Below are 57,671 nucleotides of genomic sequence, written 5' to 3'. Positions count from 1 at the left end.
GCCCGATACGGGCCTCGTTGAGGTTCAATCAGGTATCAAACTCGCCCGGCAGATTCAGGATGTTCCGCGAGGCGTGGTGGGGACAGTCTTTGATGAAGTGGCCCGTGGCTTAGGCTCTCATGGGGAAGCTGTCGCGGCTCAGTACTGGTTGCACCAATTGAGCCAGAATCAATTGAGCCAGAATACTGGGGCAAATCCGCGAACAGCCGATGAAATCAGGCGCATGGAAGAGTTATCTGCCACGCTCGATCCTGCCTATGCCTGGGAATGGGAGCATCAGGTCGAGCAGATTATCGAACGAATGGAACTACCGCATGATCGGCTCTTTGACAGCCTTTCTTCGGGGATGAAACGCCGGGTACTGCTGGCTAAATCGCTGGTGATCGAACCCGATGTGCTCCTGCTCGATGAACCCACCAACCACCTGGATATTGAAGCGATTCGCTGGCTCGAAGAATTTCTGCTCCGATTCTCAGGAACGTTGATCTTCGTGACACACGACCGCATGTTTCTGCAGCGACTGGCTACGAGGATCATCGAGATTGACCGCGCCCGTCTGTTCGACTGGACATGTGATTATCAGACATTTCTGCAGCGAAAAGAAGCCGCCCTGGCTGCCGAGGAACATGAACAAGCTCTTTTCGACAAGAAATTGGCTCAAGAAGAGGTCTGGATTCGTAAAGGTGTCAAAGCTCGTAACGTCAGGAATCAAGGGCGCGTCAAGGCACTGATGGAGATGCGCAAAGAGCGGGCGGCCCGCCGGGCCAAAGTGGGCAATGTCAAAGTTGAGCTTCACCAGGAGGCTGAGCGATCCGGCACTGTGGTGGCCTTAGCTGAAAAGGTGAATTACGAAGTTGGCGGGCGAACCATACTGAGAGATGTGTCAACACTCATCACCCGTGGCGACAAGATTGGGATTCTCGGGCCCAATGGTTGTGGCAAGACGACACTTTTGCGAATTCTATTGGGTGAACTCACACCTCAATCAGGCAAAATCAAACTGGGTACCCGGTTGGAGATTGCTTATTTCGACCAGTTGAGGGCACAGCTCAATGATGATCTTTCTGTGCAGGAGAATGTGTCGCCCGGGGCGGACATGATTGAGATCAATGGCCGCCGGAGACATGTCATTGGGTACCTGGAGGATTTTCTCTTCTCCCCGGAAAGATCCAGGACGCTGGTGAAGTATCTCTCGGGAGGTGAGCGCAATCGTTTATTGTTAGCCCGATTGTTCTCGAAGCCATCGAACCTGCTGGTTCTCGACGAACCGACCAACGATCTCGATGCCGAAACTCTCGAATTGCTGGAAGACTTGCTGGTCGAGTATCCCGGAACAGTGCTGCTTGTCAGTCATGACCGGCAGTTCATCAACAATGTGGTCACGCAGACTCTCGTCTTTGAGGGCGAGGGTTCCGTCAATGAGTATGTCGGCGGGTATGATGACTGGCTGGCCCAGAAGTCTGTTCGGCAGAACACACCTGTTGTGGCTCAGGCAGCACCTGTCGCCAATCAACCGGCAGCCAAAAAGGGAAAATCTCTGAGCTTTAAGGAAGACAAAGAACTGATTGAGCTTCCTGCCAGGATTGAATCGCTCGAGTTGGAGCAGGCAAATCTCGAAACCCGCATGGGGCAACCTGAGTTCTTCAAGCAGTCTCCTCAGGATGTGGCGACTGTCACGGAGAGGTTAAATCGACTGCATCAAGAACTACAGACCGCTTACGCCCGCTGGGAAGAACTTGAGGCCAAACGCGGCGGGTCAATTTAGGTCGTCAGTTGTGTGGCCATCAGGGATTGATAGCTGCGGATCTTTGCATGCGAGGTCTTTTCGCGGGTGGTTGAGGTTTTCTCCGAGGCGCCGCTGTGGTACCTCTCGCATCACCATGTTGAGAATTGATACTCAACCTGGTGAGACGAGTTGACCTTCGGCGTATGTCTTCACTTCCGACTCAAGGAATCCTTCATCGATGGCAAACCCAGGTGATCGTCCTGTGTCCGAGCAAGCGGCAGATCGTTTGTTACCTGCCAGCCAGATTGCGGGCTGGTTATCGCCCGTCAGACGATTCTTGAAGCTCCAGGCGACAAGTGGCCTGCTCCTGGTAGCCGCTACGGCCTTCGCGCTGATTGCAGCCAATTCTCCCTGGAGTGAGCAATTTCTGCATATCTGGGAAACATCCTGTTTCATTGGCTTTGGTGATTTTGTTCTGAAGAAGGATTTTCTCCATGTCATCAATGATGGCCTGATGACGATCTTCTTTTTCGTTGTCGGTTTAGAGATCAAGCGGGAGATCGTTTCAGGAGAGTTGAGTGATCTTCGCAAGGCAGCACTCCCGATTATTGCAGCGATTGGCGGGATGATCGTCCCTGCCCTCGTCTTTCTGGGAGCTAGTCAGGTTTTTCGCGTTCCGCCAGAAGCAATGAAGGGCTGGACCATTCCGATGGCGACTGATATCGCCTTTGTGGTCGGCATGCTCTCGCTCTTTGGAAATCGAGTCCCCATTGGTCTGAAAATTCTGCTGCTCTCGCTGGCCATTGTGGACGACCTGGGGGCCGTCATATTGATTGCTGTCCTCTTCACCGAAAAACTGGCCCTCGTGGGACTGTTTGTCGCCGCCGTGGGGATCACACTTACTTTCCTGATGAATCGAGTCGGCGTGCGGAATGTCTGGCTGTATGTCGTTGTGGGTGGTGTGACGTGGCTGGCGGTGTTGAAATCGGGCGTCCATCCCACGATTGCCGGTGTGATCCTCGGTCTGATGACCCCGTCAAAAGCCTGGGTGCCGTATGAGACGTTGACTGCTGTTCTGAAGCGACTGACGGATGAATTGAAAAAGTTTCAGTCCGATTCTGATCAGGAATCCCCGAAACCTGGAAAGCCAATTCCCCTGCATAAAACCATGCACGATGATCTGGCAGAAGCCGAATTCGCCACGCGAGAAAGCATTGCACCACTGTATCGACTTGAGCATGCGCTCCACCCGTGGGTGGCATTTCTGATCATGCCCCTGTTTGCCCTGGCGAATGCCGGTGTCCCTTTGGATTTCAGTAAAGCTTTTGAACCGGTTTCTCTTTGTGTGGCTTTGGGGTTAGCTGTTGGAAAACCCGTCGGGATTTTCGGGCTGTCGTTTCTGGCAGTACTGGTTGGTCTGGCCAAACTCCCCGACGGTGTGAACTGGAAGCTGTATCTGGGTGGGGCATGTCTCGCGGGGATTGGCTTTACGATGTCACTATTCCTGGGATCGCTCGCACTTCCAGAAAGTCTTATATCCGCAGGGAAGCTGGGGACGTTGATGGGTTCAACCGTCTCGGCAATTCTCGGTATCGTGCTGATCAGCAAGGCTTTACCAGCGACTGCGGATGAAGGACAGAATTGATCGGCCTACCAGCCTTCGCCCAGCTCTTCCTGAATCTCACACCAGCGTTCTTCAGCCTGAGTCAACTGGCTGGTGATGTCTTCGAGCTGATTGTGGAGCTCTAAGGCCTTTTTGGCGTCAGCTTCGTTTGAGAGTGATTGAGTGAGTGATTTCTTCTGCTCATCGAGTTTGGCAATGTTTCGCTCGCAGGTCTGAAGTTCTTTTCGCAGGGCGCGGTCGTCTTTACCTTTGGGTTTCACGGCTTTCGGGGCGAGGACTGCCGCTGGTGCTTTGGCCATTTTTCCGGCATTGGCCTCACGCTCTCCGTCGTCGATTTCTTTATTGACGGCGTAAACATAAGCGTCGTAATCGCCATTGTAATTGGTGACTCGACCATCTTTGACTTCGATCACACAGGTGGCGACACGCTTCATGAAGTGGCGGTCGTGTGTGGTGAAAATCACGGTCCCTTTGTAGTTCACCAAAGCATCTGCCAAGGCTTCCACGGTCTCCACATCGAGGTGGTTACCCGGTTCGTCAAGCACCATGACGTTGTATTGACTGAGCAGCATGCCCGCGAGACAGAGCCGCGCGCGCTCACCACCCGAAAGCACACTGATTTTCTTTTCGACATGGGCACCACGGAACAGAAACGCGCCGGCAATATCCAGAACTGTTTGCGTACGTGTGAGAGGCGCTGCGGTTTCTTCCAGATACTGAATGACAGTCTTTTCTGGTGGTAAAGTGGAATAGACGTGTTGCGCATAGACACCGACCTGGCAGCCGTGTCCCCAGCGGAGTTCGCCAGCCAGTGGCTTGAGCGAATTGACAATCGTTCGCAAAAAGGTGGTTTTCCCCTGACCATTGTCACCCACAATGGCAGCACGCGAGCCGTGATCGATTTCGAGGGTGATATCCTCGGCAATTTTTCTTTCGGCGTAGCCAATCGCCATTTCTTTGCAGCGGACAGCCGGGCCTTGCCGAGGTTCGATCATGGGTGCGCGAATACAAGCAGTGGCCTCGTCGGCTTCAACATCCTGCAATTCAAGACGTTCGAGCTGTTTGGTTTTTGAACGAGCCTGGGTGGCTGTACTCGCGCGGGCTTTGTTCTTAGCGATAAACTCTTCGAGATGTTTACGCTTGGCAAGGACAGAGGCATTCGAGCGCTCTATGATCTCGCGCTGTTCCCGCTCGTAATCGAGATAGGCATCGATCTTGCCGGGGAACATCGTCAACTTGCCGCGGGCGAGTGCCAGAGTCTGAGTACAGGTGGCACCCAGAAAGGCGCGATCATGGGAAACAATCAGACAGGCTTCGTTGTAACCTCTCAAAAAATGTTCGAGCAGAATCTGCGTACGCAGATCGAGAAAGTTGGTGGGTTCGTCCAGGAGCAGCAGATTGGGTTCGTGCAGTAAAAGTGCCGCCAGTTTGACGCGGGTTTGCCAACCGCCGGAAAGTTTGGAAATTGGGCCGTCGAGGTAGCTCCCTTTGAGTTCGAACTGGCCGGCCACTTCGCCGCACTTCCAATCGGGCTGGCCACTATCTCGCATGAGAAATTCGAGTGCCGACTCGTTGGGGCGAAAATCATCATGCTGGCGCAAGTAGCCGAGCCGGAGATTCGGATGGCGCGAGACGGTGCCACTGTCGAGTTCTTCTTCCCCCAGGAGAACTCGCAGCAAGGTACTTTTGCCAGCGCCGTTGCGGCCGACAAAGCCGACTTTGACATCTTCAGAAATGGTGGCTTCGGCATGGTCGAGCAGAATCTGCGAACCATAACTTTTGCAGGCATCTCGAATCTGCAGCAGTGCCATAACGCCCGGTACCCTTAGTGTAAATGACAAACTCTTTCGTGATCGGTGAATGATCGAAATCAGAGTATAGCGGCTCTCTGGCTTGCCGTGGAGAGTTCGAGGTGAGAGCAGTGAAGTGCCAAGCATCGAGAGTTGTTTTTTAAGTGAAAGTCGAGGGGAAAAGTGAATCTGTTATGAAAATATGTTCACAGGCCAACTGCTTGCCAAGCGCTCAGAGGCTTTGTAGCGTGCAGAAATGTGTTTGCAGGGCCTGCTTGCCGGTAACGACCGGTTCGCAGCACGGTCCTCTGGCCAGGGCCATGTCCAGCAAATCGTTAACCAGCGAGACCTGCTGCATGGAATCTCGAACCTTTTCATGGAAAGTCTTTGCACGATGAAACAACTTCACATGAGCCTGCTGACGTTGGCCCTGGGATGGATGCTGTCTGGAATGGCGATGGCGGCGGACAAGCCCAATATTCTGCTGATCATTTCGGACGATACGGGATATGGCGATCTCGGGCCTTATGGGGGAGGAGAAGGCCGCGGGATGCCAACACCGAATATCGATCGGCTGGCAGCAAATGGTATGACCTTTTTCTCGTTTTATGCTCAGCCCAGTTGCACGCCAGGGCGTGCGGCCATTGTTACAGGTCGCATTCCTAATCGGAGTGGAATGACGACAGTGGCTTTTCAGGGTGAAGGTGGCGGACTTCCTAAAGCCGAGTGGACGCTGGGTTCTGTACTCAAACAGGGTGGCTACAAAACATACTTCACGGGCAAATGGCATCTGGGGGAAGCCGATTACGCTCTGCCGAATGCTCATGGCTATGACGTGATGAAGCATTGCTTTCTTTACCATTGCAATGCCTACACCTATGGTGATCCCACCTGGTTCCCGGATATGGATCCATCGCTGAGGGAACTCTTCGGAAAGATCACCAAAGGTTCGCTTTCAGGGAATGCTGGCGAAAAAGCTCGCGAAGACTGGAAGGTCAATGGCCAGTATGTCAACACGCCGGACAAAGGCGTCGTCGGGATTCCATTTCTGGATCAGTACATTGAGCAGTCGGGCATCAGTTTTCTGGAAGATGCCGCCAAAACTCCCAATCAGCCCTTCTTTGCACATATCAACTTCATGAAGGTGCATCAGCCGAATCTTCCAGCACCGGAGTTTGTGCATAAGTCACCTTCGAAGTCGAAGTATGCCGATTCTGTTGTTGAGCTCGATACGCGCATTGGCCGTGTGGTCGATAAGTTGAAAGAATTAAAGCTCGATCAGAATACGTTGATTTTCTACACGACTGATAACGGCGCCTGGCAGGATGTCTACCCTGATGCCGGGTACACACCATTTCGCGGAACCAAGGGGACTGTTCGCGAGGGTGGGAATCGTGTGCCTGCGATTGCCGTCTGGCCTGGAAAAATTAAGCCTGCAGTACGAAATCACGATATCGTGGGTGGTCTGGACTTGATGGCGACATTTGCCTCAGTTGCCGGGGTACAGCTACCAACGAAAGATCGTGAAGGCCAACCTATGATTTTTGATAGCTATGACCTGACTCCGGTCCTCACTGGGAGTGGTAAATGTCCAAGAAACTCGTGGTTCTACTTCACCGAAACGGAACTGAGCCCCGGCGCTATTCGAATTGGGAACTATAAGGTCGTATTCAACCTGAGGGGAGATGATGGCCAACCAACGGGAGGACTGAGTGTTGATTCAAACCTGGGCTGGAAAGGGCCCGAAAAATATGTTGCCACAGTTCCACAGGTATTTGACCTCTGGCAGGATCCTCAAGAACGCTACGATATTTTTATGAATAACTACACAGAACGTACATGGATTCTGGTGTCGTTCAATGTGGCCATCAAGGATCTGATGAAAACTTATCTCACCTATCCACCTCGAAAAATGCAAAGCGAGGCCTATACAGGCCCCATTACGATTCCTGAATTTGAGCGACTGAAACATGTTCGCGAACTGCTCGAAAAAGAAGGCATTCGAATTCCTTTGCCCACAGGCAACTGATATCCCAAAGTTTGACCTTGACCGAATTCCAGAGAGGCAAAGGCAATGGCCTTTTGCCTTTCTGGTTTTTTTGAACGTCTGGCAATCATGGAGTCTCAGGAGTCGACGTCTTATCGCCGACGACACTGAGATTGAGGTATAGCCATAAGGATCGTGTATGAAGATCTGGATCGATGGGGATGCCAGTCCGCGGGAAGTGAAAGAACTCGTCTTCCGGGCAGCCACTCGACTCCAGCTGGAAACCACTGTGGTGGCGAATTCTGGCATGTGGGTTCCAACTGGAAATCGATTTGTCAAACTGCAGATTGTTCCCGGTGGGCCCGATGTCGCTGATCGATACATTGTCGCTCAATCCAATCGAGGCGATCTGGCAATCACCAGTGATGTGCCGCTGATGTCTGACCTGATTCCTCAAGGCGTGTTCGTCATCGACTTTCATGGCTATCTCTGTACACAGGAAACGATTGGCGAACGCCGGGCTGCGCGCGATTTGAACGATCAACTGCGCGAAGCGGGATTATTGACAGGTGGGCCGGCACCTTATGGTGTGAAAGACAAGCAGCGGTTTGCTCAGGCCCTTGACCAGCTTTTGACTCGGGAATTGAGAAGGCTGGCGACCAATCCACCGGTTTCTCCTCCAGAAATCACCACTGATGACTCGCCCGGTGGGTGAGTTGGTTGTGGAAGAGATCGCCAGCTTTCATCGCGAGGCAAAGATCATTATGTTTTGATCAACGAGATTGAGTCGCTTGAACCTGCTCTCCAGACGAAACATATCCAAATGCTCAAATCCAAACTGATTCATCCTGATATTCTCGCTGTCCTGGGACGGGCTGGGCATCATGCCCGCATCCTGATTGCGGATGGCAACTACCCCGCTTCAACAACCATGGGGCCCAATGGGACGCTGATTTCGTTGAATCTATCGCCAGGGCTGGTGACGGTAAATCAGGTGCTCGAAGCCATACTTTCGGCGATACCGATCGATCATGTGCATACCATGGGAATCCCTGCCGATGACCCGTATGCACAATTGGGTGATCCCCCGGTGTGGAAGGAATTTTCTGCCACGATGGCAGCAGCCGGTCTTTCGATTCCTTTGACACCGATCTCCAAGTGGGACTTCTACGAAGAAGTGAAATCGACCGACCATGTCCTGACGATCCAAACCGGAGATGTGGCACTCTGGGCGAATCTGTTGCTTAAAGTCGGTGTGCGTCAGCCATAAGCTGCGTGAATTGTGCGTGCATAAATTGTTTCGACAAAGATATCCCTGCCAGATTCAGGAACGAAGATGCAGTATCGCGAATTGGGTAAGACAGGACTTAAGCTACCGGTGGTCGGCTTTGGAGCCTCATCGTTAGGGCAGGAGTTTCGTAAAGTGGATGTCTCCGAGGCCATGCAGGCCGTTCGGGTCGCACTCGACGAGGGTATGAACTTCATCGATACGGCGCCGTTTTATGGGCGCGGGATGTCGGAAGTGCTGCTGGGAATTCTCTTCCGGGAGATTCCGCGCGACTCGTACATTCTCCAGACGAAACTGGGGCGATACGATTCGAATCATTTCGATTTTTCAGCGAAGCGTGTGCGTGAAAGTGTGGATGTCAGTCTGCATCGACTGGGGACGGATCACATCGACATCATGATCTGCCATGACATTGAATTTGTCGATGTCCAGCAGGTCATCGACGAGACGATCCCGGCTTTGCGGGAAGTACAAAAGTCGGGCAAAGTGAGGTTTATCGGCGTCAGCGGCTACCCACTGAAGAACTTCACCACCGTGCTCAAGCAGACACCTCTGGATGTGGTGCTGTCGTACAATCATTACACGTTGCAGAACACAAGTTTTGGAGATCTCGTTCCGTTTTTGAAGGAACGCGGAGTGGGGATCGAGAATGCGGCCCCGTTTGCTGCCAGGCTCTTGTGCAATGATCCGTTGCCTGTCTGGCATAAGGCAACACCCAAGGTTCGGGAAGTCGCTGCTCAGGCGGCGGCTTACTGCAAAGAACATGGGAGTGATCTTGCCAAGCTGGCGCTCCAGTTCTCGATTCGAAATGAAGAGATGACGACCTGCATTGCCGGGACCGCGAACCCGGCCCGAGTTTCGGAATGGTGCCGGTGGGCAGAAGAACCTATTGATGAAGAGCTGCTTCAGGAAGTCTTGAAGATTTTGAAGCCCATTCATAACTGGGCACATGTCGAGGGAAAACCTGAAAACAATGAGCCCGCTGGCTCCCGGTTTCAAAATGGTGAATTCGTCGTTTGAGCGTTGTTGGAAAAAGGTAAAGCGTTGTCATTCTGACGATCAAATTTTCATTTTCGCGTCAGTATGGGAAATCTAGCGGAGTGACCAACGCGAAAACTCTCGGAAAATCGCTGATAAAGGTGCAAATTGCGCCGCTGGCACAGATCCTGCTTATCTCAATCATGGGGATCGCAGCGAAGGCCGACGGCGCGAAGTCACTCTGCGTTGGAGGGGCTTCCGGACAGGGCTGTCGGCCTTCGTTGCTTCTTCTCGTTGATCGGTTGGCATGGTGACGAAGTCAGACCGCCTTAAGCGGGATGCTTCGATAAGAAGATCAATCCGTCATTTCATCATTTTTCGTCCGATCCCAGTTCTTTCGTGAAAGTTCTGGATCAAATTCCGGTACATGACTAAGCTGTGATGCAGGAATTGCATTGGTTTTCACTGAGGATTGATTCTTCTCTGAAAATCGGCTTGATTGATCACCTCGTTAAATGTGGAGTTTCCGAATGAAGAAGTTGTTTGCGTCTTTGGCTGTTCTGGCTGCTGTTGCGACAGGTGTTGTGGTTTCAACGGCTGCTGAAATTGAATCCGGACTTTCCGCAGGCCAGCGAGTTCCTGCGTTTTATGTGCATGATGTTACCGGCCCTCAGAAGGGTGAAGACCTCTGCTATCGCTGCCGCTTTGGCAATCAGCCTGTGGTCTCTATTTTCACCAAGGACGTTGATGAAAACGTCGCCAAGCTGACCAAGGCGCTGGATGGTGTGGTCTCTGCCAACCGCGACGCCAAGATGGCTGGCTTCCTGGTGCTGACCAGCGACTCGCCCAGCTCTGCGGAAGCAAAGCTGTCCGAAGTGGCGACCAAGCATTCCATCAAGCAGATTCCATTGACCACATTTGAGGGCGCCGCTGGTCCCAAGAGCTACAAGCTCAATCCACAGGCCGAAGTTACTGTCATGATGTGGGTCGAAGGCAAAGTGAAGGTCAACAAGGGCTTCGCCGCCAAGGATCTCACTGAGGAAACGATTGCTGCCATCTCCAAAGATGCTTCCAAAATTCTTGAGTAGTCCATATCGGGGAAGATTGGCCTGGTAATCGCCAGGTATCTTTTCCTTCATGACTGGCAACTCATTGAGAACCCTTTGCAGATATTTGTCTGCACAGGGTTCTTTGCTTTTTGGTTGTTTGAATTGATCGGACTTTCTTCCCGCTCAAAAGATGGCATAATCCTTTTCTCAACTCAGACTGAAGTGACATCAGGAAAGAGATCATGACGACTTCAACTCGCAGAGAATGGCTCGGTCAGACATCAGACTGTCTCGCAGCAATCGCGGCTGGTGCTGCTTTAGCGGGAACTGCAGCCATCAATACCAGCGCTGCCTCTGCCCAGGAATCAACGAGCCCGGCACTGAAGGGGAACATTCGCCATTCGCTGGTTCACTGGTGCTATAAAGACTATTGGAAGGACATTCACGAGTTTTGTCGTCAGGCGAAAAAACTGGGTGCCCAGAGTGTGGAACTGGTGGATCCTGTGCACTGGCCTGTTCTCAAAGAACACGGATTAAGCTGCGCGATTGCTTCGAGCCATGGTTTTGTCAAAGGGGTCAACGATCCTGCCAATCATGAAGAATGTCTGACAGTTCTGAGAAAGAAAATTGATCAAGCGGCGGACTTTGGCTGCCCCAGTGTGATCACATTCACCGGGATGAGAGCGAACTCGAAGGGAGTCATCATTCCTGATGACGTGGGTATGGCGAATTGCGTTAAGGCTTACAAGCAGATCGCCGGTTATGCCGAAGAGAAACAGGTCACGCTTTGCCTCGAGCATCTGAATAGCCGGGTATCGACCCATCCGATGAAAGGACATCCCGGATATCAGGGGGATCATGTCGATTACTGCGTCGAGATTCTCAAACAGGTCGGTTCGCCGCGAGTGAAGCTGTTATTTGATATTTACCATGTTCAAATCATGGATGGTGATTTGATCTCGAGGATTCATCAGCACAAAGATTGGCTGGGCCATATTCACACGGCCGGTAATCCAGGTCGCGGTGAACTGCATGTGAATCAGGAAGTCAATTACCCTGCCGTCATGCAGGCCTTGCTGGATGTGGGCTACCAGGGCTATGTGGGGCACGAATTCATTCCCACCATGGATCCAGCGATTGGACTAAAAGAAGCCATTCACCTGTGCGATGTCTGATCTTTGATCCACGTTCAGAGAGATTGCCACGCGGAAAGCACAACCAAAAGTGAGTGCCCTCAGGTTCGATTCCCCATGAATCGCGTTTACTCGTCATCGCTGTCGTCGTAGCCACCATGCTTCTGGCGTTTTTTCATGTCGCGGCGTTGTTTCTTGGACAGCCCTTTGAGGGATTTGTGCCCTTCATCAACCCTCATATAATCCTGGTCAGCAGACTCTTCCCCAGAGTCTGCTGAATCAGTTGCTTCATCACTGACATCAGATTCTTCCTCAACCTGTTTTCGAGAGGAACTGGCTGACTGATGGTGACGTGTTGAGCGATCTTTTCCTGAAGAGGACGAATTCGATGCGTTGGCATGATCGGGACGCGTCAATTCTTCGAGACGATCCCAATCTTCTTCATCCATCGCACGCTGGATCTCCGCATCTCGGTCGAGTGGTTCTTCCCCGGATTCGTCAGTCGATTGATCGCCTGATTCGTAGCTCTCTTCGTCATAAGTGGCTTCGCTCAATTCGCTGTCATCAGCCACTTCACTTTGAACGACTGTCCTGGCACGCGTTGTCCGTTTTTTCGTCGCTTTCTTGCGGGTGGTCTTTTTGGGAGCATCTTCAGACGCAGCCGCTTTCTTGCGAACACGGGTTGGCTTTGCTGGAGCCGCAGGGCGTTTCACTCCCCACCAGCGGAAAAGCTTCATTCCGCTGAGAACTCGTGTAATCCGGTTCGCTCGACGCTCTTGAGAAGCTGGAGGATCCGCCGAGAAGTAGACGACCTGCCTGAGATGCAGCCAGGCAGTCACCAACACAGCACCTGCTGTCCACAGCCGAAGAATTGCCAGAGACAGTTCGGCATTGGCATTGACCTGCCCGTTCAGGCTCGCCGAGCGATCCATCGCCAGTCGCATACAGACGCAGATCATCATCAGAGCGGCTGTGACTCGGAGACTCCAGAGAGAGAGCCGGCTGGATCGCATGTCACGATCGAGATTGCGCACCAGGAGTGTGCCTGTGAAGAACGCAGCTGAAGTCCAAAGAACGTTGACGGGGTTCCAGAACTTCCATTGAGTGGTCTGCAGGATCATCTCGGCAATAGCGCTATGAAGATCGAGCAATCTGCACAGTGAAACGGTCAGTGACAAGACGCCGGCCCAATACCAGACCCGGTACCGTCCTTTGAAATCGAGCGAACTGCGAGATCGGCACCAGCCAATCAGGAAAAAGATCTGACCAGCGGCCAGCCATCCTGCAGATTCGAGCACAATCGAAAACACAGCGTCGCTTGAGCTGAATAGTCGCTGTGTGATTGGGGCAAAGAAAACTGGCAACGAGGTGTGGGCTATCAACAGCCAACTGGCAAAAGCGACTGATAAAGTCGCCAGAGAAATCGTCAACCAGACAACCCAGAGACGCACTGGCAGGCCAGGAATCAGCTTAAGCGATCTTCCGGCCATTGTTTTCTGGAGCAGATCGGCCAGTGGAATCGACTCACCATTTTCTGGTGATCTCTCCGTACCGTGATCGTGGCCGACAGCCATTCGCCGGCGGCGTCGATCACCTGCGGAGCGTGCACCGGCAAACGACATGGATCAATCGCGTCGTGAAAGGGCTGAGGCGGCCATAATCTCACACGAAGGTGCTCCATCACACTCTCGGAAGACAGATCCCTATCCCTCAGTAATCATGACATCGGAACGGACGAGCGATGACTTACAACCTTTCCTCACTTCACCGCGAGCCCGCTACAAATTACCCAAAGTGACATGGTCACTTTCGCTGGAATTTTCACGCTTGAACATCGGCCGAAAAGTTTTGCCGAGTATTGTCGGCGGATTGTGCCGGTGGTGTTCCGGGTGGTATGAACTGATTAAGGCTGCAGGGCGGGAAATCCCAGTTGCTTCCCGTAGGCCGAAACAAGTTGTGCCGGAGTGATGCCGTAGGTGAGTTCGAGAGCCTGTTGCCAGGTAAAGCCTTCTTTGACAGCCGTGATTAACCCGCGATATGCATTGGCATCGGTCGTGACGAGAAACTGTGTCATGGTGGCTGCGACGCCGTACTGCCAGCCATCAATCCGGCCATTGGAGCTGAGCAGTCCATCCAGAGTTCCAGTGGCTTTGATTTGAGGGATCGCTCCATTCATGCGATTGGCAATATGATCGCTTTGTGGAACGACGACAGCCGCCACCCAATCGGCAATCCCTTCGTTCATCCAGGGAGGAATGCGGCTCGTTGAGCGAATTCGATGGAGAAAACCGTGTGAGGTTTCATGCACTAAAACGGCAGCAAAGAAGACGGGGTCATCACCACGACCGCAGACTGTTAATACTCGCCCATCACTCCACTGGTGAGACAGCCCAGCGATTCCTTGAGTCTCTGGATTATCCAGATGACGGGCTTCAAATGTCCGAAAGTCGTTTGACGAGGCAAAGACGATCACCGGGCATTTTCCCAGCCAGATGTTTGTCCCTTGTGGCACACTGAAGAGGACACAAAGCTGGTCGTACATTTTGTCGAGATTGGCAATATATGCAGCCACATGGGCTGGGGGCATATCGGTAAAAAACACGAAGTACTGAGTTTCCACCTTATGGAAGCGGCTTTGCGGATTATCAGACTGTGCTTTCTTCATCAGATCGTCATAGAAGGCATTCGCCTTCTCGACCGCTTCACTGGAAGGTTCCTTCCATAAACGATGTCCCGAGCTTTTCAATCGTTCGGCGGCGATGTCATCGCGTCGCTTCAGATCAATCAGCAGGTAACCTTTGCTTTGTGGATCGATCACGACATCGTAAGCGTTGTCTTCCATTCGAAATTGCTGCATGGCCACGGGTGCGATTTTGGGAGGAACACCCTTCGATGGTTTGAACGTAATCTGTTTGAAAGTATCTGGTTTGGTGCCATTCTGAACCTGGGCAATCTCGAGATTCTCGTAGACTTTGCCATTACTCATCTGAAGGGTGACGATCGCCCCGGGTTTGAGTGGATATTCGGTGCGATCCATTTTGACGACGTAATCAAGCTCCAGTTTCATGATAGCTCTGGCAACTGGCTTGGCGGCGGATACCTTTTGGGGAGCCGCCATGACCGCTTGAAGAACACTCAATGAGGCCAAGACCGCCACCACCAGTCCCACCCAGACGGTGACAGTTTGATGGAGCCGAAAATTCTGTAGACCAGCCCGGTTTTGAGAATCAGCGTTAAGCATGCTTGAAATTCCAGAACTTTTTTAAGTGCATTGGCCAGGAGCGGCTTAACTGGTTTTGAACTGCAACATCAAATCTTGAAGAAATCGAACTTGGTGTAACGGCGACGGTTGAACTTGAGTCATCGTATTCAAATTGAAACTGTTGGACAAAATTCTGCTCATGAACGGCGAGCCTCGAAGTGACGCTCGGATACATCGCAAGGATGATCAGGAGATGGTATCCTATCACAAGAGACGACATGCCTGAAAAATGCTTCGTGTGAGGAAAATCCGTCACTCATGGCCAAGGAAATCAAGCCTGCAGAAACGAGTGAAGTCCGTGTCCGCGTGCTGATTGTGGACAACGACGAAGCCCATGCACAAGCCGTGGCTGACAGTCTGACGCGTGTGGGTTACGACTGCACAGTCGCTTCGGCCGGAGCAGAATCCGGAAAAAAGGCACTCGACCTGATTGAGGTTGAGAACTTTGATGTAATCATCACTGAACTGATGATGGACGAAGTGGATGGCCTGGAGATTCTGCGCAGGTCAAAGGCTGAACTGCCGGATGCCGAAGTCATTTTGCTGACCGGACATGCCTCGATCAAATCGGCACTGACAGCGGGACAGCACGGGGCACATACTTATCTCACAAAACCGCTTGATATCAGTGAGTTGAGGCAAGCGGTGGACCGTGCCAGTTCGCGGATTCGACTGCTGAGAAAGACATTTGAACTCAGCCGGCGACTCGATGAAAAGTTTGGCTTTGAAGGGGTGATTGGCAACAGTCCTTCGATGCACCGGCTGATCGAAAAGTTGAGGAGCGTGGCGCCGACTGATAGTACCGTCCTGATTCAGGGAGAAAGCGGGACTGGCAAAGAACTCGTGGCGCGGGCGATCCATCAGAACAGCGAACGCAAGAATAAGCCTTTTGTTCCGCTCAATATCTCGGCACTGCCGGAGAGTATTCTCGAGAGCGAACTGTTTGGTCACGAAGCCGGAGCATTCACCGGTGCGGCGACGAAACGAATCGGGAAATTCGAGTATGCCAACGGTGGCACATTATTTCTGGATGAAGTGGGCGAAATGCCCATGGCCACACAAATCAAATTGCTGCGAGTCCTCGAAGAGCGTCGCATTACCAGGCTGGGTGCGAACGACGAGATTCCGATCAACGTCCGGCTCGTGGCTGCGACCAATGCTGATCTGCAGGACATGATCAAGAAGGGAACATTCCGTAAAGATCTTTACTTCCGGCTTTCAGTCGTCACGATTGTCTTGCCACCACTCAGTGATCGACGAGCAGACATCCCGTTCCTGATTGATCATTTTCTCAAGCAGTTTGCCGAGCGCCAAAAGAGGCCGATTCCCACCGTTACCCGTCAGGTTCAACAGGCATTGATGGCTTACGCATGGCCAGGGAATATTCGTGAGCTGCGCAATGTGGTGGAAGGGATGATGGTGCTCGACATCGATGGCAAACTGGATGTGGATGATCTTCCGGAAGGGATTGGTGCTGGCCATCATGAACACAGCGAAGTTGATCTCATTCAGAATCCCGCCGGGAATGATGGACTCATCGGGCGTTCGTTGAACGATGTCGAAAAGTATTACATTGCCCGGGCGCTGGAATTGACCGGTGGAAAGCGCGACGAGGCGGCCAATCTATTGGGAATTGGCGAACGCACGCTCTATCGCAAGATTCGCGAGTATGAGCTGTAATCTATCGTGAGTCAGTATTCTTCCGACGGCCTGAGGACGGATGTCCTGGGGAGTCTGTTCTGAAAGTTGTTGATCGAGATCGATTTTGTGAGTTGTGAGACCAGAGTGACCAACATCCCGAATTCCAGTTCGACGGCCAGCCAGTTACCCGGCGATTTTTTTTCTGACGATGAAATCCATCAGTTCCGTGAGCGAGGGTACGTCGTTGTCCGGGGATTGGGGACATCAGAGAGTCGTCAGCGGATGATGGAAGTCGTTCGCCGGGGGCTGGATGAACACATTGCTCCCGTCGAATACGAAGCCGAGTTGCAATACCCAGGGTCGCCGGCATCGTTTGAAGCAGAAGGTGGACGGACAATCCGTCGACTGAAGCAGGCCTTGACGCGGGATTATGTCTTTAGTGAATGGTTGGGGCAGCCGAAGCTGGTGCGGCGTTTGCAACAGATTCTGGGGCCGCGTGTGATCTGTCCTTTGGCCCATCACAATTGCATTATGACCAAGCAGCCTGCCTACAGCAGCGAGACAGGTTGGCATCAGGACATTCGTTACTGGAGCTACACCAAGCCCGATCTGGTGAATGTGTGGCTGGCACTGGGCAACGAAACGCGCGCGAATGGCTGCCTGCAGGTGATTCCAGGTTCCCATCGAGAGAAATTGAGCCGCGAACGACTGGATGACGCGTTGTTTTTCCGGACCGATTTACCGGAGAATCAAGAGTGGATTGCCCGTCGGGAATTCGTTGAGCTAGAACCCGGCGATGTACTGTTTTTCCACTGCCTGGCTTTGCATGCGGCTGATCGAAACACCACAAACGATACGAAATACTCGGTCGTGTTCACGTTTCGTGGTGGAGACAATCTGCCGGTTGCAGGAAGCCGGTCAGCCTCCATGCCCGAACTGCTGCTGACCCCTTCGATGACCAGTTAGCGCCTGGGAAGAGACAACGACTCAGGCAGCCGATGAGTCTGTTTGGCTTAACTTTGTCTGGCTAAACCCTGTCTGGCTCAATTCCGTCGAGAGTTGAGTCGAGACCTTAAGTTTGGCGCAACGCTCACCGCGGGCGTTGTAAAGATAAAGATCGTTTTTGTCTGCCGCCCAGACAGCGTTGAGGCGAACACTCCGCGGGCCCTGAAGCATAAACTGTAAGCCGCAGAGTTCTCCCTGGCGAAGAATACGGGATTCGGTCAGTTGAAACTGCTCTGCCAGCAGATTTTCGAAGCGACAGAGTTCCTGATGCACAAAGTCTCGAAGATCGTTGAGTGATCGAACAGACGAGATATCACGCACGTTGCTGCTTTCATCTTCAGGCAGTTAAGAGCACCCCTGCTCTGGTTGACCTGTCCATGACTTCCTGCGCCCACCGTGACGTCACTGGTCATCGGATCGGCATCGCGAAAACGATATGGTGAAGTCTCAGAACAGTGCAATCGATGCAATTGCCACTCTGATGAAAACCGGCAATTCCGTGCGTGTACATGAAAACACCAGCGGAGATCCGCTGGTGTTTTCTGCAGGTTGAACGACTCACTTTGAGATGCAACGGCAATTAGATGCCATTGGCTGGTTGAGTTGCGGAGGCCGGTGCCGGAGTACTGGCCATTTCGATGTCGGGTCTGACAGATTCTGACAGGCGGCCAGTAAATGTGTTGGCTGGCTGCATGCCGATAATGCGGTCTTCGATGGTGAGATCTGGAGCGACCACCAGGCAGGTGGGCAATCCAGTGACACGGAAGGACTGGACGAGTTCGCGATGAGCATCCGCATCCAGTTGCACCGCGATGAAATTTTCATTCACCATCTGCTGCACCTGCGGCTGGTTAAGCGTCTGCTGTTCGAGTGTACGACAGGCGAGGCACCATTTGGCCGAGATGTTGATGAGCATAGGCTTGCCTGTGGCTTTGGACTCATCCCAGGCTTTTCGATAGCTGGCTCTCCAGGAAATGCTCTGAGGTGCTGCCGGCACCTGAGGAGTCACGGGAGGGCTGTTTTGTTCGGCGGCAAGTATTAGCCATGTCTGACAGACAACTGCACTCAAAACTGCGAGTACCACGCACATCCTGCGCTCTGCAAAAACCATTCAGATTCACTCCCTAAGGGCATCCGTACCAATTGCTCGAAAACCGCCGTTGTTATCCTTGTCGGAAAAGTCAGCGGAATCGACAAAAGCTTCCTAAACCACCGGGAAAGGGTAAGTGAAATGAATCAGTGACGCCAATGAAATGGCGGAAATTGCCGGAGATTCCGTGAATTCGGGATGACTGGGAAGCTGAGGGGTGATTTATGTCAATGTGGGAGGAGTGAGGTTTGGGAGGGGCTGGAGGAATCGAGGCTTTGGTCAGGATGGGGATGTCAATGACTTCGCCAGCATCTGCAACCCCTCGTCCATCGAGATCCTAGGAAAAAACCCCAAGTCTCGCTGAATTTTCACTGGGGAATACCAATGGCTGGTCGAAAGCTGGCTGGCGACAAAACGGGTCATGGGTGGTTCGGACGTTTTCCCGAGGAGTCGGTAAGTGGTCTCAAACAGTGCCCCCATCGATTTCGCCAGAACGGCCGGGATTTTTTTTGTGACGGGAGCGATCCCACGGCAAGCGAGGATGGCGTTGAGCAACTTCCATAACTCCCACGGTTCCTGATTGGTCACAAAGTAGGCTTGCCCTCCGCCGATACCTCGATCGAGTGCATTCATCGCCAGCAGGTGTGCGTCGGCAGCGTTATCAACGTAGACGGCATCGACCAGGTATTCACGATTTCCGATCCGGCGTAGCTTCCCCTTCTGGCCGCGATCCAGTACTCGTGGAATCAAATGGGGATCTCCGGGCCCCCAGATCAGATGGGGCCTGAGTGCAATCGTCTGCAAACTCTCATGATTGGCATTCAAGACCCGTCGTTCAGCATCGGCCTTCGTGGCCGGGTAATGAGCCATATACGAAGCTGGATAGGGGTAGGATTCATCCACTCCGACCTGATCTTTCCCATCAAAGATCACACTCGGAGAACTGGTGAATACCAACTGGCGGACATGTGCCTGTTTGCAGGTATCGATGACAGCCTGAGTCCCCTGCACATTCGTGCGAAAGTAATCGAGCCACGATCCCCACACGCCGGCTTTGGCTGCCACATGAAAGACGGTTTCACATCCTTCCATGGCTCGTGAAAGGACAGAAAGGTCGGTAATCGAGCCGCGATGGCACTCGATTCCTGCATTCGCAAGCTCAGGGTAATCGCCACGTTGAATCGTGACGACCTGATGTCCCTCAGCTTGCAAACGACGGGCCAGCACGCCCCCCAGAAATCCACCGGCACCCGTCACAAGAACCCGGCGAGGACGAACCGAACCAATCGCATCTGTCATGTATTTTCAATCGGCCACAAAAGAGAGTCAAACAGGGATGAGGAAGATTATCTCAATGCAATCACATGCTGGCTGAGCCGCTCGTAACCTGTCTCGGTGATGAGGTAGTTGTGCTCAATGCGAATCCCACCCACTCCGGGAACGTAGAGTCCAGGTTCGAGAGTGACCACATCACCAGCCAGCAGAGTATCCGTGCTGTCGCGAACCAGCACTGGTGGTTCGGGGTGTGCCAGACCAATTCCATGGCCGGCATGATGTCCGAAACGATCCTTCATGCCGGCTTCAATGATGGGGGCTTCAACGGCAGCGAATACATCCTTGGCAGGTCGACCCGCTTTGAGTGTTTTTTCGCCCGCCTGCTGTGCGGCCATCACGACATCATAGAGCTTCTGCTGTTCTGGAGTTGGTTCGGTCACGCAGATCGTATTGGTAAAGTCGGATCGATAACCATCCAGACAAACCGAATAATCGAGAATGTACATATCTCCCGATTGGAGAGCATAATTTGTGGGCAAGCCCCCCGACTTGGGTGTTTCTTTAGTGGCTGCTCGGAAGTCGCCGTAGACGAGCCCTGTGCGGCCAACAGCCGAAAGTGCTGCCTGCTGTACTCCCAGGTAGATATCGAGTTCAGTTCGTCCTGTCGCCACAAATTCTCTTGCAAAGGCATGGCCAGCATCACCTGCCGCCATACATTGCTTCAGCAAGGCGATTTCGTCCGCATCTTTTTGGCGACGCAGCGATCGGATCGTCGTTCCGAGATCGACAGGGAACTTATCGGGAAGGCCGTCTCCGGCTTCTCGCTTTATCGAGTGAGATTCGTGATCTAACCCCAAGACCTCGAAGGCACCCAGCGGCAGCCATTCGGCTTCGACAGCACCTACGCGACCATACAAACGATCTGCGATCTGCCTAGCCGCTTCCAGAAGCGCATGATCGCGGTTGATGACGGAATGCTGGTGGTCATACCACTTGATCATCACTTCATCATCGACCACCGGCTCCATGGCTCTCGAACGGAGGGTAAAGTTGTCGCCCAGGAGAGTGGCCTTGCCCGATCGTTCCAGCAGGAGCCAGGCACGTTCACCCGCTGAAAAACTCAACGGGTTCACAAGAAAGTTCGAGAGGTATTGAACATGCCTCGGGTCAGCGATCAGAAGCCATTCAAACCGCGAAGGGATTGTATTCCAAAGCCGTTGTCTTCGCCCGAGAACGCCATCTTTGGTCAGCATATTCATTTCCTGCAGGGGATATCCCAGTCAAAAACCGACCGGGGTTTTATTCTGAGATTTTGGAAAGCATCTTCAAACGTGGCTGGGCAAGTGCTAGTGAATTCCCTGACTGGCCAGCCAGCGTTCGGCATCGAGTGCCGACATACAACCCGTGCCGGCTGAGGTGATCGCCTGGCGATAGTAGCTGTCGGCGACATCACCAGCGGCAAACACACCTTCGACGGAAGTTTCTGTGCGGAACGGCGTCTTATAGACAACGTAACCTTTGTCGTCCGTTTCAATCTGCCCTGCAAGAAAATCGGTATTTGGTGTATGGCCGATGGCGCAGAACATCCCCGCTGCCTCGAGTGTTCGCTCGGAATCATCTTTGAGACTCTTCAGCCGCACACCAGTGACACCGTGCTGGTCATCCCCCAGAACCTCGGTGACGGCAGAGCTCCATTCGACCTGAATTTTAGGATTGTCCAGCACACGGGCCGCCATGATTTTGCTGGCGCGGAATTCATCGCGACGATGAACGAGATGAACCTTGGAAGCAAACTTGGAGAGGTAAGTTGCTTCTTCCATGGCACTGTCACCACCACCGACGACCACCAGTGGCTTATTGCGGAAGCGAGGTAACGCTCCATCGCAAACCGCACAGGCCGAGACACCATAGTTTTTAAATCGATCTTCGCTGGGCAGACCCAGATAATTGGCACGGGCTCCCGTCGCAATGATCAGCGAATGAGCTTCAACAACGGTGTCGTCAGAAGTTTTCAGCACAAAAGGCCGCTGGGAAAGATCGGCGGAAACGATATCTGCAGTGATAATCCTGGTTCCAAAGTTCACTGCCTGGGCACGCATCAGTTCCATCAGTTCCGGCCCGGTCACTCCATGGCCTGAGTGTGGTGCCATGTACTGCCGACGTTCTTTGGGAAGTGCCGTCTCCAGAAATTGTGTGAGATTGGCTGCCGGAAAGCCGGCGTAGTTTTCAACTTCGGTTGTGAGAGCGAGTTGACCCAGTGGCAGAGTCCCACGAATGCGGTTCTCTTCGGAGATGGCGCCTTCAAAAACCAGGGGTTCGAGACTAGCGCGAGCCGCATAAATTGCTGCTGACCATCCTGCCGGGCCGGAACCGATGATGACAACTCGTTCTGTCACAGCGCTACTCCACAGATCTCTTCGTCGAACTTCGTGTCAAAAGACCATCTCTAATAAGGGAACAATACAGGTGGCTGACTGTTCCATCAATCCACGGGAGTGAAATGCCCGGGAGTGATCTCGGAGCTGAGTTGGCTGGAGAACTTTTGCGGTAGGATCGGGATTCGCAGCAGGTCCAGCACTGATAGCCGTCAACTGAGAAGGGCGTCGTGCAAGCATGCTGCCCTCAGTCTTCCCGTTTCGGAATCATGCAAGCAGTTCAGTCTGGAAGGTATCAGTGTTGAGCGATGATGGCTTTGGTGAGTTGGCGTGGGCGAGCATTGGGCTGACATGAGGAGAGAAGTGAGAAATCGTGCGGGGTAGAAAGCAGAAAGGGTGACCCACTCTGAGAGAGCAGGTCACCCTTTCATAAGTAACGACAAGTGCGGGCCAACGCCTGTCGCGACTCATGCTACGCTACAATGGCACGTTCTATGCCAATTCTGAGTTTCTCAGATTGGACCGAGTTCTAGCGCTTTCGAATGCAGGAATTGTGAGATCACCCACCAGTTAACCAGTCGGTGATCGATTATCGCACAGGTGGTTGTTGCAAAATGATGCAGCAAAAATAAACACTTGGCGTTGGTCGATGTGCTAGAATATCACATGAAAAGTGTTCTTAAGAACACTTTTCTTTCGGTTTATCACATATTTTGATCGTCTGTGCATTGGTGGGTGTGGTCACTTCCTCATGTGCGGCACATTGTCGTTCATGTGATGACTTGAGGTGATGCACCACGTGTTTTGGGATTGCCGAGCCGCTGATCGCGGCGTGTCTGGCGACATTTTCAGAGTTTAAGTCTGAACTTCAGTCTGCCAAAGTTGTCTCGCTGGGGATGGTTGGCCATCATCGACGGCAGCTCTCTATGCTCTGTTCACCCATGAGATTCAAATTTTCATCATGTCGCACCATGCCCCACTCCTTCCTCACGGTCAGGCTGAAGGATCATTCACTGGCCCCAGGATGACAGTTCCCCGTTTCCAGGGAGCCAAAGCTCGCGGCGAAAAACTGGCCATGGCGACAGCCTACGACTTCCTCATGGCCAGAGCTTTTGATGAATCGGGCGTCGATTCGGTGCTGGTGGGAGATTCTTTAGGAATGGTGGTGCAAGGTCGCAGTTCAACATTGCCTGTCACGATCGACCAGATGATCTATCATGGTGAAATCGTGGCTCGGGCCTGTCAGCGGGCGTTGGTGATCGTCGATCTGCCATTCATGAGTTATCAGGTGAATGGCGATCAGGCAGTGGCGAATGCCGGTCGCATCCTCAAAGAAACCGGGGCGGCGGCGGTCAAACTGGAAGGTGGTGCCTTGCAGGCCGAAACGATTCGCCGGATTGCTGATTCCGATATCCCCGTGATGGCCCATGTGGGGTTAAGACCACAGGCAATGCACAAATTGGGCGGATTGGGCCGGATTCAACGCAATGCCGACGTGATTCTGGCTGATGCGAAAGCCGCCGAGGAGGCTGGTGCTTTTGGCATTGTCCTCGAACTGATTCCTTCGGAGATTGCCGAACTGGTGACCAAATCTTTGCGAATTCCGACCATTGGCATTGGTGCTGGCCCACATTGTGATGGACAGGTTCTCGTGGGGCCCGATTTACTGGGGATCACGCCAGGTTTCTCACCCAGGTTTCTGAAGCGGTTTGCTGAGATCGACTCGCAGATTCGCAGTGCTGCCCGCGCATATGTGCAGGAAGTCCATGCTGGCCAGTTTCCCGGGCCGGAGCATACGCATTCGTAATTATTCTGCCTGAGTCGAGATTTCCTGCTTGACGGGTTGGCGGCTAAGTCGCTCAGTTGCGACACAGAACATGTCCCAAAGTGCCACCAGGGCGACCTTCCAGTTGATTTTTGACTGGCCGTGCTGACGGTCTTCAAAGAGGATGGGGACTTCGACCACGCGAGCACCAGCGCGAACCAGCCGGAAGAGGATCTCTTCCTGGAAGGCGTAGCCTCGGGAACGGACTTGATCAAGAGGCACTTGCCGCAATGTCTCCAGCCGGTAGCAGCGGTAGGCACCACTGGTGTCTCGAGCCTTGATGCCCAGCAGTGTCCGCGAATAAAGATTCACCAGAAAGCTCATCAGCCGGCGACTCCGGGGCCAGCCCTGGACTCCACCACCCGGCACATAGCGGGAACCGATCACCACATCGGCGGTTCCCATCGCGGTAATCAACGATGGCAAATAGCGCGGGTGATGGCTGAAATCTGCATCCATGTTGATGAGATAGTCAAAAGAGCTTTCGCAGGCTTTACGAAAGGAGGCCAGTTGTGCAGCTCCCAGACCTTCTTTATTCAGCCTGAGAAACAACTCGATGTGCTGGTCGGTTTGCGATAAGTCGCGCACGACTTGGGCCGTTCCATCTGGTGAATTGTCATCCACAACCATGATGTGTGCGGCAGGCAGGACTTCCCGGATCATGGGGAGCAGCCTTTGGATGTTCTCCTTTTCGTTGTAAGTACAGATGGAGATCAGAATCTGTGCGTCGTGCACATTGCTCATGCGTCCCTGTCCAGAATCAGGTGGTGACTCAATAACGCGACATCGATGGAAACATATTCATCTGATGCCCAATGGCGAAAGTTGGACGTAATCTCGCCTGTTGTCGAGCCCCATGCAACTCAATTTGGTGACATCGCTTCGAACGAATTCTGAGAACTGTTTGAATCGACGAAAGTTGACTGTAATCGCCCCTTCAGAGTCTGGGATCATGGATTACGGGCTGGGAGGTGGCAACATGGGACCAGTGCTGCTGACGGGTGGTTTGGGTTTTGTAGGAACTTGCTTTGAAGTTCCGGCTGTCGCTCCGCTCATACCAGGGAGTTGGGGGACGACGACTGGCATATTGCCGGAACTGCCCGCTTCAGGAACCGTCGGTCTGGTGGGTGGTCCGTCCTCAGGAAGAGGTGCGACTGGTGGGGGCGGCAAAGGCGAAGGCTGCATTGGCAGCGAATCCCGGCCTGCTTCCTGAGGGATCGCCGGGACAGGTGGCTGCTGATCAATGACGTTTTTTGATGGTAACGGTGGTAAATCACTCTGAGGGACTGGTTCTGGACGAGCAGGGTCAAACAGCGGTTCCCGAGGCAAGGTTCGCGGTGGAATTGTGGGATTGCTGCGGGCGCCACGTGGTTGAATGACTGTATAGCTCGACGTGGGAGGATTCACAGGGGAGTACCTGGGCTGCGGCTGTGCCACCCCCTGCCCCAAAGACCGCGGGGGCTGGTTCGTTAATGGATCAGACGGGGGTGGATTCAATCCCGAAGGGTTTTGTCCAGGGATGGCAGGAAGTTGATCTTGTACTTCGCCAGGGGCTGGCTGCGCGGCAGCCAACTGACTGGCCAGAAGTGTTTCAAAATGAGGGCCGCGACCAGCCATCTGCAGGCCCGCCGTCAGAACTTCAACTGATCGCGGGTCGCGATCAAAATGCAGCAGCAGCCCCAGCAAAAACAGGCGGTCGGTATCTCGGATGTCACCGCGCACCCAGTCACTGACGCGATGAATCGTATTCAAGCGTGCGAGATCGTGGTCTTCGCCGAAAAGCATCACAAGTGATTCGCCGTCTCGGGCGATTTCCGGATTCAGATACAAAGCCCGTTTGAAGTACGCTACAGCCGACGTGAACTGGCCCATGGCAGCCAGACATAGACCTGTGCGGAAATGGGCTTCACCCCGGTCATCTGCCAGGCTCACTGCTTTGCGGTACTCAGTAAAGGCTTTCGCCCATTGCTGCTGGCGAAACCAGTGATCTCCCAGGCTTTGGGCCTCCAGGCTTTTGATTTTTGAGTCGGGACTGGAAGCTGCGACAGGGCGTTGGGCCGGATCGACCAAAGCGGCATCAATCCCGAATTGATCGACAATCGGGCCGCCGGGAATGTTCCCGGGCTGCATGTTTCCTTGAGGGCCGATGATTCCCGCACCAATGGGTACACCACCATTAATGCCGGGGAGCGGAGCGCCTGGCGAAGGGGAGTTGATAATGCTGCCACCCAAAGGGCCAAGGCCATAGGTCCCCACATACCTGTTCTCGAAGCCGTTGGGCCCCAGCACGGGTGTGTAGACGCTGCCACCAATGGGTGGCCCCCAGCCCGGCCCGGTCTGGGTGACACCCCAGGAATAACCACCAATCGGCCCAGCCATGCCGGGGGCAAAGGCACCCCAGGTTGAGTAATACGGCACTGCGCCGTAATTGCCCCAGCCGCCATAATAAGCGGGGAACAACGGCAGGTTGTAAGTGATCATGCCACCGGAAGTGAATGTGCCACCCACCCAGCCCGGGCCTTGCGTGCTGACCACACCCCAGCCGCCATACGATCGTCCGCGATATCCACCATAGCCAGAATTTCCACCATGGGGTGGATAGTAAGGTTGACCTTGCGGGAACGCGGAACGTGAGGTTCGGGGGGTGGGTTGATGCTGGGCGTCAGCTTCAGTTGGAAGGGAACAGATTCCGCCACCAGTGACGACCAGGCAGATCAAGGTTTTCAACGCGTTCGTTGTGAACTTAGACCAATCGACAGAACACCGGCTGGCTCGATTCATGAAGTGCGGAATGATTGCGACATTACTCAACAGCGCGAGATTGCTCAACAGCGAGACATTGCTCAACAGCCGATAGGAATGGGCACCAATCGTGACCTGCCCTGGATCACTCTGGTCATGGGAAAGAGGCTGCTGTCTGGAAAGCATGGTTCAACCTCGAAAATAAGCCATTGAGACTGCTCTCTGGCGGTAGGTCATCGTGCCAGAACCTGCTCAGAACTTTCAGGTAGTTCAGGGGACAGTGAGGTTCTAGCGTGAATAAAGTATCGCACCCCGCTGATGAACTGTAAAGATGCTGCTGAAAAGTTCAGCTCGATCGACATTCGTGATGAGTGTCGCCATCTGCAAGGCAGCTTCCGGGAAGAAGAAGTTATCTCACGGATCGTAAAGTGAACGGGAAGATGTTATTGGTCACCGACCGTTGATATGATCGGTCGAACTCAGGCCTAAGGGAGACCGGAGAGCTTTGCCAACATTTTCAATCGATCACTTCTAAAGACGAGGCAGCAGATGCAAATGGATCAATCTCTCAATAAAACTCGGGGCTTCTTGGCAATTGCGATGCTGGCCTGTGGTGTCATGGCGTTATCGCTCGGGAATGTCGCTGATGCGCAAGAAGAACAGCCTGTTGCCGCCAAAGCTGGCGAAACGGTGTCACCGATTCGTGCTCTGCTGATTTCAGGTGGGTGCTGCCACGATTATCCAAGGCAGGGAATCATCATCTCGAAAGGGTTGGCACAGCGGGCGCGGATTCAGGTCGATGTGGTTGAAGAAGGCGATGGCAAAAAGGACCATCAAGTATCGAAATACAACGAGGCGAACTGGGCCGATGGTTACGACGTGATCATCCACAACGAATGCTTCGGCGACGTTAAGGACGAAGCCTTTATTCGCAAGATCTTGAAGGCGCACATGGAAGGGAAGCCGGCAATTTTCATTCATTGCTCGATGCACAGTTATCGCAATGCGGGTGATATTGCCGATGGCTGGCGGGAACTGATTGGCGTCACCTCACGCTGGCACGAAAAGGCACGGCCAATAAATGTCGTCAACGCCATGCCCCAGCACCCTGTTATGCAGGGCTTTCCCGAAAAGTGGATTACGCCGACCGATGAATTGTATGTCATTGAAAAGGTTTGGCCGAACTGCACTCCGCTCGCGACCGCGTTCGGACCTCAAACCAAGACCGAGCATCCTGTGATCTGGTTGAACACATTGGGAAAAACCAAGGTGTTTGGCACCACTTTGGGGCATCCCAATGAGACGATGCTGAGCGAGGAGTGGTTGGGAGTCGTCACCCGGGGCGTGCTCTGGACAGTCGACAAACTGCAGGAAAATGGCCAGCCAGTGCCAGGCTACGAAGGGAGCGGCATCACACCCATTGAGCTCCCCGGATTAAAGCCAATCCCCGAAAAGTCTTTGCCAGTCTCACGTTAAGTTCGATCAGTTGAAAACACTCAAGGCGTCGCCAGCTCTTGAGTATTTTCACTCAAGACAGCAATTCAGGTGTCAGAATTCTCAATTTGCAAGAGAGTTCTGGCACCTGTGTTTTTTGTAACTACTAATAATCAAACAGTTTGCGCGTGCCTGAATTTTTTGTTGGCAAAGAGACTTGGGATTTGCATGGAGATGTGTTGATGTCTATACTTGATGATCATGTCTTTTCTCTCACATCTTCAGGAAGATTCTATGAAGTCACTTCGCCGCGGATTCACGTTGATTGAACTGTTAGTGGTGATCGCCATCATCGCCATTCTGATCGCATTGCTGTTGCCCGCCGTTCAGCAGGCCCGAGAAGCAGCCCGTCGCACCCAGTGCCGTAACAACCTGAAGCAGTTGGGATTGGCACTGCACAATTATCACGACGTCTACAACATGTTTCCCAAAGGCGCTTACTGGCCTTCGACCGGGAGTGGCTGGCATGGACATTCCTGGGTCGTGTCGATTCTTCCCTATGTGGATCAGACGCCCCTCTTCAACACATGGAACATGAACGTCACCTATGACAACGGGGCCAACGCCACCGCACGTAATTCGAAGATTGCAGCTTTTGTTTGCCCGTCAGACCGTCCCTACGGTGGTGCACAGCCAGGTAATAACTACGCAGGCTGTACAGGTTCCGCTTGGAATAACTGGGGCGGAATGACTGCGACCTCTGTTGGATCCGTTTCCAATGGGATAATCACCCAGGGGCGCGAAATGAACTTCCGGGATATTACGGACGGTTCATCCAATGTGGTCATTCTGGGTGAACTGTTAAAGGGAGATAACAATCAGAACGGAACATCGGATTCCGACATCGTGCGTAATCCGACAAACCCCACGTTCGCTAACAACGATTTTCCCACAGCTGCAGAACTTGCTACCGAAGGGGCGGTACTCAATGGGCTTTCAACAACAGCTGAAGGTTCTTTGAGTGCATGTGGCAGTGATTGGACCTCACCCTATCCTCACCAGACACTCTTTAACACTGCGGCAACCCCCAACTGGAAATTCCGTTCGGCAGCTTATGGTGGTGGCTTTGGATTATGTGCTGACCGATCTTCAATTGCTCCTGCCCGTAGTCGCCATACTGGCGGTGCACATGTTGCCATGGGTGATGGAACCGTTCGCTTCATCAGTGAGAACATTGACACGTTATTATGGCAAAGAGCGGGCGCCCGTGCCGATGGGAATCCATTAGGCGACTTCTAACTCGATCTGTTTACGACCAAACACCACTGCTGGTTCTTCCTGCAGTGGTGTTTTTATTCCGTCCCGACGATTGGGGATACTTTTGAAATCGTTGACTGCAATCACTCCTATTGCTTGAACTCAAGATTTTTTCATCAGCTCGATCTCGATAAAACACTTAGAATTTTGCGGAGCCAACATGATCAGAAGTTATGCAACTTTCGCAGCAATTGTTCTTTCCATAACAGTTGTTTCAGGGTGCAGCTCCGGTGAGCAGAAGTATGCTCCCGCTCAAAAAGTTAAAGAAACAACCTCGTTGGATCGTGTTCGTGAGTGGCTGACGTTCTTCTCGAATTCAGGTCAGACAGATAGTGGTGTCAGCGTGATCCGTGAAGAACTTGGCAAAGTTTCTGTACCCGGCGTCGAGACAGCCGCCTTGCAGGCAGAGTTCGACGCCGCGACCAGTAATCCGAATCCAGCAACCCGCAAGAAGCTCGCAGCAGAACTCCTCAAAAAGCTCCCGAGCCAATGATTGATTTGAGCAGCTGCAGCAATCTGTATTCAGCCTGTTGCGGCATGATTAACTGTGATTGATCATGTGCCGTGTTCAAGCTCCGAAAAGCAGATTTTCAATGAGCAAGCCCTTACGAAAGTAGGGGCTTGCTCATTTCATGCCACATGAAGCGAAGGCGGCATTTTCTCCACTCGCCCTTGAGTTGTGCCTCGTTGACTAAAGAGTGATGCCGATCCTTTTCGTTCGACTCTAGTGAATACCTGACCTCGCAATCTAAGTGGTGTCAATATGCTGTGTTGGTAGTTATACCAGCATGGATGGTGTGTGTACTAAGTCGTTTCTGGGCAATGGGTTAATTCTCGAAAAATCACACATTCTTAAGTATTGATGGGTGTTGATTTGTTGACTCTCTGTGACTAATCTCACCGATGATAGTGTGGGTCAGGACATACATCGGATGTTTGACTCACGGCCTGTCTTTTGCTGATTCCTTTCTGTCTTTCTTGTCTTTTTACTCGTTCTGAGGAGCTTCGCATGAAAACTCATTGTGTGCGTCGTACCGGCTTTACGCTCATTGAGCTGCTGGTGGTGATTGCGATTATCGCCATTCTGATTGCACTGCTATTGCCCGCGGTCCAACAGGCTCGCGAGGCGGCCCGAAGAACCCAGTGCCGCAACAACCTCAAGCAGTTTGGTCTGGCACTCCACAACTTCCACGACACCTACAACGTGTTCCCAACAGGTATGTCGGATGACGATAACCGTAGCTGGGGTTGGGGTGCCGCCATTCTCCCAGAGTTGGATCAGGCTCCGCTCTACAACTTGTTGGTTGCGGATGTGTTGTACTTTCACCGCGTCCCTGTCAATAGTTCGGGTTATCTCAGGCATGCCAATATCGATGGAACACCAGCCAATAACGCCGCGGAAATCAACGGCAATGCCGCTGGTGGTGCTGCCAGAAACACACTGGCTGCTTTCGTGTGTCCCTCTGATGTCCTGCCAGCCAAAGATAATGATGGATATGCCAAGTCCAACTATCTGGGCAACATCGGTGGTGAAATCAGCACCACATGCGCCGATGGTAACTGGCGTGGCAACAGGCAGACGGGCATTTTCCTAATGTCGAACAACAATGACGACACATGGTTCACGAAGATGCGTGATATCACGGATGGAACGTCGAATACGGCGATGCTGGGTGAAGTTTCGATTTCTGCCAACGTCTCACCAACCAATACAGGTAACGGAAATTATCCTCTCTGGGCAGGCGGCAACAACAACGCCGGCTGCAATGGTCGCAGCTCAATTGGTGGACAGCTTCGAATCATGGACAACGTGCTCGATGCCACAACGGGGCAAGGACTTTATCGCATCAATGGCGGTTCAGACCAAGGCTTTGGCAGCCGCCATACCGGTGGTGCCCACTTCCTGATGGGGGATGGGGCCGTCAAATTCCTGAGCGAGAATATCGACCTGACGCTTTATCGCGGCATCGGCTCCAAGAACGGTGGCGAGACCCTGGGCGAGTTCTAATCTGAGCCACCAGTCAGTGCCGTATACTTAGTACAAAGATGTTTGTCTTTTTGCGCCTGTCGCGATATTCGCGGCAGGCGTTTCCTTTACTCCTCCTACACAGCGGAATTGCTCCATGACTCATCTGATTCGTCTCTCCCTCTGCACTCTTGTACTCGGTGGATTTTCAACCACAATGCTCGCCGGATGCGGTGGTGGCGGTACCCCGGTCGCCACCAAAACTGCAGAAGAGTCGGCCAAGATTCAGAAAGAAGCCGAAGAGGCGGCTGCCAAAGCCGCAGCAGCTCATGCAGCCGGCAAGAAGTAAATCTGAAGATCCTCCCGCTCGCGTAAGTCTTTGAGTTCACCAGTAGTGTGCAAAGAGCCGAATTGGCATGACTGCAATCCGGCTAAAAACGCTGGGAGCTTGCTACGAGTTTTTTCTCCTTCTCCCGTTCCGACGGGAGAAGGTCGGGATGAGGGCGAGCTCGGACGTACTTGGCGTGTGATGAACAAGATCATCTGACGCCGTGGGGTCTTCGATTAGGTCTGACGACGAAGACATCATGGGAGGAGCACTGCTGGCAAGCCAGCAGTGGCACACAGTGGGTGAGAAAGACCCGGATCAAATAGCGATAATTCGCTGGTGATTCACATCCCCCAGCTTACGCATTACTCACAAGAGTGTGCTCAGTTCTCGGGATTGGTTCACCGATGATCCCGACCATCTGGTCGTAATCGAGAGCTTCCGCTTTCACCAGTTCCATCGAAAGTTTATCGAGAGCTTCCCGATGATCGACCAGCATTTGTCGGGCTTTATTGGCGGCTTCGACCAGAATTCGCTGTACTTCCTGATCGATCAGATGAGCCGTCGCTTCGCTGTGTTCGCGAGGCTCTGACATTTCCTTCCCCAGGAATGGATGTTCTTCGCCACTCCGGAAGGCGACCGGCCCGATGACCTCGCTCATCCCCCAATGACTGACCATCCGCCGGGTGAGTTGAGTGGCCCGTTTGAGATCATCTTCGGCCCCAGCCGAATACTCGTCGAAGACTAGCTTCTCGGCAGCACGACCACCCAGCATGAAGACGAGTTGGGCATGGATGCGCTTCTCGCCAATGTTGTATCGCTCTTCGTTCGGGAGCAGTTGAGTCACACCCAGAGCGCGCCCACGCGGGATGATCGTCACTTTATGAACCGGATCAAGCTCTGGCTGGAACCATGCCAGTAAGGCGTGGCCAGCCTCGTGGTAAGCCGTCATTTCGCGTTCATGGGGCGATAAGACTTCCTCACGCTTTGCACCCATCAGAACGCGGTCGCGAGCCAGATCAAAGTCGCCTTTTGTAACTTTATCACGCCCATCACGAGCGGCTCCCAAAGCCGCCTCATTCACCAGATTCTTCAGCTCTGCACCCGAGAAACCAATCGTGGAAGAGGCAATCGCAGCCAGGTCGACATCATCGGCTAATGGCACCTTCCGGCAATGAACCTTCAAGATGGCTTCGCGTCCTGTTTTATTGGATCGATCCACCGAAATGTGGCGGTCAAATCGACCAGGACGCAAGAGTGCGGGATCGAGAACATCGGGACGGTTTGTCGCAGCTATCACAATGACAGCTTCGGTCTGATTAAAACCATCCATCTCACTCAGGATCTGATTGAGAGTCTGTTCCCGCTCGTCATGTCCACCACCCAGCCCTGCTCCACGAACTCGACCGACGGCATCAATTTCGTCGATGAACAGTATGCAGGGGCTGTTTTCCTTCGCATTGCGGAAAAGATCACGCACGCGGCTGGCGCCGACACCCACAAACATCTGGATGAACTCAGAGCCGTTGATGGAATAGAAAGGGACACCCGCTTCGCCAGCTGTGGCTCTGGCCAGCAGAGTTTTGCCTGTCCCGGGTGGCCCCATGAGCAGGACACCTTTGGGGATCTGGGCACCCAGTTTTTGAAACTTCTGCGGACTTTTGAGGAACTCGACGATTTCTGCCAGTTCGCCTTTGGCCTGCTCCATCGCCGCGACATCGGCGAAGGTTGTCATCTGTTCGCTGGCTTTGAATTTTTTGGCAGGGCTGCGAATGAAATTGCCCATCATGCCGCCGCCACCCATGGCGTCGGTGTTACGACGCATCATGTAGTAAAAGACACCTAGAATCAGGAGTGGCCCGGAGAGCCACAGGAGCAAGGTCATCCCGAGGCCGGGGTCCTGAGGTTCAGCCGAGATTTTGACCCCTTTCTCGCGCAGTAACCGCAGTAGGTCGTCATCCTGCTTCAACGGGAGAATGGTATTGAAATTGGCAGGAATAATTTTATCAGGATCTTCGGGGTCGACAGTTCCCTTTTCGTTTTTCCATGTTCCCGTGAGGAGTTCGCCGTGATAAGTCACTTTGGCGATTTTGCCCTCTTCGGCCTGCCGCCAGACAAAGATGTAGTCGACGCGCTTTCCTTGATTGGAAGGAGAAGCCTGCCACATCCAGACAAAGCCAATAGTGAGGATGAGAATCAGGATCACCCAGGAGGCGGGAAACGAAGACTTTTTAGGTTCGTCGTCAGTTTCCCGGTTGCTGGGAAGGCGGGGAGCAGGTGGGGGCGGGGAATCCTTCGGCAGCGGTGCCATGAGGCCTCTTTACTACGATCTTGGTGAACTTCCAATGTCCCATATGGTAGGCAGCCATCCAGAGGATGACGACCTATTGCTTCGGCAATAACTGCAATGCCACAAGCATAATACGTCAGACGTACTGAGGGCAAACCACATTGCCCCCTGGAGCCGTGCATCGACCATCAACCCTCGAATTTCATTCGATAAGTCATAATCGATGCACAGGCATACGAAAACAGACTCAGAAACGAGAGAAAATCCCGATGAGAGTTACCATGTCGCAATGGAATCGAATGGCATCCTTCCGTTGAAAGAAGGATCTTCGACCGAATCTTCAGGCGAATACGCCCTAAATCAATCGGCCCACCAGTAGCGGACAATGCAATACAAGGCCTGGACTCCATCCTTCCAGCCGATCTTTTTGCCCTGCTCGTAAGTGCGGCCCGAATAGCTGATCGACATCTCGTAAACACGCAAATTCCGTCGGGCTACTTTGGCAGTGATCTCAGGTTCGATACCAAAGCGATTCTGCTTGAGTGTGGGCCAGATCGAATCGAGAGCTTTCCTTGTGAAGACCTTGTAACAGGTTTCCATGTCGGTGAGATTAAGGTTCGTGAAACAGTTTGAAAGGGTGGTCAGTACGGTGTTCCCCAGGAAGTGCCAGTAATACAGCACTCGATGTTCCTGATCACCCAGAAACCGGCTGCCAAACACCACATCGGCTTTGCCCTCGATGATGGGTCGAATCAACCTCAGGTACTCTGAAGGATCGTACTCGAGGTCAGCATCCTGAATGATAATGATATGGCCAGTGGTCTTGGAAAAACCGGTTTTGACCGCTGCTCCTTTGCCCATATTCTTTTCGTGATAGGCAAAGACGAGTTTGTTGAATTCATCGGGCGGGCTTTGGGCCAGTTCGGCTTCAAGCTCCTTCAGTTGATCTCGAGTGCCGTCTTTACTGCAATCGTCGATTAAGACGATTTCCTTGCGGATGGGGACGGCTTTCACCCGGTCTAGAAGAACTTTGAAAGAATCTTTCTCGTTGTAAATCGGGATCACGACACTCAGCAGGATGTCATCGGCAACGGCGTAGATGCCCAGTTGTCGACAGACGATATCACCCAGTTGGCGACGAACTTCCTCGAACCACTCTGGGCTGTAAGGTCTTTTCTCGACTTCCACTTCCGTCAGATTCATCCCGGGTTCTTCCCTTCTGCACAGATCGCTGAACTTGCAAAATGACTGCAAAGCAATAGGCATGATCATGATCGGGAATGGTGCCGCTTGCCAGTGCGTAGTCCCCTTCCCTTAAAAAAGTCTCTGACAAAATCATCTGAGGCCAGCGAAACTGAACAGACTGTTTCACGGGATGAACATCACTTTGCTACCATGTTCCACCGTGCAAAACGTTGTTCGCTGAAGAGGGAACTTGAGTCTACTCCCCGGAGATCGAGTGAGTTATGGATGAAAAGACGATCCTGCTGATTGATGAAACCACCAACCGGCACGCTGCACCCGTTTGTCTGAATTCGACATCGGACGATGCAGGGCCCGCCTGGGGACAGCCCTGGTCAATCAGATTTGACACATTGAAAACGGGGGTTTCCGCTGGCGTCGATGTTCTGTCTGTGCAACTCGGGGATGTCTCATTTGAAATTCTCCCCACTCGGGGCATGGGATTGTGGAAAGGAACCGTTTCCGGATTTCCTCTCCAGTGGAATTCACCCGTTTCGAGACCTGTTCACCCCGCGTATGTGGCCCTGCAGGATCGTGGAGGTCTGGGTTGGCTGCATGGATTCAACGAGCTTTTGTGCCGTTGTGGTATGGGGTTCAACGGGCCTCCCGGCAACGATGCGGGCAAATCCATCACCCTGCATGGGCGTTTAGCGAATCTACCGGCTCATCATCTGCGCGTAGAGATCTCTGCATCTAAACAGCAGATTCAGGTGATTGGAGTGGTGGAAGAGCAGTCGATGTTTGGTGACTGTTTCCGGCTCGAAACGACGTACACATTACGCTCGAATCTGGCGGGCATAGAGATTTGTGATCGGATGACGAATCTTGGCGGCCATGAAGCACCGCTTTCCATGCTTTACCACCTGAATATCGGCGAGCCGTTTCTGCAGCAGGGCTCGCAGGTTCATATCCCTTTTCGCACATTAGCACCACGGGACGCACAGGCTGCGAAAGGAATTTCGACATGGCAGACCTACCTGCCTCCCACCCCCGGCTATGCCGAGGAAGCCTATTACTTTGAACCGATCGCTGATGAACAAGGTCATTCGCTCGCTGTGTTGGCTCCTCCAACAGGCAACGTGGGGCCATTGGCTCTGGCGGTCAAATTTGACAAGCAGAGTCTCCCGTGGCTGACGGTTTGGAAAAACACCTGTGACACAGCGACGGGGTATGTGACAGGAATTGAGCCGAGTGTGAACTTCCCGAACTTCCACAGTTTTGAGCGAGAGCAAGGCCGTTTGCCCCTGTTGGCTCCCGGAGCCAGCTATGAGACACGATTCGGGCTGGAAGTTTATACGCAGCAGAGAGATGTGGATGCTGCCCTGTCCCGGGTTCTCGAATTGCAAGCTCTCACTCCGGGCGTCATTCATCATTTTCCCAAACCCGGTTGGTCACCTTCGGCGGAAGTTTGAAAGCTGAAACCTTTGTCCGGCAGGGGCATCTTTGCCGGAATCAGGAGTGCTTTTTGGCCGAACTCTCGGTTTTGTAGGGAATTGCGTCGCCTCCAGACTTTTCAAAAAAGTCCGTTTGTGACTAAAATCCGGGTTCGCTCCATCGGGTCTGGATTTCGGGCAGTGTGCCCGGTCGCCCCGCACCTCCTCCATTTTTGAGAAGAGGATGCTTTGCTGAGGAGCTGGCAAGGTGTCCGCCGCCGACTTTCTATACAGCATAAGTCATTCCGGAATCGGAAGTTATGCCTGATTTTGAGTCGTGCAGTCAGGATTGAAAACGCATGGTTGACCGTCATCTGCTTCGCGAATATTCCATCAGCGACGACGAACTGGATCAGGCATTTGCCGCCTCGCTCGGCCTTGAAGATGCTGGCCTGGATCAAGAAGAAATTGATGCCCTCTACACGCCTCACGGCGAAACCTACGATGTCAATTCGATCATCGAAGGGACTGTGATCCGCATCGAAGGCGACGAAGTTCTCATCGATATCGGCTACAAGAGCGAAGGGATTGTTCCCCGCGACGAATGGTCGGATGAAGACGAACAGCCAATTCCCGGCATGCGCATTGCCGTGCTCCTCGAAGAAATCGAGGATGAATTCGGTCTGATTATGCTTTCCAAGAAGAAAGCCGATCGGATCCGTGAGTGGGAAAAGGTCATTCGCGAGCACAAAGAAGGCGACGTCGTCAAGGGCGAAGTCGTTCGCAAGATCAAGGGTGGTCTGCTCGTCAACATTGGCGTCAACGTCTTCCTGCCTGCTTCTCAGGTGGATATCCGTCGCCCACACGATCTTGACTCGTACAAAGGCCGCTCGATCGAGTGCCTCATTCTCAAGATCGATGAACAGCGCCGCAACATTGTGGTCTCTCGCCGCCGCCTGATTGAAGAGCAGCGCGAGAAGATGAAGAAGACCCTGCTGGCCGACCTCAAGGAAGGCGAAATCCGCAAGGGAACCGTCAAGAACATCGCCGACTTCGGTGCGTTCGTTGACCTCGGCGGTATCGATGGCTTGCTGCACATTACAGATATGAGCTGGGGCCGTATTGGTCACCCGAGCGAAATGGTCAAGATTGACGATGAAGTCGAAGTGATGATTCTGCACATCGACCGGGATCGCGAAAAGATCGCTCTCGGCCTGAAGCAGAAGGACAAGAGCCCCTGGGACGATGTCGAAACCAAGTACCCGGTTGGCACGAAAATCAAGGGCGATGTTGTCAACGTGATGAGCTACGGCGCATTCGTCAAGCTCGAAGACGGCATCGAAGGCCTCGTGCACATCAGCGAAATGTCGTGGACGAAGCGCGTCAATCACCCATCGGAACTGGTCAACCCTGGCGACGAAGTCGAAGTGGTTGTACTGAATATCAACAAGGACAAGCAGGAAATTTCGCTGGGGATGAAGCAGGCAATGCCCAATCCCTGGGATCAGGTTTCTGCCAAGTACCCACCAGGTACAATTGTCGAGGGAACTGTTCGCAACCTCACCAATTACGGTGCTTTCATCGAGCTCGAAGAGGGTGTCGACGGTCTGTTGCATGTCAGCGATATGTCCTGGACACGCAAGATTTCGCACGCCAACGAAATGCTCAAGAAGGGCGATCTGCTCAAGTGCCAGGTGATCTCGGTCGACGAAGAGCGGAAGCGAATTGCCCTGGGTCTGAAGCAGCTTGACGAAGATCCATGGGAAAACCGCATCCCCACGAAGTACCAGCCTGGTGAAGTTGTCACCGGCAAGGTGACGAAGATCACCAACTTTGGTGTCTTTGTGGAACTGGAATCAGAACTCGAAGGTCTCCTCCACGTTTCCGAGCTGGCCGATCAGAAGATCGAGAACCCGGAAACCTTCGTGAAGGTGGGCGACGAATTAGAAGTTCGTATTCTGCGAATCGACCCAGTCGATCGTAAGATCGGCCTGAGCCGAAAGACCAGTGGCGAATTGCCGACCGAAGAGAGCAAACCAGCCGAACAGGCAGCCGCAGCACCTAAGCCGCGCGCTGAGCTCAAGGGTGGCACCGAAGGGGCAGCCGGCCCACTCTTCAGTATGGGTGGCGATACAGGATCGACTGAAGGTTAATCAGCCACAAGGCGATTTTCCTCGATAACAGCAGTGTTGATCTCAAAGGCCGTCCGACAACTTACAGGTTGTCGGACGGCCTTTTTGTTTATGGAGTCGTGGTTGTTTCAATGCTGCGCAGTCAGCAGTTGTCATGCCCAATTATCTCGCAATCGATTAACGGCAGTGCTTGATGAGAGACAGAATCCAGAAGAATTTTCAGGTGCATATGATCAATGTAATCGGTGATTCATGATGTAGGTGTTTTCAATTATTCGTCATCCTAAGTTGTTTTCTACAATGAGTTGTGTGTGCATGATCAATCAAGTTTATAGACGATTTTGTCACAAGAAGCATGGCACAATATTCGCTGTGCTTGCTATTCATTGCTCCGAGCTTTTGTTTTTTGGAGTTCTTCTTACCTGTTTGAAAGAGAATTGTGATGCAACGGAAAAATGGATTTACGTTGATCGAGTTGCTGGTGGTGATTGCCATCATTGCGATTTTGATTGCCCTGCTTTTGCCTGCTGTTCAGCAGGCCCGCGAAGCGGCTCGCCGCACACAGTGCCGCAACAATTTGAAGCAGTTGGGATTGGCGATTCACAATTATCATGACGTGGCTGGAATGTTCCCGATTGCTGCCTTTATGCCTGAAGGATCAGGGGCCAATCTCAATAAGTCTTGCTCGTGGTTCGTGCGCGTCTTACCCATGATGGATCAGGCACCTGCATTCAATCGCATGGTTTTTTCAGGATCTGACTTTCACGGAACCTCCGGAGCCGATCGCAGTTGGGAAGTGAAGAACGGCCTGATGGTGCCAGGACTCAATTGTCCTTCCAGCACTCTGCCGACCAGTCGTACATCAGCGACAACGGCCAATACTCGTGCACTCCCGGGAGCTTCTGCGGTCAACTCCATCACCGTGCAGATCACAAACTACGTCGGCATCTGCGGTGCCTACAACACAGCCGGGGATGCCCGTACACAAGCCGCTTGGACAGGCTATGGCCAGATGGTTGGAAATGGGATCATTGTCCCATCGGTCGATCAGGCATTCTTCAGCAATCCCTTTCCAGGCTACAGCGTTCCTTACGGTGCGATGATTAATCCTGTGACCATTGCTAAGGTTGTCGATGGCACATCCAACACCGCAATGGTCTCAGAGCAGGGTAAAGCGATGCGTCAAACGGGCGGCACGACCCCTCTCGATTACCGTTCATCCAATCACCGTGGTGGCGCCTGGTCAGCAGGCAACGACCTCTTCTCTCGAATTGGCGGCTACACATCCCCCCGCTCTCCCGCTCTGATCAATTGGGATGTTCCGACCTCCAACATCGTGGGTGTCAATAATTTTGGACCTTCGGACAGCGGTGGATTGTTGCACTCGACGTTCAACTCGGAGCACACGGGCGGTGCCCACTTCCTGATGGCCGATGGTTCTGTGCGATTTATTTCCCAGAATGTCGGAACAGTCGTTGTGGATGGCATCTGTCGCCGCAACGACAGCTGGGTTTCAGGCGAGTTTTAATCAACGTTGAGATTGCCTCAATAGACGAGGGATTGATTGCAACGTGCAATCAATCCCTTCTCATTGCAGGGGTTGGTTTACCATCTCTGCCCGTCTCAGGTGGCTGGGCCTCCTGTTATCTTTGTATTACGGATCTTCACCACTGAGAGTTCACCTCCTCCCAGTCGGATCTCTGCCTCAAGGAGTTTTTTAAGAAGTGACTGCTCGAACATTCTGTTGCATTTCCCCGTTGTTTGTGTCCTTGGTTTTGATGGGCTGTTCAGGAGCATCAGATACGCCAGATCTGGGACAAGTCACAGGCGTGATTACCAAAGGGACGACACCGGTGACCAATGCCACGATTGTTTTCACTCCTGAGGGAGAGAAAAGTGGCGCCGCTGCCACTGGCCGCACCAACGATCAAGGGGAATACAGTTTGACTTACACAGGTGGCCTCAAAGGAGCGCCTGTCGGCATGAGTAAAGTCAAAATCGTCATTGAAGAGCTTTCGACCGATGAATCCAAGCCGGTGCCACCTCCGGTGATGTACCTCCCTGAAAAATCCGCCGCAGTGATCAGTGGGGAAAATGTCATCAATTTCGACCTGGCGGGGATCAAGCCCAAGGCGGAATGAGTTCAATCGGTTTCCAGATCATCCTGAATCGCAAAGGCTCGCTGCGACATGCTTGCAGCGGGCCTTTCCCTTTTTTGCAATTTCGTGCCGATCTTCATCTGTTGCCGGGCCATCTGGATGAGACATTGGTTGGTCACTCGAAGAAGTTCCAACCATGCAATCAAGCACTATGAGATAGGGCGGTAAGTCCATAAGCAGCTACTGAGTGCCAAGCATCACGGCAGGGAGAAACCAGATCAGCAGATCATTTTTCATCACATTTCTTGGAAGAGCCCTTCGGATGGCATAACCGTCCTGGGCCTTCCGTGTCAGTTTCCAGATCATCACAGACTCTGCTTATTGGCTGAGCTGGAGGAGACTGGAGGTGCTACTGCGCACATGACACCGTTTTTCAGTGATTTTCCGATTATGACGGTTACTGAAGATATTGATTCTTTTAAGCCTTGGTTGATCCCGGTGATTTCGACAATACGGCACGACGGATGCTCATTGGTTTGGACTTGTGAAATCAACTAGAGTCTCGAAGCCTGCGCGATTGTCCGTTGCAAAGATGTTGAAACGTTTCGACAACGCCACAGACGTGTCTGCGAATGCAGGAGGCTCACGATTGACACATTGTCAAGTCGCGCGATTACGAAATGTGCGAAGAATTTGACGGCGCGCCCGCACGTCCCTTACGCCCCGCACGACTAGCTCTCTTGCCTGGTTTCACTAACCGGAACAGCCATTTTTCGAGAGAAGACCGCGAATTCTCCCCCCCTCCTGTCGATATACATAGGCAGACAAAGCGTCGATCAGTGTTGGAAGCGAACAGGATGACAAAGCTGGCCCATGTCGAGGGTCGATCTGATGAACTCAGATCTGCGACATGAGGGGCCGCAAGCCGCCGGATGATTCGGGGCTGTGCCTGTTTGAATGCAGTGGGACTCAATTCCAGCGCTCTGCGACACCGAGTGGCAGCCTGAGAGCAGTCTGCCGACAACGTGCCATCCCCTGACACCCTCAGCGGCAGAGCCCTAAAAAATGTCAAAATCTTTGAGTCTTTCGTTTCTTGATGACGCTGGTGGCAGTATTGCCAGCGGCAGTTCAGCAGTTCAGACACCCCTCGAAACATATCTTCGGGAAATCAACGAGACTGCCCTGCTGACGGCTCGCGATGAGCGGGAGCTGGCTAATCGGATTGCCAATGGCGAGAAGGAGGCCCGTGACCGCATGGTTCGCGCCAATCTCCGCCTGGTTGTCAACATTGCCCGGGCTTACGTTGGTAAAGGTCTTCCCCTCCAGGATTTGATCGAAGAGGGAAATCTGGGCTTGCTTCGTGCGGTCGAAGGTTTCGACCCGGACATGAACACCCGGTTCAGCACCTATGCCAGCTACTGGATTAAACAGTCGATCAAACGTGCCTTGATCAACTGCGGCAAAACCATCCGCATTCCCGCGTATATGGTGGAACTCCTTTCCAAGTGGCGAAAAGCAACCGCCAAGCTGGAAGATCAGTTCAAGCGGCCGCCTACGCAGGAAGAAGTTGCCATCGAACTGGGGCTACCAAAAAAGAAGCTCTCCATCGTTAAAAAAGCGATTCACCTCTACAGTTCGACGCCTCAGACCGACGACGAAGAATCGGGCTGGATGATGTCGGATATGGTCGCTGATGAGCGGGTCAAAGGCCCGGATGATGAATTGCTCGATGTCGATAATCTCAAGCACGTTTATGCCATGCTCGAAACCATGGATGAGCGGGAAGCGAAAATCTTGAGATTGCGTTTTGGCCTGGATGATTCCGAGCCCAAAACACTGAAAGAGATCGGCGAGGAAATGGGACTCACTCGTGAACGAGTCCGCCAGATCGAATCGGAAGCTCTCAAGCGAATCGCCAAGCGAATTCTCGGTGAATAAGCCGCTTCGTCGTCGATTGCTTTCATATGAACAACTCGAAAACATGCCATGCGAGGAGAAGGGGCCGGTCTCGAAAGGGATCGGCCCCTTTTTGTATAAGTTCGCCATAAAATATGCAGTTTTTTGAATTTGTCGAGCTGGCAAACCTCATGTAAACCTGAAAGCCTGTCAGATTCGATAAAGGTGGCCGGCCTGAGTGAATTCTGAACGTTCTCCGAGCAGAAGTCATCACAGACGACAATCTCAAAAGTAAGCTTCTCCTGTTGAACTCAGGGCCCGGCTGATCTGTGGATGTCTGTCTACGGAACTTTCGGGCCCATGTCATTGGCAAGAACGAATAGCCACCTCTTTGGCCGGATCGATGGATCAGAAGTCGATCGACTGGACAAAAATGCAAGCCTGTTTCAGTTTCAGTTGGGCACACGTGGCCCCTGAAGCTTCGCCACTTCAGAAAATCCTGAAGGTTGCCGCCCTGTTCGCTACAGGCCCGGAAGGTGCAAGAAAACTGGTCGAATCACGTTGTGAACGCGGTGCCCAGATTGCTCGTGATCTGGGATTCTCCGAATCCACAGCCCTTGCGATTCGGTGTCTTGATGAGCACTGGAACGGACAAGGGCAACCAGACAGACCCAAAGGAGAAGAAATTCCTCTTCTGGCCCGGATCCTCGGAATTGCACAGACTATTGAGGTCTTCTACCAGTTGGGCGGCGTGCGAAAAGTTCACGAAATCGTGTCCGAGTGAAGTGGTACCTGGTTTGACCCCCAACTACCGCAGACTGTCGGCAAGCTTTGTCTCGACACTGCATTCTGGGGACTTGGTACACAAATTGGACCTGCCGTTGTCGCTGCCGGTAATGCAGTCGCAGTCCTCGAAACAGTTGATGGAACGGAAGGTCGGACTCAGTTCTTTACGACGGTCGGTGTCTTTCAGAGACTGTCCAACGGCATCAACTGGGGGGGCCGGACACGACTTCCTCTATCAGGAGTATTACGACAGTAATTTTCTCAGCCAGTGGCGTTTTCAAGCGGGCTATGAACTCAATGAATCCAACGAGATTGGAGTGTGGTCAACACTTCGAGGTATGACGGATGATGCAGTGATTGGTGCGACCACAGTTCAACTCCAAGCCATCAATCAGATCAACGTCTACTGGAATCATGTATGGCCGACAGCGGCTGAGACAGCGGTCTGGGTTGGCGTCTGTGAAAGTCATGGCCAGGAAGTCCTCGTGTTTCCACAGGATGACCGTACGAGTGCTATGCCGATTTTAGGGGCCAGAGTGATGTGCCCTCTCAGTGATTACTGGTCGCTCTATGGTGAGACGAATCTGATGATGCCGGCAGATTCCGGGACGGTCGATGCATTTCTGGGCTTCGCCTTCTATCCCGGCGGAAATGCGATGCGTCAGAAGTTGACTCGCTTTCGACCATTGCTCCCCATGGGAGGAAGCCCGACCTTCTCTGTTGATCTCGATCGGTAAATTTTTCTGTGAAGAATGGTCTTAAAACTGACTCCGTCACGAAATTCCAGAGACAGAGACTTTCCAACTCGGGTTACAGCACCTTAGCTTATGTCGAGTTCGATAGGATCGAACTCAGGCCAGTCCCAAGTTTGCATGCATCCAAATCTCTGCCAGTTTCGGGCCAATCAAGTACCGAAACCTCTGGGAATTCAACTCATCATGAAGCGACTCTTGAACTCAAACCGGTTGAGTCTGGGCACATTCTCGTTGCCGAAATCTTCTCATGTCTTAATCCTCTGCTCGATGATCTGCCTTGCCGCCAGTTGTTCACCCCAGACAAAGATCATCAACGTCGGGCCGCGTCCGGTGAAGACTCAAGTCATTACTTCAGTGGCAGATCTTCGTAGTCGCACATTTCCTGGCAAAGTCGAAGCCTCTCAACGGGTTGAACTTGCCTTTCAGGTTTCCGGATTACTGGTTGATCTTCCCGTTAAGGAAGGTCAGCGCGTCGCCAAAGGCGAACTCATCGGTCAATTACGTCAGGATGAATTCAAGGCACGAGTTGCCACTCTGCAGAGCCAGCTCGATCAGGCACGCGCAGGACTGGCAGCACTGATGCAGGGTGAACGGGCCGAAGAACGTCTCCGGCGTGAGGCCCAGGTGCGTGCTGCTCAGGCCCGCCTGTCGAAAACACGAACAGAGCACGAACGCAACACGCGTCTCGTCACCACCAATGTGGTCACTCGGGCTCAGTACGAAATGTCGGAAGCGGCTTACCGTGTCGCTCAGGAAGAGCTCAAGGCTGCCGAGCAACTTGTTGCGGCAGGAAGCATTGGTCGAGAAGAAGATATTCAATCACAAGAAGCCATGATTCGCGGGCTGGAAGCTCAACTGGTGGAGGCAAACCTCAATCTTCAGGACAGCACGCTCCGAGCTCCTTACGATGGTGTGATTGCTCAGAGATTTGTTGAACAGGGCCAGAATGTGAGGGCCAAAGAGCCAGTCGTCCGCTTTCAGGATGTTGATGAAGTCGAAATCCTGGTGGATGTTCCCGAGACAGTCATGGTGGCAGACATCACCCGGGCCGACATCGTCTCGCTCTCTGCCACGATCAGCGGTGCACCCGGCGTGGCCTTTCCTGTGAGGATTCGCGAGATCGGACAAGTGGCCGACCCGGTCACACAGACATTCACTGTTCGAGTAGGCATGCAGACACCGTCAGGACTGCAAGTTCTTCCGGGAATGACTGCCAACATTCTCGCCACCTACCGCCGAGCCGAAGTCTTAGGAAGCAGTCCTCTCCTCGTACCAGTGACAGCACTCAGTCAGTCAGAAGCAGGGAAGCAGATTGTCTGGCTCATCGATGAAGAGTTAAAAGCTCAATCACGAGAAGTCAAAGTGGGTTCAGCCACTGGCAGTGATATCGAAATCCTCGAAGGCCTGGCCCCGGGTGATCGAATTGCTGTCGCCGGTGTCAAGTTTCTCCGCCCAGGAATGCAGGTTCGTGATCTGGGAGACAGCCTCGCTTCGACTCCCTCGACCAGCGAAGGGAGCACACGATGAATATCGGTGAATTTTCCGTTCGCAATAATCGTGTGCTCTTCGTTTCGATGTTCTTCATCCTGCTCGGAGGCATCGTCGCTTATGAAAGACTGGGCAGGCTCGAAGACCCCGAATTCACCATCAAAGAAGCTTTGATCATCACCCCCTACCCCGGTGCCAGTGCCGAGGAAGTGGCGAAAGAAGTCACCAACCCCATCGAAGCTGCCTGCCAGCAAATGGGGCAACTGCTGCGTGTCGAATCCGAATCTGTCCGCGGTCGTTCAGTGGTCACGGCTGTCATTCAGGATCGTTACGACCGCTTTTCCATTCCCCAGGTCTGGGATGAACTCCGCCGCAAAATCAACGATGTTCAGAGCCAGCTTCCACCCTCTGTCCGCGGGCGAACACTCGTCGTCGATGACTTTGGGGATGTTTACGGCATCTTTCTGGCGGTTTCTGGTGAAGGTTTCACTCAACCAGAACTTCGCCGGTACTCGGAGTTTTTACGCCGGGAATTGCTCACTGTCCCGGGAGTGAAAAAAGTCGATCTTTTCAGTCCCCAGCAGGAAGTCGTCTTTCTGGAAATATCCCGACAACGACTTTCTCAACTGGGGATTAACGAGCAGCAGATCTACAGCCTGTTGCAATCGAAAAACATCGCAGCCGACGGTGGACGAATTCGTGTCGGTGAAGAGCACTTGGCCATCGATCCCGAAGGAGCGTTGAATTCGGCTGAAGAGATGCTCGATATCGTGATCAATTCCGACAGTTCTGGTCGCCAGCTTCGCCTGCGGGATGTTGCGGATATCCAAAGAGGTTACGAAGATCCTCCCCGAAGAATTCTGCGCTACGATGGTCAACCAGCTGTAGGGATTGGCATTTCCACAGTTCAAGGTGGAAACGTTGTGACGATGGGCTACGGAGTTCGCGATAAACTGAACTCACTCAAAAGTGATCAACCGCTGGGGATTGAAATAGGTGATATCAATTTCCAGCCCGAAGCCGTCACGATTGCCACGAATGATTTCATCTTTAATCTGGCCAAGGCTGTCACGATTGTCTTCGTTGTGCTGCTCTTCGCCATGGGTCGCAAGACAGGCCTGATTATTGGTGCGGTTCTATTCCTCACGATTATGGCGACATTCCTCGTCATGTATTTGGTCGGTGGATTGCTCATGGAGCGGATCTCGCTGGGAGCACTCATCATCGCACTCTGCATGCTGACAGATAATGCGATCATTGTGATTGAAGGGATTAAGGTCCGCATTGAAGGGGGAGACGACAAACTCCAGGCCGTGCGCGAAGTGGTTTCTCAGAATCAATGGCCGCTGTTCGGTGCCACCGCGATTGGTGTCATTGCTTTTGCCGCTATTGGACTCTCGGAAGACTCGACGGGTGAGTATTGCAATTCACTCTTCTGGGTGATTCTGATTTCACTCAGCCTGAGTTGGGTCTCCTCGATCACGATCACTCCTCTGTTAAGTTACTTATCGTTCTCACCTCTGGCAAAAACGAAACAGCCTAATGGCTCTGAAAAAGCAGCTGATCCTTATGGCGGAATCTTCTTTCAGACATACCGTAAACTCCTCGAGTTTTGCCTGCGGTTTCGCTGGGGTGTCGTGGCGGTCTCGATCCTCGGGTTTATCGGCTCCGTGTATGCCTTCAGATTCGTTGACCAGAGTTTCTTCCCTCCAGCCACACGACCACAGTTCATGGTGGACTGTTTTCTGCCTTCCGGGACGCACATTCTCGAATCTGAGGCATTTGCTGAGGAAATCGAGAATTACATTCAAAAACAACCTTCCGTGCAGCATGTGACATCGTTCGTTGGTGGCGGTGGATTGCGGTTTCTTCTGGTCTATAGTCCAGAGCGGGAAAATCGTGCTTTCGTTCAGTTTCTGGTCGATGTCGATGATGCCACACAGATCGCGGGATTGATCAACACGATTCAGAATCATCTCGACCAGAATTACCCCAATGCCAACACGATTGCGAAAAAGTTCCTGCTGGGCCCCGGGGCCGGTGGTCGAATTCAAGCACGGTTTGATGGCCCGGATGCCTCCAAGCTCCGCGAACTTTCGGATCAAGCGGTCAAAATTCTCCGAGAAGATCCGAATACTCTGTGCGTCAGGACGAACTGGCGTGAACGCGAACTCGTGCTTCGACCAGCGATTTTTGAACAGCAGGCGCGTCGAAATGGTATTACCCGCGTCGAGGTCGCCGAGGCGTTACAATCGGGATTTGAAGGTCGAGTCGTTGGCTTTTATCGGGAACCGGGGGGGAGTGGTCGCGGGATTTTCCCGCAGGAAACCCGGTTACTACCAATTATTGCACGTCCCCCACTCAATGAACGTAGCGATGTCAATGCCATCCAGAGCATGCAGATCTGGAGCCCGCTCGCGGGACGAATGATTCCACTTAGCCAGGTGGTTTCAGGAACGACTCTGGAATGGGAAGATCCGATCATTCATCGCAGGAACCGGCGTGAAACGGTAACGGTGCATGCGGATCCCCGAACAGGGTTGCCCAGTCAACTCTTTGAAAGAGTTCGTAAGCAGATCGAATCCATCCCTTTGCCACCGGGTTACACGATGACCTGGGGCGGTGAGTATGAAGACTCCAGCGATGCCCGTGCCGCTTTGGTGCAGCCATTGCCGATGGCGTTGGTCATCATGGTCTTCATCGTGGTCTGTCTCTTTAACTCTATTCGTCAGACTCTCCTGGTCTGGTTGATCGTTCCGCTGGCTCTCATTGGAGTGACGGCCGGGTTGTTGATCACAGGGCAGCCTTTTGGATTTATGGCCTTGCTCGGTGTGCTCAGTCTTGGTGGAGAGCAGATCAAGAACTCGATTGTGGTTCTCAGTCGAATTCAAACGGCCCGAGCTGAAGGAAAGTCTCAGTATGCAGCCATTCTTGATGCCGGGGTCAGTAAACTTCGACCTGTGCTGATGGTGGCCATCACAACTGTGCTCGGCATGATTCCACTGACAAAAGACCCGTTTTTTGCAGCGATGGCGGCCTGCATCATGTTTGGACTTTCTTTTGCCTGTGTCTTGACCATGCTCGTCATGCCAGCGATATACGCGATCCTATACAGGGTTCAAAAAGACGAAGAGCCCTCCTCGGTCGTAACTGATTGAGGCAGGTCTTCAATTCATATACCAAAGACTTCTCGCGAAACATCATTAATGGTTCGCAAAAGTGAGTTCTGCAGAAACCATCCGAGGATCAATTGAAACGCATCCGGATTATTCATAACACCGAATATCACTACAACGAACCAGTAACGCTCGGCCCGCATCGTGCCATGGTCAGGCCCCGCGAGGGTCATGACCTGCATATTATTTCTTCCAGGTTGGAAATCGAGCCGGCTGCAGAAGTTCGCTGGGTTCGCGATATCTACGGCAACAGCATAGCAATTATTAACTTTCTTGAACCTGCCAGTAAACTTCGTTTCTATAGCGAAGTCGAAGTTGATCTCTATGATGATTATGGCCTGAGTTGTTCGATTGATCCCATCGGACAGTCCTATCCATTTCAGTACAGTGCTGATGAGCAGGTCGAATTGTTCCCATTCCGGTTACCCAGCTATCCTGCTGACGGCGCGGTGATTCATGAATGGCTTTCTACACTGTATCAACCGGGACAACTCCTCAATACCGCCGATTTACTAACCACTCTGAATACACGCATTTATGAGTCGTTTCAGTATATGCATCGGGAAGAACCGGGCGTTCAGCTTCCGTGTGAAACGATTCGCTTAGGAACAGGTTCCTGTCGAGATTACGCTGTCCTGATGATGGAAGCCGCCCGGCACTGGGGGCTTGCGGCACGATTTGTGACGGGTTATGTCCAGATGGGCGCCGAGCAACATGGCTCAACACATGCCTGGACCGAAATCTATCTTCCGGGTGCGGGATGGCGTGGCTTTGATCCGACAAATAATAAGCTCGCTGGAGCTGAACATGTCTCGGTCGGTGTTTCTCGTGAGCAGGACAAAGCCTCGCCACTGGCCGGCTACTGGTCAGGCCCATCCAATGCCTTCAATCACATGGAAGTCAATGTTCAAGTCTTTGATGTCAACGAATTGCCAGCAGTTCCTGTTTCACAAGAACCTGTATCATCTACCGAATCTCGTTCGTCAACGTAGCCCGACAACACCACTTCTACACTAGTCGCTGAAGCTGCTCCGGCGACATCACGATCAGAAGCAATATCGCATTCTGGGGCGCCATCAGAGGCCCGCACTGGCCAGTAGCTAGAGACGTTATTGAAAGCATGGATTCAGTAATAATATTGTTCTATAGAAGTGTGTTCAGGTAAAAACAAAAGGCAGTGCTTCATGAGAAGACACTGCCTTTTGTCGTATGAGTTCAATAGAGAGGGAGTTCAAGCGGGAGATGACGACAAGGCCTATTTGTCCCAGCCAGCAGCCTCGCGGACATCGATCATTGTCTTGAGAATGGTGTTCCAGGTCTGCTGATTTTCCAGAGTGGCGTTCGGGAACATGCAGCCATCCCAACAGATATGCTCGATACCACGTTCTTTGGCTCCCTGCAGCCAATAGCCAGCACACTTCACAATATCCAGCTTGCCATTCGGATCATCTGCCGGGCAGTGGCGACCGGTCTTGTCATGGCTGCCAGTACCATGGACAGAACCATCGTTCTGAGCGACGTGGAAATCGATGGTCCATGGACGCAGTGCGTCAGTCATGATTTTGTAGGCAGCCCAGAACTCTTCATCTGAGTAACCAGGCTTCAGCAGGGCATGCTCTTCCGCGTTGTAGCCGAGCAGGTAGAGGTAGGTATGTGCCAGATCGGCCTGGAAACCGACGGTCTTCGGACGATCAACAGCTTCCAGCAGATCAACCATATCTTTCCAGGAGTGCATCCCCGCCCAGCAGATCTCGCCTTCGGCTGCCAGGCGCTCGTTGTAGCTGGCCGCCACACTGGCCGCTTCCTGAAACGTCTTGGCGATCTTGGCGGTGTTCCCTTTGGGGTCATCATGCCATGTTGAAGTGCCAGTCGCAGAATCGATGCGGATGACGCCATATTCGCGCACGCCGTGCTCACGCAGAATCTTGCCAATGCGGCAAGCCTTTTCGACAGCCAGCACGAACTTCTTACGAGCGGCTTCATCACCCATGGCCGAATCGCCGACCGTTCCCGGCCAGACCGGTGCCACCAGGGAACCCACCTTGAGACCGTGGGCAGCTATGAGATCCGCCATGTTGCGAATGGCCGTTTCACTTGCATCAGGATCAGTGTGTGGGTGAAACAGGAACAGATCAACGCCATCGTAAGTCACACCATTAACATGTGCCTTCCCCGTCATTTCGAGCATTTTTTCGAGGCTGATGGGTGGATGGTCTGTTCCTGGTTCTTTACCAACGAGGCCGGGCCACATGGCGTTATGAAGCTTGGGCAGCGAGTGCGTCATGGAAGAATTTCCTCAGGAAATGGCAAGGATATTGAAAGGGAATTTTCAGACAGGTCGTTTGACATACTTGCTGAAAAACTGGGAAACAGGCAGTGAAAATCCGGGCAAATCGGGAGCCGCATTAAGGACATCGTCTTCGGCATAGAAAGCTGGTTTTGAGTCTGGGCGATAGACCGTTACGGTTCGCCACATCGGATCGAGGATCCAGACCTGATGAACACCAGCGGCAAGATAAGCAGCGATTTTTTCATCGACATACTCATTTTTATCGCTCGGCGAAAGAATCTCAGCGGCGACAACAGGTGGGCCTTCGTAAAGTGGCGGGTCGTTGGATGGTGACGCATATTGTTCACCAATCCACACACCTGCATCAACACCAACAATTGTATCATTCTCCATCGTCAGACGGCATCTCGCTTCGCCACTGCCAATCTCAACAGGTTTTTGATGGAAAGACTGGCTCCATCTCACAAGTTCATAGACGAGAAGCGACATCACGAATGCATGCAATCTTCCTCGTGTCGTCATCGATGGCCTCTCCACCAATTTGCCATCGATCAGTTCTAACGTCACACCCTCGGGAGCTTCCGCTTCACTCCGCAGAAATTCATCCAGTGTGACAGGAGGCATCGGAGCAATCGACATGGCGAATCTCCAGGAAAAATTCGTTGCCAGATCACAGGCGACTTCTTCATCTCGATTGATGAAATCAAAGACCATCACCGCAGAAGTATATCAAAAAATGCGGGGGATTGTTGTCAATCCCCCGCCCAAGAGCATCACTTGCTTCGTGATAGTCGTTACTTCTTCCAGGCACCGATCTCTGGAGCTTCGGGCTGAGCTTCCGGGCCAAAATAACGCAGACCGACCAGTGGATCCGTCCCTGTATTCTCGAAGGTTACACCTTCTTTAGCAGCCTTGGCGGTGACAAAGACTTCGTCCATCGTCATTTGACCAAAACGAATCATCGATGGTGTCTGCAGCTTCAGGCCATTGACTGACCCTTCGCCCTGCACCGTGATCCAGCCGTAGGCGCCGCCGTCCTTGATAGTGACTTTGGTGCCGGGTTGAATGGTCAGTTCCTTGGCGGTGAAATCCTGGGCTCCCTTGATGCGACCATAAACGATCCAGCGATCAATAAAGCCTTCTTTGTCACTCCCCGAAGCCACGATGGGTTCCAGATAGTGGCTATCCTTGAAGTTCGGATTGACGTTCCCTTCCCAGTCGAGCGCGTCGACAAGATACTGATTATCGCCATGCTTCTCTTCCGGGAAGTCCTTCGTCAGCAGTGAACGTGGCACTGCCCGGCCTTCCACCATGGACTGGTACATCCCGAAGACATCGCTGCCCCACTGTGGTTCGTAAGTCAGCAGTGAGCCCGGAGCATGCAGAATGCATGGCGGAATCAACCAGCCTGTGCCAACCTTCAACCGGTAAGCCTTCGACAGATCGAGGATGCCGTTATCGCCGTCATTCCAGCGATCGAGGCAGGCCACCACTTGCTCTTTGGTCGTCCCGGGTTCAAAACCCATGAACGTATAGGGGAAATTATTCCCCACATTGTTGAGCTGCGGCGGGAAGTAATAACTTTCGGGCTTCCCTTCCTGACCGACCAGCTTGGCCTGCTCGGCGTTCTGGTGCATGTGGTGAGGAATAGGCCCCATGTTGTCGAAGAACTTCGAGTAGACCGGCCATTTCTTATACTTCGACCAGATGTGCTCGCCCACGATCTCCGCGCCGAGTTCTTCGACTGCATCCCGCAGCAGGAATTTTTCCCCGCCAGCCACGCAGTAGCTCAGGCCTTCATCGTGAGCACGTCCTTCATTGGCAGCTTCTGTCGTCGAGCCAAACCAGCGCTCATCAATCCCGCCGCGATGTGTTCCCAGGGCGTAATAGTCTGCTGGATGCAGTTTCAGCCGACGGCCTGGCTGCAGGAACGAGCGCGGAACCCACGTCGGGGACAATCGGAATACACCACGACCTTCGGTCAACGCGGCACTGGCCAACGTCTTTACACTTGCCACTGGAATTCTCCCGTTTCACGACTTTTGCCAGACTCAATGCTGTTCGATCAGAATCACGTTCATTGACCCATTGAAGATCAACGCATGTGAATTCGTCGCATTGTGGCTGGAAGCAGGTCGTTTTGCAAAGGGGGAGACCACCTTCTTCGCAAAACATCGATTACAATTCTGGTTGCCTCCACGAACGAATTCTCAACACTCCAGTCCCCGTAGTCGATTCACAATGACCGATCTGCTGCAACTCAACGATGCCACTCACATCAAAAGGAACTTCTGGAGGATTGCCGAAGGTGTGACTTACCTCAATCACGGTTCTTTTGGCCCGACTCCTCTTCCCGTCCAGGAGGCCCGGCAGCAATGGTCGCAACGCCTTGCCGCCAATCCTATGAATGGCTTCGTCCGCGAACTGGATCATGAAGTCGAGCAGGCGAAAGCCGCTCTCGCCAGTTTCCTGAAATGCTCTCCCAATGACCTGCTGTTTATCGAAAACGCTACCACCGCCATGAACGTTGTCGCCGCCTCGTTCGAACTGAGGCCCGGCGACGAAGTCCTGTTCAACGACCACGAATATGGAGCCGTCCGCCGCATCTGGGAACGAGCCTGTACAGTCGCCGGTGCCAAACTCGTGACGTCTAACCTGAGGCCATTTCACGATCCCTCAGATGTTATCGAGCCCCTGCTCCACGCCGTCACACCGCGCACTCGGCTCGTTATTCTCAGTCATGTGACATCCGCAACCGCGACCGTTTTCCCCGTTCGCGAGCTGATGGCCGAATTCAAGCAGCGGGAGATTCCCGTCGTCATTGATGGCCCGCATGCCATTGCCATGCAGGACTTTTCACTGGGAGAACTAGGAGCGGCCTTTTATTGTGCAAGCCTGCACAAGTGGCTCTGTGCTCCCTTAGGAACTGGCTTCCTTTACGTCGCACCGGAATGGCAAGCGAAGGTCCGTGCTCCCATGCTGAGTTGGGGCCGCCCTGTCGCAGGACGTGCCGCAGCCTGGCAGGATGAACTTCGCTGGCAAGGCACTCGCGACCCAGACCACTACCTCGCGGTGCCGACAGCGATCCAGTTCATGGAATCGTTTGGCCTCGATCACTTCCGCAAGCGGGGTTTCGCCCTTGCCTGCGAGGCCCGAGCCATGCTGGAAGACCTCTTCGGCACCAAAGCGATCGCTCCAGCGGACATGGCGTGGTGTGGCACGATGGTCGCGGTCCCCTTGCCTCCCAGCGAGTTGCCACTCCCGAAGGCCGACTCCGACCCGCTTCAGGTTGGCCTCTGGGAAACAGCCCGTATCGAGGCCCCCGTCATGTTCTGGAACAACACCCGCCACCTTCGCATCTCCTGCCACCTCTACAACGACCGCCAGGATCTCCGCTTGTTGGAAGAAACCCTCAAAAAACTCCGCGGCCGCTGCTGGTAGCAGTTAACATGGGTCTGAATCGAATGGACTCATACGCATCCATGAAATTTAAACTTTCAGTGTGAAATGCAGGCAACTCTGTGCCATGCTTGCAGCTCTGGACTGTCTTTGACGCACAATTTGGTTCACCCTGCAAAGCCACCTCGGTCGAAATCAGGATTTCAACCGGGGCCACCCTGTGAACTTGAAAGGGAACCGAACTCGAACGCACCTTTCATGAAAGACGTATAGCATAGGAGAGGGGATTCCTTCAGAAACTTAAAAGTGCACTGGAGAAGATACACAATGATAGAAGATGAAGTATTAGAAATCGTCAACAGCGGAGCCGATGGAGTCGATGGATTGACACGTTTGGTGGATCAGTTTCGTGAAAGCAGGGATGTAGAAGAGTTGCTGCGGCTGTTGCTGTCTGATAATGATGATCTCGTCAATATTGGAACATTAATTACGAGCGAAATATCGGCAGAGAGATACAACACTGTTGCATTCATTCGGCGTCTTAGAGAGTTGTCGCATCACGCACTTCCTAGCGTCCAAACTTATGCATTTCGTTCGCTCTTTCCATTTGACAATCCAACGAAGCAAGAGTCACCCATCGGGTAAGACAAAGGGGGCTGGACTCAATGATTCTCGTCATTCTTTTAGGACCAATTAATGAAACCTTGTTTTCCGATGCGATTGCCGAGTCCCGTGAAGCATTTCTAAACTCGTGCTGAATTCGCAGGGTGGCCCCGGTTGAAATTCTGATTTCTACCGGGGTGGTGAAACGACCAGAGGATGAGCAGCCTGCCTGAGTCAGCCGAACATGAAACCTTTTAAGGTGCCCACGAGAGTTTTGGAAACAATGCATCTTTTGCCTATGGCACACAGGTGACTTGCAGACGAGCGACATGTGTGCCATAGGCAAAGGTGCTATTCCATCATGAAGTAAATTCGTGGCAAACAATTGCAATGTGTAACTAGTGAGAACTTAAAATGATTGTCCACATGACAACCGGGGCTATCACTTTCGAAGAAGGTGGGCGGCAAGCCAAAATTTCTGTAGAAGCATTAATGCGTGTTAATGGCAATCAGACAGATTTCGATATATTTGAATCTTCGTTAACAGGATGGCTTCCACCTCATGAGAGTGATGTCTTTACTAAAGCAGACCATGATCGAATTGTAAGATCTATTTGTGATGAATTGACCGCACGCGGAATTACCTACACGATTGAATGATTGCTTGGAGAATACCCAAGGTAAACTCTAATGTCTTCCAAGGTGCTTATGCCGCAGGTGGCCCCGATTGAGATTATGATTTCTACTTGGGTGGCTTCGCCACAGGAGGGGACTGGCAGAGCCGCAAATCTGCTTGAGTCACCTGAGATCATCAGAGACTCGTATTGCAGTGCTTGCAGCAGCCAAACTTCTTTTGCCTTCGGCACACAGGTAGCTCGCGGACAAGCAGCCTGTGCCACCCTGCGACATTGTCCTGCGAACGAACTCCGGACTTTTCCAGACTACTGAATACGACTCGACCACTGGCAGTGGGGCAGCGGAGCGGTATGTTTCAGGAATCTTCCTTAAGCAAGGCTCCACAGGCGCTTCCGCCATTGACAGCTTGTCGGCCTTCCGCTCGCGGGAGACATTCTCTGCGAGCCATTCAGATCCCGCCGCGGCCCAACCCCTCACTGAGGGGCCGTCAAATGATACGGTCCTCGTCTCCGCAGCCGAATACGACATCGCGGGCCGCCCGATTCTCTCGACGCAACACGTCGATAGCAGCACCACGCGCGAAACAACGTATAGCTACGATTACCGTGGCCGCCGCCTCGTCACCCAGGGCGAAGAAAACTTCTGCCAGAAAGAAACCTACGACTTCCGCGGCCAACTCATCCGCAGCGAACGCTACGACGGCTCCCCCACCGGCACACTCTTAAGCCGCATCGAAACCGATTACGACCCCCTCGGCCGCCCCTACCAATCCCGCCGCTACGCCGTCAACCCCACCACCGGCAGCGTGGGTGCGGCGATGGTCGATGAAGTCTGGTACGATCAAAGTGGAAACGTGCTTCAGCGCACACCGGCGAACCTCGCATTAACGGAGTCGATGACCTACGACGGCTTGGGTCGCGTCCTCACCATCACTGATGCAAGAGACGCCGTCACAACGCTGGCTTACAATATCGCCGGTCATCAACTCTCGCTGACTGATGCCGAAGAAAACACGACCACCTGGCGCTACGATGGCGTGGGCCGGGTGATTGAAGAAGAAAATTCCTTGGGGAAATCGCGATTCTTCGCGTACAACACGGCTGGTCACTTAGAGACACGCACCGATCGCAATGGACGAGTCATTCAACTTGTTCATGATGATCTCGGGCGACCCGACACCGAACTCTGGAAGACCGGCGGCAGCACTGTGAACACCGTCAGCCGAACTTACGATGCCGAAGGACGCTTGCAGTCGATTTCCGACGATGTCTCCGCGTATGCCTACACTTACGACCTTTTCGGCCACATCGCCACGGTCGATAACGACGGCACCGACGATGTTCCCCACGTTCTCTTGACGGCTGACTGGAACCGCGCTGGCAATCGCCTCTCGCTGGCGGCACAAGTCGAAAGCAGCGACGATTTCACCAACAGCTACCTCCACAATGCGTTGGGGCAGCCCACGCAGATCACACAGCAGGGAAGTGTGGGCGGTAACTCGGTCACCGAAAAGCGTGTCGAGTTCGGCTACGACGTACTGAACCGCCCCCATGCCATCAGCCGCTTTGAACAAGTTTCAGGCGGCACCTCACTGGCCGACAGCGCGTTCACGTTCGACGATTATGGCCGGATCGTGCAGTTGAAGCACGCTCAATCGGCCACCATCCTGGC

45 protein-coding genes (2 of these 45 cut by a window edge) are annotated in these 57,671 nt (G+C 53.0%); 30 read left to right on the top strand and 15 right to left on the bottom strand.

Going from position 1 to position 57,671, the window contains the following annotated elements:
• A protein-coding gene (locus tag PLIM_RS08570; protein ID WP_013109913.1) for an ATP-binding cassette domain-containing protein crosses the window boundary here: on the top strand, positions 1-1,765 show its 3' portion. 161 nt of this gene lie to the left of the window's left edge; the window shows 1,765 of its 1,926 coding nt (coding positions 162-1,926); its start codon lies off the left edge, out of view; its stop codon occupies positions 1,763-1,765.
• A gap of 199 nt (positions 1,766-1,964) precedes the next feature.
• Complete coding sequence (gene nhaA, locus PLIM_RS08565) at positions 1,965-3,371, top strand: Na+/H+ antiporter NhaA (RefSeq protein WP_013109912.1); 1,407 nt, start codon at positions 1,965-1,967, stop codon at positions 3,369-3,371.
• A gap of 5 nt (positions 3,372-3,376) precedes the next feature.
• Here nhaA and PLIM_RS08560 read toward each other — a convergent pair whose 3' ends face one another.
• Positions 3,377-5,161, bottom strand: coding sequence for an ABC-F family ATP-binding cassette domain-containing protein (locus PLIM_RS08560; RefSeq protein WP_013109911.1), 1,785 nt, complete (start codon positions 5,159-5,161; stop codon positions 3,377-3,379).
• Positions 5,162-5,549: 388 nt separating this feature from the next.
• Here PLIM_RS08560 and PLIM_RS08555 point away from each other — a divergent pair, with 388 nt between their 5' ends.
• The 6 genes from PLIM_RS08555 to PLIM_RS08525 all read left to right on the top strand — a co-directional run bounded on the left by PLIM_RS08555 (position 5,550) and on the right by PLIM_RS08525 (position 11,617).
• On the top strand, positions 5,550-7,169 hold the full coding sequence (locus tag PLIM_RS08555) for an arylsulfatase (RefSeq protein WP_390416244.1): 1,620 nt from the start codon (positions 5,550-5,552) through the stop codon (positions 7,167-7,169).
• A 157-nt stretch (positions 7,170-7,326) separates the two neighbouring features.
• Positions 7,327-7,842: a YaiI/YqxD family protein gene (locus tag PLIM_RS08550; RefSeq protein ID WP_013109909.1), complete on the top strand. Its 516-nt coding sequence runs from the start codon at positions 7,327-7,329 to the stop codon at positions 7,840-7,842.
• 108 nt (positions 7,843-7,950) lie between these two features.
• Entirely contained in the window at positions 7,951-8,397 is a 447-nt protein-coding gene (locus PLIM_RS08545; RefSeq protein WP_013109908.1) for an RbsD/FucU family protein, read from the top strand.
• A 66-nt stretch (positions 8,398-8,463) separates the two neighbouring features.
• Positions 8,464-9,435 (top strand): aldo/keto reductase, encoded by a 972-nt coding sequence (locus PLIM_RS08540; protein ID WP_013109907.1) that lies wholly within the window; start codon positions 8,464-8,466, stop codon positions 9,433-9,435.
• Positions 9,436-9,923: 488 nt separating this feature from the next.
• Positions 9,924-10,481, top strand: coding sequence for a hypothetical protein (locus tag PLIM_RS08530; protein ID WP_013109906.1), 558 nt, complete (start codon positions 9,924-9,926; stop codon positions 10,479-10,481).
• 203 nt (positions 10,482-10,684) lie between these two features.
• The gene (locus PLIM_RS08525) at positions 10,685-11,617 is read left to right on the top strand and encodes a TIM barrel protein (protein WP_013109905.1); all 933 of its coding nucleotides are present in this window, start codon (positions 10,685-10,687) and stop codon (positions 11,615-11,617) included.
• An 86-nt stretch (positions 11,618-11,703) separates the two neighbouring features.
• On the opposite strand, the gene PLIM_RS08520 is transcribed toward PLIM_RS08525, so the two are convergent.
• A complete protein-coding gene (locus PLIM_RS08520; protein ID WP_013109904.1) occupies positions 11,704-13,197 on the bottom strand; it encodes a hypothetical protein in 1,494 nt (497 codons plus the stop codon).
• A 281-nt stretch (positions 13,198-13,478) separates the two neighbouring features.
• Complete coding sequence (locus tag PLIM_RS08515) at positions 13,479-14,816, bottom strand: hypothetical protein (RefSeq protein ID WP_013109903.1); 1,338 nt, start codon at positions 14,814-14,816, stop codon at positions 13,479-13,481.
• 279 nt (positions 14,817-15,095) lie between these two features.
• On the opposite strand from PLIM_RS08515, the gene PLIM_RS08505 reads away from it, so the two are divergent.
• A complete protein-coding gene (locus PLIM_RS08505) occupies positions 15,096-16,517 on the top strand; it encodes a sigma-54-dependent transcriptional regulator (RefSeq protein ID WP_013109902.1) in 1,422 nt (473 codons plus the stop codon).
• A 105-nt stretch (positions 16,518-16,622) separates the two neighbouring features.
• Positions 16,623-17,444, top strand: coding sequence for a phytanoyl-CoA dioxygenase family protein (locus tag PLIM_RS08500; RefSeq protein WP_013109901.1), 822 nt, complete (start codon positions 16,623-16,625; stop codon positions 17,442-17,444).
• A 21-nt stretch (positions 17,445-17,465) separates the two neighbouring features.
• On the opposite strand, the gene PLIM_RS08495 is transcribed toward PLIM_RS08500, so the two are convergent.
• The 5 genes from PLIM_RS08495 to PLIM_RS08475 all read right to left on the bottom strand — a co-directional run bounded on the left by PLIM_RS08495 (position 17,466) and on the right by PLIM_RS08475 (position 22,244).
• Entirely contained in the window at positions 17,466-17,804 is a 339-nt protein-coding gene (locus PLIM_RS08495) for a hypothetical protein (protein WP_041401426.1), read from the bottom strand.
• A 259-nt stretch (positions 17,805-18,063) separates the two neighbouring features.
• Positions 18,064-18,594 (bottom strand): thioredoxin family protein, encoded by a 531-nt coding sequence (locus PLIM_RS08490; RefSeq protein WP_013109899.1) that lies wholly within the window; start codon positions 18,592-18,594, stop codon positions 18,064-18,066.
• Between the two features lie 258 nt (positions 18,595-18,852).
• Positions 18,853-19,872: an NAD-dependent epimerase/dehydratase family protein gene (locus PLIM_RS08485; RefSeq protein ID WP_013109898.1), complete on the bottom strand. Its 1,020-nt coding sequence runs from the start codon at positions 19,870-19,872 to the stop codon at positions 18,853-18,855.
• A 47-nt stretch (positions 19,873-19,919) separates the two neighbouring features.
• The gene (locus tag PLIM_RS08480; RefSeq protein WP_013109897.1) at positions 19,920-21,101 is read right to left on the bottom strand and encodes a M24 family metallopeptidase; all 1,182 of its coding nucleotides are present in this window, start codon (positions 21,099-21,101) and stop codon (positions 19,920-19,922) included.
• A 93-nt stretch (positions 21,102-21,194) separates the two neighbouring features.
• On the bottom strand, positions 21,195-22,244 hold the full coding sequence (locus PLIM_RS08475) for an NAD(P)/FAD-dependent oxidoreductase (RefSeq protein ID WP_013109896.1): 1,050 nt from the start codon (positions 22,242-22,244) through the stop codon (positions 21,195-21,197).
• A 940-nt stretch (positions 22,245-23,184) separates the two neighbouring features.
• Here PLIM_RS08475 and panB point away from each other — a divergent pair.
• Positions 23,185-24,030 (top strand): 3-methyl-2-oxobutanoate hydroxymethyltransferase, encoded by an 846-nt coding sequence (panB, locus tag PLIM_RS08465; RefSeq protein ID WP_013109894.1) that lies wholly within the window; start codon positions 23,185-23,187, stop codon positions 24,028-24,030.
• Here panB and PLIM_RS08460 read toward each other — a convergent pair whose 3' ends face one another.
• Together PLIM_RS08460 and PLIM_RS08455 are read right to left on the bottom strand one after the other, a co-directional pair.
• Positions 24,031-24,792 (bottom strand): polyprenol monophosphomannose synthase, encoded by a 762-nt coding sequence (locus PLIM_RS08460; RefSeq protein ID WP_013109893.1) that lies wholly within the window; start codon positions 24,790-24,792, stop codon positions 24,031-24,033. It abuts the gene before it with no gap.
• Positions 24,793-25,005: 213 nt separating this feature from the next.
• On the bottom strand, positions 25,006-26,976 hold the full coding sequence (locus PLIM_RS08455) for a tetratricopeptide repeat protein (protein WP_013109892.1): 1,971 nt from the start codon (positions 26,974-26,976) through the stop codon (positions 25,006-25,008).
• Positions 26,977-27,345: 369 nt separating this feature from the next.
• On the opposite strand from PLIM_RS08455, the gene PLIM_RS08450 reads away from it, so the two are divergent.
• The 5 genes from PLIM_RS08450 (at position 27,346) to PLIM_RS08430 (ending at position 31,856) form a co-directional block, all read left to right on the top strand.
• Complete coding sequence (locus PLIM_RS08450; protein WP_148227042.1) at positions 27,346-28,266, top strand: ThuA domain-containing protein; 921 nt, start codon at positions 27,346-27,348, stop codon at positions 28,264-28,266.
• A gap of 252 nt (positions 28,267-28,518) precedes the next feature.
• Positions 28,519-29,523 (top strand): DUF1559 domain-containing protein, encoded by a 1,005-nt coding sequence (locus tag PLIM_RS08445; RefSeq protein ID WP_013109890.1) that lies wholly within the window; start codon positions 28,519-28,521, stop codon positions 29,521-29,523.
• Positions 29,524-29,818: 295 nt separating this feature from the next.
• Positions 29,819-30,034 carry a hypothetical protein gene (locus tag PLIM_RS24120; protein WP_148227041.1) on the top strand — a complete coding sequence of 72 codons (216 nt, stop codon included), beginning with the start codon at positions 29,819-29,821 and terminating at the stop codon, positions 30,032-30,034.
• Positions 30,035-30,550: 516 nt separating this feature from the next.
• Positions 30,551-31,549: a DUF1559 domain-containing protein gene (locus PLIM_RS08435; protein WP_013109888.1), complete on the top strand. Its 999-nt coding sequence runs from the start codon at positions 30,551-30,553 to the stop codon at positions 31,547-31,549.
• 115 nt (positions 31,550-31,664) lie between these two features.
• A complete protein-coding gene (locus tag PLIM_RS08430) occupies positions 31,665-31,856 on the top strand; it encodes a hypothetical protein (protein ID WP_013109887.1) in 192 nt (63 codons plus the stop codon).
• Between the two features lie 337 nt (positions 31,857-32,193).
• Here the strand turns inward: PLIM_RS08430 and ftsH are convergent, their stop codons facing one another.
• Together ftsH and PLIM_RS08420 are read right to left on the bottom strand one after the other, a co-directional pair.
• Entirely contained in the window at positions 32,194-34,146 is a 1,953-nt protein-coding gene (gene ftsH, locus PLIM_RS08425; RefSeq protein WP_013109886.1) for an ATP-dependent zinc metalloprotease FtsH, read from the bottom strand.
• Positions 34,147-34,485: 339 nt separating this feature from the next.
• Positions 34,486-35,328, bottom strand: coding sequence for a glycosyltransferase family 2 protein (locus tag PLIM_RS08420; protein WP_013109885.1), 843 nt, complete (start codon positions 35,326-35,328; stop codon positions 34,486-34,488).
• 263 nt (positions 35,329-35,591) lie between these two features.
• Between PLIM_RS08420 and PLIM_RS08415 the strand changes: the two genes are divergently transcribed.
• The 10 genes from PLIM_RS08415 to PLIM_RS08370 all read left to right on the top strand — a co-directional run bounded on the left by PLIM_RS08415 (position 35,592) and on the right by PLIM_RS08370 (position 50,064).
• On the top strand, positions 35,592-36,779 hold the full coding sequence (locus tag PLIM_RS08415; protein ID WP_013109884.1) for an aldose 1-epimerase family protein: 1,188 nt from the start codon (positions 35,592-35,594) through the stop codon (positions 36,777-36,779).
• Between the two features lie 320 nt (positions 36,780-37,099).
• A complete protein-coding gene (locus tag PLIM_RS08410; RefSeq protein WP_013109883.1) occupies positions 37,100-38,893 on the top strand; it encodes a 30S ribosomal protein S1 in 1,794 nt (597 codons plus the stop codon).
• Between the two features lie 421 nt (positions 38,894-39,314).
• Positions 39,315-40,400 (top strand): DUF1559 domain-containing protein, encoded by a 1,086-nt coding sequence (locus PLIM_RS08405; protein WP_013109882.1) that lies wholly within the window; start codon positions 39,315-39,317, stop codon positions 40,398-40,400.
• A gap of 196 nt (positions 40,401-40,596) precedes the next feature.
• Positions 40,597-41,013 carry a carboxypeptidase regulatory-like domain-containing protein gene (locus PLIM_RS22705; protein WP_148227040.1) on the top strand — a complete coding sequence of 139 codons (417 nt, stop codon included), beginning with the start codon at positions 40,597-40,599 and terminating at the stop codon, positions 41,011-41,013.
• Positions 41,014-42,036: 1,023 nt separating this feature from the next.
• Positions 42,037-42,909, top strand: a complete 873-nt coding sequence (locus PLIM_RS08395) for a sigma-70 family RNA polymerase sigma factor (RefSeq protein WP_013109879.1) — start codon at positions 42,037-42,039, stop codon at positions 42,907-42,909.
• Positions 42,910-43,258: 349 nt separating this feature from the next.
• Positions 43,259-43,651 carry an HD domain-containing phosphohydrolase gene (locus PLIM_RS08390; protein WP_196349551.1) on the top strand — a complete coding sequence of 131 codons (393 nt, stop codon included), beginning with the start codon at positions 43,259-43,261 and terminating at the stop codon, positions 43,649-43,651.
• Positions 43,652-43,829: 178 nt separating this feature from the next.
• On the top strand, positions 43,830-44,390 hold the full coding sequence (locus PLIM_RS08385; protein WP_148227039.1) for a DUF6666 family protein: 561 nt from the start codon (positions 43,830-43,832) through the stop codon (positions 44,388-44,390).
• 201 nt (positions 44,391-44,591) lie between these two features.
• Positions 44,592-45,935: an efflux RND transporter periplasmic adaptor subunit gene (locus PLIM_RS08380; RefSeq protein WP_148227038.1), complete on the top strand. Its 1,344-nt coding sequence runs from the start codon at positions 44,592-44,594 to the stop codon at positions 45,933-45,935.
• Positions 45,932-49,054: an efflux RND transporter permease subunit gene (locus tag PLIM_RS08375; RefSeq protein WP_013109876.1), complete on the top strand. Its 3,123-nt coding sequence runs from the start codon at positions 45,932-45,934 to the stop codon at positions 49,052-49,054. Before PLIM_RS08380 ends, PLIM_RS08375 begins: the two co-directional genes overlap by 4 nt.
• Before the next feature lie 92 nt (positions 49,055-49,146).
• Complete coding sequence (locus PLIM_RS08370; protein WP_013109875.1) at positions 49,147-50,064, top strand: transglutaminase family protein; 918 nt, start codon at positions 49,147-49,149, stop codon at positions 50,062-50,064.
• Between the two features lie 263 nt (positions 50,065-50,327).
• On the opposite strand, the gene PLIM_RS08365 is transcribed toward PLIM_RS08370, so the two are convergent.
• The 3 genes from PLIM_RS08365 to PLIM_RS08355 all read right to left on the bottom strand — a co-directional run bounded on the left by PLIM_RS08365 (position 50,328) and on the right by PLIM_RS08355 (position 53,380).
• Positions 50,328-51,356, bottom strand: a complete 1,029-nt coding sequence (locus PLIM_RS08365) for a sugar phosphate isomerase/epimerase family protein (RefSeq protein ID WP_013109874.1) — start codon at positions 51,354-51,356, stop codon at positions 50,328-50,330.
• A 45-nt stretch (positions 51,357-51,401) separates the two neighbouring features.
• Entirely contained in the window at positions 51,402-52,001 is a 600-nt protein-coding gene (locus PLIM_RS22695; RefSeq protein WP_013109873.1) for a Uma2 family endonuclease, read from the bottom strand.
• Positions 52,002-52,156: 155 nt separating this feature from the next.
• A complete protein-coding gene (locus PLIM_RS08355; RefSeq protein ID WP_013109872.1) occupies positions 52,157-53,380 on the bottom strand; it encodes a class I mannose-6-phosphate isomerase in 1,224 nt (407 codons plus the stop codon).
• A 223-nt stretch (positions 53,381-53,603) separates the two neighbouring features.
• Here PLIM_RS08355 and PLIM_RS08350 point away from each other — a divergent pair, with 223 nt between their 5' ends.
• The 4 genes from PLIM_RS08350 to PLIM_RS08335 form a co-directional block, all read left to right on the top strand.
• The gene (locus PLIM_RS08350; RefSeq protein WP_013109871.1) at positions 53,604-54,803 is read left to right on the top strand and encodes an aminotransferase class V-fold PLP-dependent enzyme; all 1,200 of its coding nucleotides are present in this window, start codon (positions 53,604-53,606) and stop codon (positions 54,801-54,803) included.
• Between the two features lie 285 nt (positions 54,804-55,088).
• On the top strand, positions 55,089-55,406 hold the full coding sequence (locus PLIM_RS08345) for a hypothetical protein (RefSeq protein ID WP_013109870.1): 318 nt from the start codon (positions 55,089-55,091) through the stop codon (positions 55,404-55,406).
• Between the two features lie 384 nt (positions 55,407-55,790).
• Positions 55,791-56,024 carry an Imm74 family immunity protein gene (locus PLIM_RS08340; RefSeq protein WP_196349550.1) on the top strand — a complete coding sequence of 78 codons (234 nt, stop codon included), beginning with the start codon at positions 55,791-55,793 and terminating at the stop codon, positions 56,022-56,024.
• A gap of 232 nt (positions 56,025-56,256) precedes the next feature.
• Positions 56,257-57,671, top strand: partial view of an RHS repeat domain-containing protein gene (locus PLIM_RS08335; protein WP_041401417.1) — the 5' portion only. 1,258 nt of this gene lie beyond the right edge of the window; only the first 1,415 of its 2,673 coding nucleotides appear in the window; the start codon lies at positions 56,257-56,259; the stop codon falls past the right edge of the window.

The organism is Planctopirus limnophila DSM 3776 (genome assembly GCF_000092105.1).
GTDB classification, from domain to species: Bacteria; Planctomycetota; Planctomycetia; order Planctomycetales; family Planctomycetaceae; genus Planctopirus; species Planctopirus limnophila.
Note: the sequence above shows the minus strand (reverse complement) of the source record. Positions and strands in the feature narration are given on the sequence as shown.

What these genes read in the sequence shown, in the direction of transcription:
- PLIM_RS22695 (WP_013109873.1), bottom strand. Translation starts at nt 52,001, where the DNA reads ATGTCGATTGCTCCGATGCCTCCTGTCACACTGGATGAATTTCTGCGG.
- PLIM_RS08365 (WP_013109874.1), bottom strand. Translation starts at nt 51,356, where the DNA reads ATGACGCACTCGCTGCCCAAGCTTCATAACGCCATGTGGCCCGGCCTC.
- nhaA (WP_013109912.1), top strand. Translation starts at nt 1,965, where the DNA reads ATGGCAAACCCAGGTGATCGTCCTGTGTCCGAGCAAGCGGCAGATCGT.
- PLIM_RS08545 (WP_013109908.1), top strand. Translation starts at nt 7,951, where the DNA reads ATGCTCAAATCCAAACTGATTCATCCTGATATTCTCGCTGTCCTGGGA.
- PLIM_RS08375 (WP_013109876.1), top strand. Translation starts at nt 45,932, where the DNA reads ATGAATATCGGTGAATTTTCCGTTCGCAATAATCGTGTGCTCTTCGTT.
- ftsH (WP_013109886.1), bottom strand. Translation starts at nt 34,146, where the DNA reads ATGGCACCGCTGCCGAAGGATTCCCCGCCCCCACCTGCTCCCCGCCTT.
- PLIM_RS08420 (WP_013109885.1), bottom strand. Translation starts at nt 35,328, where the DNA reads ATGAATCTGACGGAAGTGGAAGTCGAGAAAAGACCTTACAGCCCAGAG.
- PLIM_RS08415 (WP_013109884.1), top strand. Translation starts at nt 35,592, where the DNA reads ATGGATGAAAAGACGATCCTGCTGATTGATGAAACCACCAACCGGCAC.
- PLIM_RS08405 (WP_013109882.1), top strand. Translation starts at nt 39,315, where the DNA reads ATGCAACGGAAAAATGGATTTACGTTGATCGAGTTGCTGGTGGTGATT.
- PLIM_RS08340 (WP_196349550.1), top strand. Translation starts at nt 55,791, where the DNA reads ATGACAACCGGGGCTATCACTTTCGAAGAAGGTGGGCGGCAAGCCAAA.
- PLIM_RS08550 (WP_013109909.1), top strand. Translation starts at nt 7,327, where the DNA reads ATGAAGATCTGGATCGATGGGGATGCCAGTCCGCGGGAAGTGAAAGAA.
- PLIM_RS08530 (WP_013109906.1), top strand. Translation starts at nt 9,924, where the DNA reads ATGAAGAAGTTGTTTGCGTCTTTGGCTGTTCTGGCTGCTGTTGCGACA.
- PLIM_RS08490 (WP_013109899.1), bottom strand. Translation starts at nt 18,594, where the DNA reads ATGGTTTTTGCAGAGCGCAGGATGTGCGTGGTACTCGCAGTTTTGAGT.
- PLIM_RS08430 (WP_013109887.1), top strand. Translation starts at nt 31,665, where the DNA reads ATGACTCATCTGATTCGTCTCTCCCTCTGCACTCTTGTACTCGGTGGA.
- PLIM_RS08435 (WP_013109888.1), top strand. Translation starts at nt 30,551, where the DNA reads ATGAAAACTCATTGTGTGCGTCGTACCGGCTTTACGCTCATTGAGCTG.
- PLIM_RS08395 (WP_013109879.1), top strand. Translation starts at nt 42,037, where the DNA reads ATGTCAAAATCTTTGAGTCTTTCGTTTCTTGATGACGCTGGTGGCAGT.
- PLIM_RS08505 (WP_013109902.1), top strand. Translation starts at nt 15,096, where the DNA reads ATGGCCAAGGAAATCAAGCCTGCAGAAACGAGTGAAGTCCGTGTCCGC.
- PLIM_RS08520 (WP_013109904.1), bottom strand. Translation starts at nt 13,197, where the DNA reads ATGTCGTTTGCCGGTGCACGCTCCGCAGGTGATCGACGCCGCCGGCGA.
- PLIM_RS08345 (WP_013109870.1), top strand. Translation starts at nt 55,089, where the DNA reads ATGATAGAAGATGAAGTATTAGAAATCGTCAACAGCGGAGCCGATGGA.
- PLIM_RS08460 (WP_013109893.1), bottom strand. Translation starts at nt 24,792, where the DNA reads ATGAGCAATGTGCACGACGCACAGATTCTGATCTCCATCTGTACTTAC.
- PLIM_RS08480 (WP_013109897.1), bottom strand. Translation starts at nt 21,101, where the DNA reads ATGCTGACCAAAGATGGCGTTCTCGGGCGAAGACAACGGCTTTGGAAT.
- PLIM_RS08485 (WP_013109898.1), bottom strand. Translation starts at nt 19,872, where the DNA reads ATGACAGATGCGATTGGTTCGGTTCGTCCTCGCCGGGTTCTTGTGACG.
- PLIM_RS08410 (WP_013109883.1), top strand. Translation starts at nt 37,100, where the DNA reads ATGGTTGACCGTCATCTGCTTCGCGAATATTCCATCAGCGACGACGAA.
- PLIM_RS08515 (WP_013109903.1), bottom strand. Translation starts at nt 14,816, where the DNA reads ATGCTTAACGCTGATTCTCAAAACCGGGCTGGTCTACAGAATTTTCGG.
- panB (WP_013109894.1), top strand. Translation starts at nt 23,185, where the DNA reads ATGTCGCACCATGCCCCACTCCTTCCTCACGGTCAGGCTGAAGGATCA.
- PLIM_RS08350 (WP_013109871.1), top strand. Translation starts at nt 53,604, where the DNA reads ATGACCGATCTGCTGCAACTCAACGATGCCACTCACATCAAAAGGAAC.
- PLIM_RS08555 (WP_390416244.1), top strand. Translation starts at nt 5,550, where the DNA reads ATGAGCCTGCTGACGTTGGCCCTGGGATGGATGCTGTCTGGAATGGCG.
- PLIM_RS08525 (WP_013109905.1), top strand. Translation starts at nt 10,685, where the DNA reads ATGACGACTTCAACTCGCAGAGAATGGCTCGGTCAGACATCAGACTGT.
- PLIM_RS08380 (WP_148227038.1), top strand. Translation starts at nt 44,592, where the DNA reads ATGAAGCGACTCTTGAACTCAAACCGGTTGAGTCTGGGCACATTCTCG.
- PLIM_RS08450 (WP_148227042.1), top strand. Translation starts at nt 27,346, where the DNA reads ATGGATCAATCTCTCAATAAAACTCGGGGCTTCTTGGCAATTGCGATG.
- PLIM_RS08445 (WP_013109890.1), top strand. Translation starts at nt 28,519, where the DNA reads ATGAAGTCACTTCGCCGCGGATTCACGTTGATTGAACTGTTAGTGGTG.
- PLIM_RS08540 (WP_013109907.1), top strand. Translation starts at nt 8,464, where the DNA reads ATGCAGTATCGCGAATTGGGTAAGACAGGACTTAAGCTACCGGTGGTC.
- PLIM_RS08560 (WP_013109911.1), bottom strand. Translation starts at nt 5,161, where the DNA reads ATGGCACTGCTGCAGATTCGAGATGCCTGCAAAAGTTATGGTTCGCAG.
- PLIM_RS08455 (WP_013109892.1), bottom strand. Translation starts at nt 26,976, where the DNA reads ATGCTTTCCAGACAGCAGCCTCTTTCCCATGACCAGAGTGATCCAGGG.